The following is a 57,528-nucleotide window of genomic DNA, read 5'->3' on the forward strand; positions in this document are numbered from 1 at the left end:
CCCTTGGCGTGCTCGGCGTCCAGGAACTGGTTGCAACCCCAGCCGACCAGGATCCCCAGGACCATGGACGCGATGATCAGATAGGCGAAACGTTTGTTCATGAAGGCTTTCGGAAGCTCACTGGAACGGGATCACCCTTGCCCGTTTCCCCGGCGAAGGCCGGGGCCCAGATCGTAGGGCTGGGTTTTTCGGATCGCCGCCGACCACCTCGGCTGAACCTGGACCCCGGCCTTCGCCGGGGAAACGGGGATAGGACGGTTGGCCAAACTCAAGACGCGATCAAAGCCTTCAGGCGGCCTTGGCCAGGGTCGAGCACACCCGCTCGTAGCGCATCTGGATGCGCTGCCAGGTGCTGAGCTTGATCGGCTCGCCCTTGCGCAGCTTGCCCCAGGTGGTTTCGCTGATGCCGTAGACGCTGAACAGATGCTCGCGCGTGATGGCGGGCAGAGCACCCTTCAGCATCTCGAAACGCTCCTGGGGAACGGTAATGGCCTCCGCCATGAAGGGTCTCCGCGGTGTGGAAGGGTGAGGCGCGGCCGGCGCCAAAACCGGGGGGAACCGGCGCCAGCCGCTAACGATCGATCGGGGGGACGGATCGATCGCTATTCGTGGCCGCCGGCGGCGGGCTTGCGATAGTCCAGGGCCGGCGGGCGGTCGCCCAGCATGGCCTTGTAGGCGAAGTCCGGACCCCGGCGCTGGTCGAGTTCGGCCTTGGCCTTCTTGACGATGTCGGGGTTGGAGAACAGGTCGGCGCCGGTCAGGGCCAGGGTCTTGGCGGCGTTGACCGCGCCCTTGACGCCGATCGACGAGCCGGCCGCCGCCACGTTCTGCCAGCTGTGGCCGGCCGAACCCGGCACGAAGGTCGCGGTGCCCAGGCCGACGGTCGGGGTCACCCAGCTGATGTCCGAGACGTCGGTCGAGCCGCCGCCGCCTTCCATCTCGACCTTGTAGGGCACGACGGTCTTGACGGTGTCGATCGACGGCGCGCCCGGCAGGGATTCCTGCATCTTCCTGGCGAAGGCGATCTCCTCCGGCGTCCAGGTGACGCCGCCGACCTTGCGCAGGTTGGCGTCCATCACCTTGCCCAGGGTGTCGTTGGGCAGCAGGGCGTAGACCCCGCCGGTGATCTCGCTGTCCATCGTCGTGCCCGTCGCCAGGGCCGCGCCCTGAGCGGCCTTCTCGACCCGCGCCCAGACGTCCTTGACCACCGCCGGATCGGGGTGGCGGACGTAGTAATAGACCTCGGCGAAGTCGGGGACGACGTTGGGCGCCGTGCCGCCGGCGGTGATCACGTAGTGGATGCGGGTCTTGTCGGGCGTGTGCTCGCGCAGGAAGTTGGTGGCCACGTCCATGACCTCGACGCCGTCCAGGGCCGAACGGCCCTTCTCGGGCGCGCCGGCGGCGTGGGCCGAGACGCCGTGGAAGCGGAACTTGCCGCTGATATTGGCCATCGACACGCCCTGGACGGCGGTGTTGGCGTTGTTGGGGTGCCAGTGCAGGGTGACGTCGACGTCCTTGAACAGGCCCGAACGCACCAGATAGACCTTGCCCGAACCGCCCTCCTCGGCCGGCGAGCCATAGACGCGCAGCTCGCCCTTGATGTTGTTCTTGACCATCCATTCCTTCAGCGCGACGGCCGCGCCGACCGAGGCGGCGCCGAACAGGTTGTGGCCGCAGCCGTGGCCGGCGACCTGGCCGGGGATCCCGGTCTTCACCGGATCGTGGGTCTGGGCCAGGCCCGGCAGGGCGTCGAACTCGGCGAGGATGGCGATCACCGGGCCGGCGCCATTCTTGTAGCTGGCGACGAAGGCGGTCGGCATGCCGGCCACGCCGGCCTGGACCTCGAAACCCGCCGCCTTCAGCTGGTCCTGCAGCAGGGCCGAGCTCTTGGTCTCCTGGTAGCCGACCTCGGCGAAGCCCCAGATCTTCAGGGCGGCGTCCGAGATCTGGGGCGCGTCGGCGTCGACGGCCTTGAGGATCTGGGCGCGGTCGGCCTCGGTGATCGGCTTGGCGCCGGCCTGGGTCGCGAAGACGCCGGTCGCCATGGCGGCGGACAGCAGGGCGAGCTTCAAGGTCGAAAGCTTCATTATGGACGTTTCCCCAGGTAAGCGAATGACGGTGCCGATCGGGCGACTGTCCAATGAGACGTAAGACGCGGCCCGCCCCTCATCGCGGCGGCGTCAAAAAATTCCCTGTAATAATGTAACGCTTTCGGTTTTTGACGGTGAGGAAGATTCCCCCGCCGACGTCTTGAGTTCGAGGACCGCCGTGGGGGTGGATCCGAGGGGTTTCACCGACCATGCGCAGACCGCTTCTGGCGACCGCCGCCATCTTCCTTGCCCTACAGGCCGCGGGGCCCGTCCTCGCCCAGGCTCCCGCCGCCCCGACCTCGGCGGCCCAGGCGCCGGTCGCCGTCAACGCCGCCATCGCCACGCCCAAGCAGGCCTGGGGCCACGAGGCCGGCGAGGACTATTTCCTGGCCAACTACACCCAGCTGGTCAGCTATTGGAAAACCCTGGCGGGCCAGTCGAACCGCCTGAAGATGATCGCCATCGGCCAGACCGAGGAAGGCCGCACCCAGTACATGATGGCCGTCTCCAGTCCGGAGAACCTGGCCAGGCTGGACCACTATCGCGGCATCGCCGGCAAGCTGGCCCTGGCCAAGGGCGTCGACGAGGCCCAGGCCCGGGCCCTGGCCCAGGAAGGCAAGGCCATCGTCTGGATCGACGGCGGCCTGCACGCCAACGAGATCGTCCCGCCCCAGCACCTGGCCCAGATCACCTACGAGCTGGCCAGCCACGACGACGCCGAGACCAAGCGCTTCCTGGACGACGCCATCATCCTGATCGGCCAGGCCAATCCGGACGGCATGGAGTACGTCTCCGACTGGTACATGCGCATCCCCGAGCCGACCAAGCGCGAGGCCAACTGGGACAGCCTGCCGCGCCTGTACAACAAGTATGTCGGCCACGACGACAACCGCGACTTCTACATGATGAGCCAGAAGGAGACCGAGAACCTCAGCCGGGTGTTCTTCCGCGAATGGTTCCCGCAGATCATCTACAACCAGCACCAGCCCAACAGCCCCGGCACGGTGGTGTTCGTCCCGCCGTTCCGCGACCCGTTCAACTACAATTACGACCCGCTGATCATGAGCCAGCTCAGCGAGGTCGGCGCCGCCATGCACAGCCGGCTGATCTCCGAGGGCAAGGCCGGCAGCGCCATGCGCAGCGAGGCCTCCTACTCGACCTGGACCAACGGCATCGAGCGGACAGTCACCTATTTCCACAACGCCGTGGGCCTGCTGACCGAGATCATCGGCCACCCGACGCCGATGAAGCTGGGCATGGTTCCCGACCGCCAGCTGCCGCACAACGACCTGCCCTACCCGGTCGCGCCCCAGACCTGGCATCTGAAGTCGTCGATCGACTACAGCCTGACCCTGGACCGCGCGGTGATCGACTACGCCGTGCGCAACCGCGAGCGCCTGCTGTTCAACGCCTGGCGCATGGGCCAGGACTCCATCGCCAAGGGCCAGGCCGACAGCTGGACGATCACCCCCAAGCGCATCGAGGCGCTGAAGGCGGCGGCGGGCGCCCAAGAGAAGGTCGACGCCTGGTCCTACGGCGCCAAGGGCGTCGATCCCGCGCTGTACGACACCGTGCTGCACGACCCGGCCCATCGCGACGCCCGGGGCTACGTGATCCCCGCCGACCAGGCCGACCTGCCCACGGCGGTCAATTTCCTCAACGCGCTGATCAAGAGCGGTGTCCAGGTGCAGCGCGCCACCGCCGTCTTCAGCATCGGCGGCAAGACCTATCCGGCCGGCTCGTTCGTGGTGAAGACCGACCAGGCCTATCGCCCGCACGTGCTGGACATGTTCGAACCCCAGGACCACCCGCACGACCTGGAATATCCCGGCGGCCCGCCCAAGCCGCCCTATGACGCCACCGGCTACACCCTGGCCATGCAGATGGGCGTCGGCTTCGACCGCGTGGTCGAGGGCTTCGACGGGCCGTTCGAGACCGCGCCCGACGTCATCACGGTCCCGCCTGGTCAGATCGTCGGCCATGCCGGGGCCGGCTGGCTGATCAGCCACGCGCCCAACAACGCCTTCATCCTGACCAACCGCCTGGTCAAGGCCGGCGCGCCGGTGTTCTGGCTCAAGGCCCCGACCACCGCCCAGGGCCAAACGTTCGCGGAAGGGACCCTGTGGATCCCGGCCTCGGCCAAGGCCGACGGCGTCGTCAGGCAGGCCGTCAAGGAGCTGGGGCTGAGCGCCTACGGCGTCGACGCCAAGCCGGCCGGCGCGACGATCAAGCTGAAGCCCACCCGCGTCGGACTGGTCGACCTCTATGGCGGCCTGATGCCCAGCGGCTGGACCCGCTGGCTGTTCGAGAAATACGAGATGCCCTACACGGTCGTGCGCCCGCAGCGGCTGGACGCGGGCAAGCTGGCCAAGGACTACGACGTCATCCTGTTCCCGGACGGCGCCTATACCGCTCCGGTCGCGGGCACGCGGTTCGCCTTCAAGACCAAGCAGCCGGAGCCGGCCGAGATTCCCGCCGAATTCCGCTCCTGGCTGGGGACCATTACCCCGGACAAGACCCTGCCGCAGATCGACCGGTTCGTGCGCGACGGCGGGGCGGTGATCGCCGTGGGCAGCTCCAGCGCCATGGGCTCGCTGCTGGGCCTGCCGGTGCGCAACGTGCTGGTCGACGACAAGGACGGCAAGCCGACCGCGCCCTCGACCAAGGACTTCTACATCCCCGGCTCGATCCTGCGGGCCCAGGTCGACCCGACCCAGCCCCTGGCCTACGGCATGGCCAGTGGGGTGGACGTCTATTACGACAACAACCCCGCCTTCGCGGCGACCGATAGCGAAGGCCTCAAGCGCGTGGCCTGGTTCAGCGGCGACCTGCTGCGCAGCGGCTGGGCGCTGGGCGAGAAGCGGCTGGACGGGACCGCCGGCGTCATCGACGCCAAGCTGGGCAAGGGCCGGGTGATGCTGATGGGGCCGGTGGTCACCCAGCGCGCCCAGACGGCGGGCACGTTCAAGCTGCTGTTCAACGGGCTGTACTACGGGCCGGCGGTGTCGGGGCGGTAAAACCGATATCGGTTGTCATCCCGGACGGCCGAAGGCCGATCCGGGATGACAACGCTTTGCGGTCGAATGAAAAAAGGCGGGCGTCTCGCGACACCCGTTCGGCTTTTGCCGCGATCAGCAAAACGCCCGCCCCATCGGGGGCGGGCGTCCCGTCTAGCTCAAGACGCTAGATCAGCAGCACGGGCCGCCGTTGCAGCAAGCCGCGCCCAGGGCGCAGCAGGCTTGGACGGCCTTGGTCACGGCGTCCGGGGCGGCGGCGTAAGCGGCCGTGGCGGAAGCCAGCAGCATGAGGGCTGCGGTCGAGAAGATGCGTTTCATGGTGATTTTCCGATTTCAGATTGATGGATTTCGTCTGAACTCGATTTCACCGCGGCGGCGGAAGCTCCGGCGCCGGAGCGCGGCCAAGAGGCAGCAAGGCGACCATCGGCGCGATCGGCGCGGAGCCGATCTCGACGGGTCCGACAAATTGCGCTTCGGGCGCGACGATGACCTGGCACGCAACAACACAGGCCTGGGGACAGAGCGCCTTGCGCCCTTGATCATGGCACGGCATGTCGGCGCAGCAGTCGCCCTTCGGCATCGCGGCGGCGGCGGCGGCGGCGGGCAGTGTCGGCGCGACAAACAGCAGAATGGCGCCAAGAAGCATTAGCCCCCGCGCCAGCCAGCTCGATCTCGTCATCCGAAGCTTCATGACGCAATTCCTAGCGCCGATCCGAAACTTGGGGAAGGCGCTTCCGCACTGACGTATCCGGCGCGCGAAATCGGAATCCTGAGCACGATACGGCTCAGGCCCGAGGCCCGATCAGTTCGATCTGCGTCGCGTCCACCTGGCCGACATCCGCTAGGCCGTAGCTGCGCAGCGCCGCCACGAAGGCGTCGACCTGGCCGGTCTTGAACACGCCGCTGACCGGGGTGGCGGCGACCTTGGAGTCGGAGACGCGTAGCTTGCGCACCGAGAAGCGGTTCATCTCGGCGACGACCGCCGACAGGGGCTCGCCGTCGAACACCAAGCGGCCCTGCAGCCAGCTGGATTCCTTGGCCGTATCGACGCTGGCGATATTCCAGTCGGCGGCGTCGGCGGCGACGAACCGCGAGCCCGCCGACATCTCGACCATGCGGTCGCCGCGCGGCGACGGACCGGCGATCCGCACGCGGCCCTCGACCAGGGTCACCGACAGCTTTCCGGCGTCCATCCGCACGTCGAAGGCGGTGCCGACGGCGGTGACCAGCTTGTCACCGACCGCGACCACGAAGGGCCGGGCGGCGTCCTTGGCCACCTTGAAAAAGGCCTGGCCGCGAACCAGCGTCAGGCGGCGCTCGCGATCCCAGGGGTTCACCTTGACCGCGGAGTCGGTGCTCAGGGTCACCACCGAGCCGTCGGCCAGATGGAAGGTCGCCAGCTCGCCGACGGCGGTGGTGAAGGTTGGTTCGGCCGAAGCTCCCCCGCCCAGGCTTCCGGCCTTGGTCAGCAGGTCTCGGCCCAGGATCGCGCCGGTCCCGACCACCGCGACCACCCCGGCGGCGACGGCGAGCAGGCCGCGACGGTTCAGGCGGCGCGGAGCGTCGATACTGGCGCCGAGCGCATCGGCGCGCAGGGCGTCGAGGGCAGGGTTGGACTCCAGCAGGCTCAGGTCGCTCCAGACGCGCCGGCAACGGTCCCAGGCCTCGGCGTTGCGAGGGTCGGCGGCCAGCCAGCGCTCGAAGGCCCGGCGCTCTTCCACCAGGACGGCGTCGCCCTGCAGGCGCGCGAACCAGGTCGCCGCGGCGCTATCCGGGTCGTCGTGTGTCTCGTTGACCGGCGTGGTCGGCGTCATTCTGGTCCCGCAGACGTGCGTTCAGGTGACGCAACGCCTTCATCACATGTTTCTCGACAGCGCTGACGGAGACGCCCAGGCGCTGGGCGACGAGCTTGTAGCTCATCTCCTCGAAGCGCACGAGGACGAAAACCCGCCGGGTCCGCTCTGGCAGCTCGTTCAGGGCCGCCAAGGCTCGCGCCATTTGTTCTCGAGCCTGTAAGACGCGCTCGGGAGACATTTCATCAACGGGGTGATGAATTTCTTGAAATTCGCAATGGGCGGACCGGCAGCGGGTGCGGTCGGCGCGGCCCCGATCGATCAGCACATTGGCGGCGACTTCGAAGAGGTAGCCCTCGACATTGTTCACCACCGCCTCGGGCTGGCGTTTGTGGATGCGGAGCAAAACCTCCTGCACGAGGTCCTCGACATCGTTCATCGGAGCCCGGCGCGAGAAGAACGCCCGCAACGCCGGCGTGAAGCGGGCGCCCATTTCCACCAGCGCCTGGCCGCCTCCTGAGGGCGTCGCCGCCCTACCGATACGCATCATTACCCGCCCCGACTTTTTGTGACGGCGAGGTGAACGGGCGCTCGCCTCCATGTCAAGCGGGACCGCCGCCTGGGAACCGAGCACACGCTACCTTGAGTGCGTTGCCTAATGGGTGTGCAAGAGGCGATCTTAGGAGGCGGTGGCGAACCATGATCGGTGGCCTTCGGGTGGATTGGGGCATAGTCCCCACCCCCGAGGCGCGCGTTCGCGGCCGGTCGGGGAGGTCGAGAGTCGCTGTGTCGGGGTCAAGCAGGTCGGGGGCGTCCTTGAGGCGCGGCGCCTTCGCGGCCGTGCTCTGCGCGGCCAGCGGCCTGGCCCTGGCGGTATCGACGCCGCGGCCCGCCGAGGCCGCGAGCTCCACGACGACCCTGCGCTTCGACCTTGCCGCCCAACCGCTCGGCCAGGCGCTCAATCAGCTGGCGCTGCGGAGCAACCGCGAGATCCTGTTCTCGCCCAACCTGACCGCCGGGCGGCGCAGCCCGGTCCTGAGGGGGGTCTTCACCCCCGAGGAGGCCCTGTCGCGCCTGCTGGCCGGATCGGGCCTGACCGTCCGGTTGGAGGGGCGCAGCTTCCTGGTCCAGGCGACGCGGCCCGTCGCCCCGCCGCCCGCGCGGCCCACGCCCGCCCCGGCGCCCGCGCCGTCCCCCGACATCGACACGCCGCTGGATTCCGTGGTGGTGACGGCGCTCAAGCGCAGCACCGAGATGCAGAAGACCCCGGTCAGCATGACCGTGCTGACCGGCGAGCAGCTGTCGCGGCTGGGCATGGTCGACCTGGAGCGCGCCGCCCCGCTGCTGCCGGGCCTGAAGCTGATCTCCACCCCCTTCGGCCGCCGGCTGGTGCTGCGTGGCGTCTACGGGGCCGGCGAGGCGACCACGGGCCTCTATTACGACGAGACCCCGATGACCGGCCCGGTCGGGACCACGGCCGACCCGGGCCAGATGACGCCGGAGCTGGCCCTGATCGACGTCGACCGGATCGAACTGCTGCGGGGCCCGCAAGGCACGCTGTACGGCGCGGGGTCGATGGGCGGGGCGCTGCGGGTGCTGTTCAAGCGCCCGGACCTGACGCAAACCGGCGGCTTCGTCAGCGTCAACGCCGCCAGCGTCGCGCACGGCGAACAGGTCGGCGGGTTCACCGCGGCGTTCAATGGCGTGATCGCGCCCGACGTGCTGGCCGCCCGCCTGACGGTCTACGACCAGAGGACGCCGGGCGCGATCGACAACGTCCGACTGGGTCTGTCCGACGTCGACTCCACGCGGATCAAGGGCGCGCGCCTGGGCGTGCGGTGGGAGCCGACGCCACGGTTGTCACTGCTGCTGACCGGCACCGTCCAGGACAGCCATCGCGACGACATTTCGGCCTGGCACGACATAGCGGGCCCCTGGCGCACGCGCCACGCCGCCCGCGCGCCGTTCGACGGCAAGATCGCCCTGGCCAACACCACGCTGCACTGGAAGGGCGACGCCGTCGACGTCACGGCCACCTCGTCCTGGTATCGCTGGAAGCTGATCCGGCGCTCCGACTACAGCGGCGTGCTGCTGGGCGAGCGCGACAATCCGGCGGGATGCGCGCGCTACTACGCGCTCGGCGGCCTCTGCGACAGCGGCCAGATGCAGGGCTACACCGCCTATGTCGACAGCCTCTATCCCGCGATCCTCCGCCAGCCGACCAACCTGACCTCGTCAATCCAGGAGGTCCGCGCCGCGTCGGCGGGCGAAGGCCCGATCAGCTGGACAGTCGGCGCCTATCACGAGGTCCGGGACGACCTGATCGACAGCCAGGTGCCGCACGTCGATCCGCTGACGGGCGCGGTGGGCGACCCGGTGATCCTGATCGGCCGGCGCAGCATCGACAACCACATCCGCCAGGAGGCGGCGTTCGGCGAGGTCTCCTATGACCCCGCACCGCAGACGCGGCTGACCCTGGGCGCCCGGTGGTTCGAATACGCCAAGCGCGACCGGGGCGAGGTGCAGATCCCCAACGTGGTGTCGGGCACCTGGGCCGACTATCGGATCGACGCCCGTACCCGGGAACAGGGCTGGAGCCTGAAGGCTCTGGCCAGTCAGCAGATCACCCCGGACATCCTGGGCTACGTCCAGGTGTCCCAGGGCTTCCGCCCCGGCGGTGTCAATGTGGTGCCCGGCCTGGCCGACACCCTGGCCCCCTACCGCTCGGACCGCCTGACCAATTACGAAGCCGGGCTGAAGAGCCAGTTCGCCGACCGCCGCTTCACGGCCAATGTCGCCGTCTACCAGATCGACTGGCGCGACATGCAGTACAGCGCCCAGACCCAGAACCGCGCCTTCTCGTTCCTGACCAATATCGGCGCCAGCCGCATCCGCGGGTTCGAGGCCGAGTTCACCGCCCGCCAGCTGTGGGGCTGGAACGCCGCCGCCAGCGCCACCTTCACCGACGCGCGCCTGACCGCCGACCAGGTCACCAACACCGCCATCGGCCTGGGCCTGAGGGGCGACCGCCTGCCGGTGGTTCCCAAGTTCGCGGGCGCCGCGTCGCTGGAGCGCCAATGGCCGTTGACGGCCGCGCTCGACGGCCGCTTCCGGATCGACGCGGCCTATACCGGGACGTCGCGCTCGGCGTTCAACCGGGGCAACGCCGACTACCTGAAGATGGGCGGCTACGCGACGTTCGGCCTGAGCTTCGGCGTCAAGCAGGACGACTGGCGGGCCGACCTGGCGATCGACAACCTGCTGGACCGGGCCGGCCGCGCCTCGGCCCAGCGCAACACCTCCGGCCCGATCGACTATTTCGGCATCGCGCCCCGCACGCTGCGGCTGACGCTGGAGCGCGGGTTCTAGCCGGCGCCGAACCTCGTCAGGCGATGCGGTTTACATCCGCCGCGTTCGCCCCTAGAAGCCGCGCCATGTCCGTCGTCATGACCAAAGTCATTACCCGCAAAACGACCCGCCTCGGCGGGGCGTGTGCGGGTGTGCGCGAGGTCTGACGCGCACCACCCGGACAGAAGCCCCGCCGATGCGCGGGGCCGCTCTATTCCAGACCGGCACAATCCCGCGCCTCCGCACTCTCAGGAGACGTAAGACATGCCCCCGGCATTTTCCCCTTCCAACCCGCCCCGCGTGGGCATCGTCGGCGCGACCGGCCTTGTCGGCGAGATGATGCGCACCTTGCTGGCCGAGCGGAACTTCCCGCTCCGGTCCCTGCGCCTGTTCGCCTCGGCGCGATCGGCCGGGACGCGGCTGAGGTGGGGCGACGACGACATCGTCGTGGAGGACGCCGACACCGCCGACTACGCCGGTCTCGACCTGGTCTTCTTCTCAGCGGGCGGCGCGGCCTCGCTGCAGCTGGCGCCGAAGGTCGCCGAGGCCGGGGCGATCGTCATCGACAACTCCTCGGCCTGGCGCGAGGACCCGGACGTGCCGCTGGTGGTCGCCGAGGTCAATCCGCACGCCCTGGCCTCGATCCCCAAGGGCATCGTCGCCAATCCCAACTGCACCACGATGGCGGCCATGCCGGCGCTGAAGCCGCTGCACGCGGCCGCCGGCCTGAAGCGGCTGGTGGTCAGCACCTACCAGGCGGTGTCGGGCGGCGGGACGGCGGGGATCCGCGAACTGGAGGCCCAGGTCCGCGCGGCCGCCGACGGCGGCGCCGCCCTGGCCCGCGCCGGCGACGCGGTGGCCTTTCCGCCGCCGGAAAAGTGGGCCGTTCCCATTGCCTTCAACGTCGTGCCGCTGAACTACAAGGTCGGCGAGGACGGCTACACCGAAGAGGAAAACAAGCTGCGCGACGAGAGCCGCAAGATCCTGGAAATTCCGGGACTGCCGGTGTCGGGCACCTGCGTGCGCGTGCCGGTCTATTCCGGCCATTCGCTCTCCATCAACGCCGAGTTCGAGCGGGAAATCTCGGTCGCCACCGCGCTGGAGCTGCTGGGCCGGGCGCCGGGCGTGGAGCTGGCCGAGGTTCCCAACCCGCTGGACGCCACGGGGAGAGATCCGGTGTTCGTGGGTCGCGTGCGCCCGGACCCGACGGTGAAGCACGGCCTGGCGCTGTTCGTGACCGGTGACAACCTCCGCAAGGGCGCCGCCCTCAACGCGGTGCAGATCGCCGAGGTGCTGCTCCACCAGCAGGCATGACGGCTGACGGGGGGTGTGCGGTGATCCGCCGGACACTCCCCATCCCTCCGCATCCACCCATTTTTTCGCGCGCCGGTGAGGACCCCCCTCCCCCCTACGTCTGAACCTACAGGCCGTCGCCGAACGGTCGAGACGAGGGGATAATCATGAGACTGCAGTTTCGAGGCCTGAAGGCCCTGGCCCTGGGCGCGACCGCCCTGACCGCCCTGGGCGCGAGCCCCGCCTTCGCCCAGGACGCGACCCCACAGCCGGCCGACACCACCACGTTCGAGGAAGTGGTCGTCACCGCGCTGAAGCGTTCGACCACCATCCAGACCACGCCCATCAGCATCAGCGCGGTCACCGAGAAATCGCTGCAAGGCCTGGGAGCGTCGGGCATCCAGGACTATTTCCGCACGGTTCCGAACCTGCAGGTCGAAGGCAACTCGCCGACCAACCGTCGCCTGACCCTGCGCGGCGTGCGCAGCGCCGGCGAGGCCACGGTCGGCCTCTACTACGATGAAATCCCGCTGACCGGCCCGGCCGGCACCACCGCCGACGCCAGCTCGACCAGCGCCGACGTCAACCTGTTCGACGTCGAGCGCGTCGAGGTCCTGCGCGGCCCGCAAGGCACGCTATACGGCTCCGGCTCGATGGGCGGCACGCTGCGGGTGATCCTCAACAAGCCCAACAGCAGCCAGTATTCCGGCGCGGTCGAGGCCGGCGGCACGATCACCAAGGACGGCGGCCCCGGCTATTCGGTCAAGGGCATGGTCAACGTGCCGCTGATCGAGGACAAGCTGGCCGCCCGCCTGGTGCTGTATAAGGCCGAGCAGGACGGCTATGTCGACGACGTCCTGTTGAACAAGAAGGACATCAACGGCCAGCACTCGTCCGGCGGCCGCCTGATGCTGGGCTTCACCCCGACCGAAGACCTGACGATCAATGCCTCGGGCCTGTTCCAGAAGACCACCCTGGACGGCCAGAACAGCTGGTACCCGGCCCTCGGCGCCAAGGACTATTCGACCAACGCCCGCACGATCGCCCCGACCGACGACAACCTGCGCGTCTACAACGTCACCGCCAAGTGGGACCTGGGCTTCGTCACGGTCACCGGGACCTCGTCCTACTACAAGTGGACCCTGCTGCGGAATTCCGACTACAGCCCCACCTTGTCGGCCAACCGCGCCAACGCCACCTCGTGCCGCAACTACATCGCCGGCGCTCCGCCCGCGGCGGGGGCTCCGGCCAATCCCGCCTGCACCCCGGCCCAGATGACGCAGTACACCGCCTATGCCGACAGCCGCACCCCCGGGGCGCTCTACCAGCCGATGGGCCTGACCTCGTGGAACCACGAGCTGCGGATGAACGGCTCGCTGTTCGACGACAAGATCGACTGGACCGCGGGCGTCTACTACGAGGACCGTTCGGACTACATCGAGAGCCAGGTCGCCAAGGCCGACGCCACGACCGGCGCGATCAATCCCAGCGACCTGACCGCCTGGCGCCATGTCGGCACCGACACCAAGCAGACGGCCTTCTTCGGCGAGATCACCTACAAGCCGGTCGAGAAGCTGAGCCTGACCGGCGGCATCCGCCGCTTCAACTACGACAAGACCGTCTCGGGCCAGGTGCTGATCAGCAACTTCATCACCCAGTCCTATGTCGGTCCGGCCGCCCAGGTCGACGCCAGCGCCGACGGCTGGGTCAGCAAGCTCAATGTCAGCTACCAGTTCACGCCGGACGTCATGGTCTACGGCCTGGCCGCCAAGGGCTTCCGCCCCGGCGGCGCCAACAACATTCCAGGCCTGTCGACCGCCCTGCTGGCCTACCAGCCCGACAGCCTGTGGAACTACGAGGCCGGCGTGAAGAGCCAGTGGTTCGATCGTCGCCTGACCCTGAACGCCGCCGCGTACCAGATCGACTGGAGCAACATGCAGATCTCGGCGACCAGCGCCAACGGAGCCTTCAGCTACCTGACCAACGCCGGCACGGCGCGGATCAAGGGCTTCGAGCTGGAAGCCATCGCCAGACCCATGCGCGGCCTGACCCTGAACGCCACGGCCGCCTTCGTCGACGCCAAGCTGACCGAGGACCAGGCCAATTCGACCATCCTGATCACCGGCTCGACCGGCCTGCGCGGCGACACCTTCCCGAACGTCGCCGACTTCAGCGGTTCGGCCTCGGTCGAATATAGCTGGCCGCTGATGGGCGACATCAACGGCCTGGTGCGCGCCGACTACGCCTATGTCGGCGAGTCCGCCTCGCAGTTCCGCCCGACCTACGTCTATTACGAAAAGCAGGGCGACTACGGCTACGCCAACCTGCGCGGCGGCGTCGAGGGCCCGGACTGGGGCGCCTATCTGTTCATCAACAACGTCGGCAATGAAGTCGGCCTGATGAGCGTGACCTCGGCGCTCAACAACAAGCAGCAGGCGGTCAGCATCAACCCGCGCACCGCCGGCTTCTCGATCCGCAAGCGCTTCTAGCCCGCTCTAGACCCGCGCATGGGAACGGCCCCGAAGCGATGCTTCGGGGCCGTTTTCCGTTTGAAGCCAGATGGCGCTCGGTGCGTCCTTCGAGGCTTCGCCTTCGGCTCGCACCTCAGGATGAGGAGCGCTGTTGCTGAAATCCTCATCCTGAGGCGCCCTCCATGGGAGGGCCTCGAAGGACGCACGGCCCGTCACCATCGCCTATCGTCCGCGGAACCTATGGAACCCTCTCCAAAAACGCCGTCAGCGCCTGCCGCGCGGCCGGTTCGGTCAGCAGCGGGGCATGGCCGACGCGCGGCACCTCGGCGACCATCATGCCCGGCGCCATACGCCGCATGCCGGCGACGGTCCGGGCCGACAGCAGGTCCGAGAGCGCGCCGCGCAGCAGCAGCGTCGGGCGACCGCGCGCCAGCCGGATGAACAGCAGCCAGGCCAGCAGCGACCGCCGCTTGGGCGGCCTGGCCTTCAGCGGCACGGCGATCGACAGGTCGTAGTCGAGGGCCGGCCGACCGGCTTCGTCCTCGCGGAACCATTGCCGCGCGAAGACCCGCCAGTCCTCCGGACCGAAGTCCGGAAACGCCACGCCGCTGGTGGCCGCCAGGTAGTCGGCGGCGGCGGCCCAGTCGGCGGCCTCGAACGGCTTGCCGGCATAGGCGGCGATCCGCTCCAGGCCCTCCCGCGCGATCTCGGGCCCGACGTCGTTGAGCACCGCCCCGGCCACGGCGCGCGGCCGCATCGAGGCCAGCAGCAGGGTGATCAGACCGCCCATCGAGGTGCCCACGAACACCGCCCGGCCGATCCCCAGCCCATCCATCAAGGCCAGCACGTCGCGGGCATAGACCAGCGGCTGGTAGCGCATCGGGTCCGGCGACGGATCGGACCGCCCCCGTCCCCGCACGTCGAGGACCAGCACCCGCCGCCCCTGCCCGGCGATCCACGGCGCGACGTCCGCGAAGTCCTTGGAGTTGCGGGTCAGGCCGTGGAGGCAGATCACCGGCAGGCGGGCGGGGCCGGCGGCGGCCGGATAGTCCCGCGCGTAGAGCGACAGGCCATCGGCCGAACGCCAGCGTCTTTCGACAAACCCGGCCATGCCTAGAAGCGACGCTCGATCGCCACCTTGAACGTCCGGGGCGGGCCGTAGAAGCCGATCACCGACTGGGCGAACTGGTTGGACGGGAAGTTGTAGCCGCCCGTCCGATAGCGCTCGTTGGTCAGGTTGCGGCCATGGGCGCCGATCCGCCAGCCGGCGTCGGCCGAGGTCCAGACCACGCTCAGGTCGGCCAGGGTGAAGCCTTTCTGGTCGATGCTCGGGATCGGCGTCTCGAACAGGTGGACGCTGGAGCGGTAGGACAGCGCCGGCAGGATGGCCAACTGGCCGCCGGCCAGGTCGGTCCGCCAGTTGAGCGTGGCGCTGGCGTTGTACTTCGGGGTGTTCTGGAAGCGCCGCGTGCTGGCGACGTCGATGGTCTTGCCGGTGGCCAGGTCGAACACCGGGAACTTCTCGAACTTGGCGTCGATATAGCCGAAGGTCAGGTCCAGGCTGATGTCCTTGCTGAACACCGCGCCGGCCTCGACCTCGGCGCCGCGGATCCGCGAGCTGCCGACATTGTCGACGAAGCTGACCACGCCGGGCGGCGGGGTCAGCTTGGGCACCTGGGTCGTGACCTGCTGGCCCTTGTAGTCGGTGTTGAAGATGGCGGCGTTGGCGCGCAGGCGGCGGTCGAGGAAGTCGCCCTTCAGGCCGATCTCGTAGGAATTGACGATCTCGGAATCGTAGCCGTTCTTGGTGCCCGGCGTGGCGGTGGCGTCGCCGCGCATGTCGAAGCCGCCCGACTTGAAGCCCCGGCCATAGGCCGCATAGACGTTGACGTCGTCGTTCAGCTCATAGCTGACGCTGAGCCTTGGCGTGAACTCCTCGAAGGTCTTGCGGTTGGCGTAGTTGGTGAGGATCTGCGGCACGTTGAACGGGAACGGCAACGGCGTGACGTAGGGTTTGACCAGTGGGCTGCCGAGGGTTCCCAGATAGTTGGCCTTGAACACTGTCCCGGCCTTCTCGTCGCGGGTCCAGCGCGCGCCCAGCGACACCTTCAGGCGATCGCTGAGGTCGTAGTTGAGGTCGCCGAACACCGCGTAGCTTTCGGTGTCGACCGAGCCGGTGGTCAGCTGGGTCAGGGCGGTGGCGGCCGAGGGAGTGGGCACGAGCACGGCTTCGGGGGCGAGCCCCCGGCCCAGGATGGTGTCGAACGCGCCGCTGGCCCGGGCGTCCATGAAATAGACCCCCACCACGCCCTGCAGGCGGTCGGCCTCGATCTGGGCCTGGAACTCCTGGCTGAACTGGCGGTCCTTGTAGATCTTGCCGTTGCCGCCGATGTCGAGGAACGGCTGGGCCAGGCCGTCGAAATCGATGCCCTTGCCGCTGGAGGCGCCTTCCCGCCAGGCGGTGATCGACTTGAGGGTGACGACGTCGCTGACCGACCATTCGCCGGTCAGCGACGCGCCCTGGGTCATCACCTTGTTGTCGTCGCCGATCCCCGCGAGGGTGTCGTAGACGCCGGGCAGAACGGCGGTGTTGGTGTTGGGCTCGCGCACCTCGCGGTGGCCGTGGTTGGCGTTGGAACGGTCCTCGGTCCGGTCGAGGGCCAAGCGGACGAACAGCTTGTCCGACGGCGTCAGCTCGACCGAGATCCGGCCCGCCAGCACGTCCTTGTTGTTGGTTTCCGCGCCGGTGGTGAAGTTCTTGCCGTAGCCGTCGCGATTGTACCAGGCCAGGGCGCCGCCGATCGCCAACCCGTCCGCCACCGGCAGGACGACCGAGCCGACCAGGTTGCGCTCGTTATAGTTCCCCAGCTCGGCGCGCAGCTTGCCACTGTAGTCGTCGCCCAGCCGCTTGGTCACGTACTTGACCGCGCCGCCGATGGTGTTGCGGCCATACAGCGTGCCCTGCGGGCCGCGCAGCACCTCGATGCGCTCGATGTCGAAGATGTCCAGCACCGCGCCCTGCGGACGGGCCAGGTAGACGTCGTCGACATAGAGGCCGACGCCGGGCTCAAAACCCCACAGCGGGTCCTGCTGGCCGATGCCCCGGATGAAGGCGGTGAGGGTCGAGTTGGTGCCGCGCGACACCTGGAGGGTCAGGTTGGGGGTCGAGCGTTGCAGGGCGGTGATGTCGGGCGCGCCGCGCACGTCCAGCTTTTCGGCGCTGAAGGCGGTCACCGAGATCGGCACGTCCTGCAGGCTCTCTTCGCGCCGTCGGGCGGTGACCACGACGTCTTCCACCTGGGTCACGGCCGTGTCGGTCGCGGCGACCTGGCTGTCCTGGGCCTGGGCGACGCCGCCCATCGCGCACAGCGCCGTCCCCGCGAGCAGGGCCCGCCGCATCATCGAACGATTGATCATCTTCGCCTCCCCAATGGCCGGACGTTATCTCATCCTGACTCGTATGAATTATGAATAGGCGGCAACCCTCATTCCCGTCAATCATTGAAAGGCGGGAATTCGCACGACCTATAAAATGCGTACCGATGTGGATGTATCGTGAGGACGTTGACGCTGCGGGCGCGAGGCCCTACCCATCGATCGTGGCAAAGTCCGATGAGAGGGCGTCGATCGACGCCGCCGCGCCCGCGCCGAAGGCCAGGCCGCTCCGCCCGCGCAAGGGCGCCAAGCCCGGCCCCAAGCGGCGGCTTGGCGAGGAGGCGTGGTTCGAGGCCGCCCTCGAACTGCTGACCGAAGGCGGCATCCAGGAGGTGCGCGTCGACGCCCTGGCCCAGAGGCTGGGGGTGACCAAGGGCATGTTCTATGTCCGCTTCGAGTCGCGCGACGCCTTTCTCGACGGCATGCTCGACCATTGGCGCCGGCGCTCCACGATCACGCGGGTGGCCGAACTCGGCGCGGTGGACGAACCGCCGGCCGACCGCCTGCTGCGGATCTTCGCGCTGTCGCGCACCGAGCGCGCCCAGACCGGGGCCTGGATCGAGACCGCCCTGCGCGTCTGGGCCCAGCGCGACCCGCGGCCGGCCCGGGTGCTGGCGGAGATCGACCAGCTGCGGCTGATGTATGTCGAGCAGGTGCTGGTCGCCAACGGCGTGCCGCGCCCCGAGGCGACCGCGCGCGGCTTCGTGATCTATTCCTATCTGATCTGCGACACCATGCTGCCGGGCGACCGCGACGGCCTGCGCGAGCTTTGCCGAAGCTTCCTGGCGAGTGGGACCTAGGGTTCGGACGCCAGCGCCTAGTGTCCGCGCTCAATTAAACGCCTGAACTCCCAAGCGTTATCAAATCCCCTCCGGTTGTCATCCCGGCCGCAGCGAAGCGGAGAGCCGGGACCCAGGGGCCAAGCGCGGTGCGGTTGCCCTGGGTCCCGGCTCTGCGGTCCGCTACGCGGCCCTACGGCCGGGATGACAACAAAAGAGGTGGGTTCCGATGGAATCCGTCCCCGTCAGGGCGCGAAGCGCACCGGCAGGAAGGCCTCGACGCCGGTGGGCGCGAAGACGAGCCTGGGCTTGCCGCCCAGGTCCGCGGCCAGGCCGCCGTCCAGGAGGCGGGAGCCGAAGCCCTTGCGGCTGGGCGTCTGGACGGCCGGACCGTCGGTCTCCTTCCATCGCACGACACCCTGCGCGCCGTCGACCGGCTCCCAGGCGATCGTGATCTTCCCGGCGGGCGTCGAAAGCGCGCCGTACTTCACCGCGTTGGTGCCCAGTTCGTGGATGGCCAGCGCCAGGGCCAGGGCCGCGCTGGGCCCGACGCGCAGGCCGGGTCCCCGAATTTCGATCCGTTCCTGGTCCCGATCGTCGGTGAACGGACGCATGCCCTGGCGGATGATGTCGTCGATGGCCGCACCCTCCCAGCTCTCGCGGGTCAGGATGTCGTGGGCGGCCGACATCGCCAGCAGGCGGTCCACCAGCCGTTCGCGCACGTGCGCCGGCGTCTCGTCGGCCCGCAGCGTCTGCCGGGCGATCGACTGGACCGACGAAAGCGTGTTCTTCACACGGTGGTTGAGTTCGTTGATCAGCAGGCGCTGCCGCAGCTCCGCGGCCTTGATGTCGGTCAGGTCCATGGCCATGCCGATATAGCCGAGGAACTGACCGTCCCCGCCGATCCGGGGCCTGGCGCTGGCCAGCATCCATCGGTAGGCGCCGCTGTCGTTGCGAAACCGCGCCTCGAACCTGTAGGGCTGCAGCCCCGCCCTCGCCGTCACCCTCTGCGCCAGGACGCCCGGGATGTCCTCGGGGTGGATGAGGTCGATCCAGACGTCGCCGAGCAAGGCCTCGCGCTCCAGGCCGGCGAATTCAGCGAAGGCCTGGTTGGCGAAATCTATGCCGCCGACGGCGGACGTCATCCAGACGGGCGCCGGCGCCGCGTCGGCCATGGCCCGGAAGCGGGCTTCGCTTTCGCGCAGCTGCTCCTCGGCGCCCCTCCGCTCGGTGACGTCGGTGTGGACGCCGATCCACTCGCGGATCGCCCCGTCGTCCTCGAGCGCCGGCACGGCCCGGACCATGAAAATCCGCCAGACGCCGTCGTGACGACGCACGCGATGCTCGAAGATGAAGGGCCGCCGCTCGCGCACCGCCGCGTCCCAGGCCTGGACGGTGGGTTCGGCGTCGTCGGGGTGAACGGCCTTGGACCAGCCGTACCCTTGATACTCGGCCTGGGTCTGGCCGGTCAGAGCGGCCCATCCCGGCTGTTCGCCAACCATCTCGCCGGCGGCGTTGTTGGTCCACAGCACGCCTTGGACGGCGTCGATCGCCGCCCGGAACCGGGCCTCGCTCACCGCCAGCCTGGCGATCGCCTCGCGGCGTTCGGAGATATCGCGAATGAAGCCCAGGAAGATCTGGGAGGGCGGCTCGCCATAGGCCGTGATCGAAAGCTCGATCGGGAACTCCGACTGATCCCGCCGCACGGCGCTGAGCTCGAGGACGCGACCCAGAACCGCCCCCTCGCCCGTCGCCAGGAAGCGCGTCAGGCCGCGCTTGTGCGCCTCGCGCAGTTGGGGCGGCACGATGGTGTCGCCCAGCTTCCGACCCAGCACGTCCTCGCGCCGCCATCCGAAGATCCGTTCGGCGCGGACGTTCCAATCGACGATGGCCCCGCTGGCGTCCATCACCACGACGGCGTCGATCGCCGTGTTCAAGATCGGCTGAAGCGCGACAAGGTCGAACAAGGCGACTCCAACCCGTTACATGGCGAACCAGTGCTACATGACGTCGTCGCGACTGTGAACGGGTCGCCGACTAGCGCGGGGCGATCCGAAATGGGTCCGCCCCGGACCGAGTGGCCACTGCGCGACGTTGTCGCAAGGCGCTCCAGGTTTATCCGCCGTTAAGCCCGTTCTCACCTAACTCCGAGGATAGGCCGGAGATCACAGTCCATGAGCATCCACACGCAGGCGGAAGACACGCTGCAGGCCAGCGTCGCCACGACTTTCGGCGTGCTCGCCTGGGAAATGGAGCTGGCCGGTGCGCGCTGTATCTTCCTGGATTCCATCATCGGCGAGATGATGAAGAGCGTCCCGGAAGACAAGCGCGAGGCCCTGGTCGAGGGCATGCACACCGTCGACCTGCTGAGCCAGCAGTTGACCAGCCTGTCGGCCTTCGCCCGACGGATGAGCGGCACGATCGCGGACGACGTCTCGGCTTCGGTCGGCCATGCCCTGGGCGACATCACGCTGGGCGCCCTCGCCGACCGCATGTGCTCGGCCCTCGGCGGCGAGGAGCGCGGCGTCAACGATCGCGAGGAGGCGGGCGACCTTGACCTGTTCTGAGCGCTCACCCCTCCAGCCAAGGGGGCCCTGGTCATGATTCAGGACGCACGAGGCCTGAAGGTCGTCGTCGGCGACAGCGACCGGACCGTTCTGGAACTGCTGCAAATCCGGCTGGACCTGGCCGGCTACCACACCTGCGTCGCGCGCACCGGGACGGCGGTCCTGGACACCCTGAAGAATGTTCGCCCCGGCGTCATGATCATCGACCTGGGCCTGGCCGACACCAACGGGTTCGAGGTGCTGGAAGCGCTGAACCGACGGGGGGAGAAGCCGCACTACCCGATCCTGGTCATCGGCCGCAAGCTGAGCCCGGAAGACATCCAGCGCGCCGTCAAGCTCGGGGCCCGCGACTGCATGATCAAGCCGTTCAGCGGCGCCGACGTCCTGGAACGGGTGGCGCGCCTGCTGCGCCCACCGGCGCCACGCCCCGCGACGGCGGCGGGCGCTTCGTCGGTGTTCGTCTAGGGCGCGTTTGCCGTCCGTCGAAGCGCCCCATTTCACACCTCCGTTTTCCCGGCGAAGGCCGGGACCCAGATTCATCCAGAGCGGCTCGTGGGTTTCACCTGGGCCCCGGCCTTCGCCGGGGAAACGGGAGTAGGGTTGGCGATTACCCCTGTTCCAGGGGGTCCGCCCCCCTACCGACCCAGGGCGTAACCGAACGGGTAGAGCGGCTTGTCGCTGTCGTGCGGCTTGTCGGAGGCCTGCGCCTTGACCGCCGCCATCGAGGACGGCAGCTCGAACGGCAGCCGCCCCTCGGCCTTCGCCCCGCCCGCCAGGACGTTGAGCAGCACGGCGTCGCTGACCCCGAAATCGCCGATCAGCACGCTGGCGTGATCCTTGACGTTGGTCAGTATGGCCGGCCGGTCCAGGAAGACCACGACGATGGTCGGGACCTTGGCGCTGGCCTGCAGGATCGCCTGATAGTCGGGGTCGGTGTCCTTGAAGTCGAGGTCGCCCTCATGCTGCATCAGGCCGAACAGGTGGCCGGGATGCAGCAGCTGGTGTGGCGCGCCGGTGCGGATGATGGCCAGGTCGGCCTTCTCCGGGGCATCCACCACCACCAGGCCCCGCGCGGTCGCCACGCCGGCGTCGAGGCCGCGCAGATAGACCTTCCGGCCCGCCGTCATTGGCAGGATGCCGTCCCTGCGCTCGAGCATCACCAGGGACCGGGCCTGGGCTGCGTCGCCCTCGGCCTGGAAGGCCTTGGAGCCGACGATCCGCCCGGCGGCCTCGGGATCGACATAGGGGTTCTCGAACAGGCCCAGCTCGAACTTCTGGACCAGGATCCGCCGCACCGACTGGTCGAGGCGCGCCTCCTTGGCCTGGCCCGACTTGACGATCTCGACCAGCCGCTCGGCGTGCTCGGTGCCGCCGAACTGGTCGACGCCGGCGTCCAGGGCCTTGGCGAAGCGCTGGGTCTCGGTCAGGTCGTCCACGCCCCAGGGCATGCCGATCACCGGCGGCTGGCCGGGCTTCCAGTCCCCCCGGCAGGCGGCCGGGCAGTCGTTGGTGATCGCCCAGTCGGAGACGATCACGCCGTCGAAGCCGTATTGGCCGCGCAGCAGATCGGTCAGCAGGTACTTGTTGAACCCAGCCCCGACCTGCTCCACCGGCTTGCCGTCCAGGGTCAGGTCCTGGAGGATCGAATAGGTCGGCATCATGCCGGCCGCCTTGGCCGCGAAGGCGCCTTCGAACGGCTTGACGTGATAGGCGAAGTTGCCGGTCGGGAAGCTGGCGTAGCGGCCATAGGGGTTGTGGCTGTCCCAGCCTTCCTTGGCCGCGCCGTAGCCGACCCAGTGCTTGACCACGGCGATGACGCTGTCCTGGGTGAGGCCGCCCTCGCCCGCCTGGAAGCCGGCCACATAGGCTCGCACCATGCGCGAGGCGAGGTCGGCGTCCTCGCCGAAGGTGCCGGTGATCCGCGACCAGCGCGGCTCGGTGGCCAGGTCGGCCTGCGGCGACAGGGCCATGTGGATGCCGGTCGCGCGATACTCCTGGCGGGCGACCTCGCCGAACCGGCGCATCAGGGCCTGGTCGCCGATCGCCGCGAAGCCCAGGCTCTCGGGCCACTTGGAAAAGCCGCCCGCGGCGACCCCGGCCCCGGCCGTGTGCTGGAAGTGGTTGCGCGGGTCGGTGCTGATGGTCAGCGGCACGCCCAGCCGGGTCTGCTCGGCCACGGCCTGCAACCGGTTGTTCTGCGTGGCGATGCCGTCGCCCGAACCGCTCAAGCGGGTGATGAAGCTGGTCACCCGCTTGTCGTTGATCAGCTTGGCGGCGCCGTCGATGTCGTAGGTCTGGCCCGACCCGAAGGGGTTCTTCGGCGCCGGCGCGGTGCCGTGCATCATCGTCCCGGCCTTCTCCTCCAGCGTCATGCGGCCGACCAGGTCGGCGGCCCGGGCCTGGGGCGTCAGTCGCCAGTCCTCGTAGGGCTGCAGCTTGCCGTCGCGGTCGAGGTCCTTGAAGGTCAGCCCGTCGACCCGGATCAGGGGCGCGGAACGGACCCCCAGCTTCGGCTGTTCCGCCGCCCAGGCCGGAGCCGCCGTGATCAACGCCAGCGCCACGGCGACGCTCCAAGCCTGTCGTCCCATGCGGACCTCACTCATGTCTGATCTTCTTCTCGTTCCGCTCGAGGCGAACGGCGGGATGGTCAGGCGGCCCCCGGCGTTGGGGACCGCCTGGTCTCGGGTTAGAACTTGGCCGAAAGCTGCACGCCGTAGAGGCGGGGCGGCGCATAGACGCCGGAGCCCCCGAGGCGGTTGGCGTTCTGGGCGTCCGGGGCGGCCTGGACCAGCACCGCCTCGTCCTCGAGGTTGCGGCCGTAGGCCATCAGGCTCCAGGCCCCGCCGGGCGCCTCGTAGGTCACCATCAGGTCGGTCTTGGTGTAGGAATCCTGTCGGGTGACCGCGAAGTTGCGGTAGTCGAGGTTCTTGGCGCTTTCGTAGTGGGTCTGGATCCGCACGCTCAGCTGGCCGTCATTGGAAAAGCGCCAGCTGTGCTGGTAGCCCAGGTTGAAGGTCCATTCCGGCGACTTGGCCAGGGTCAGGCCCGAATAGTCAGCCCGCCCCGGCGAGAACGAGTCGCCCGTCGCCAGCACGAAATCGTCGTATCGGGCATGCAGATAGGACAGCGAGCCGTCGAGGCGGTCGTTCTCGGTGATCAGCAACAGTCCTTCGACTTCCCCACCGTAGAGCGTCGCCTTGGGAGCGTTGACCGTCACGGTCGAGGCCTGGCCGGCGACCACGCCGATCGCGCTCACCTGGAAGTCCTTGTAATCATAGTAGAAGGCCGACAGGTTCAGTTGAGCGCGGTTGTCGAGGAAGCGGTTCTTGACGCCCATCTCGTAGGCGGTCAGGCGTTCGGGGTCGTACTTGTTGTTGGCCGGCGGCAGGCCGTCGCCATAGCCGCCCGCCTTGTAGCCGGTGGCGGTCGAGGCATAGAGCAGCGAGGTCGGCGTCAGGTCGAACTCGACTCCCACCTTGTAGTCCTCGGACTTCCAGGTGAAGTCGGCCAGGTTGGCGTAGAGCAGGCATCCTGACGGCGAGCCGGCGACTGGCCCGGTGATCCCGCCCGGCCGGGTGCAGACCCCGCTGGGGTCCAGTCCGATGTAGGTTCCGCCGGCCCGGCCCTTGTGGTCGCGGGTGTAGCGCAGGCCGACCGTGCCGCGCAGCCGGTCGCTGAAGCTGTAGGTCCCCTGGGCGAAGGCGGCCTTGGAGTCGGCGTAGGTGTCGGGCTGGACGAAGGCCACCGCCGGATAGAAGTTGGCGTAGACGTCGTTCTTCTCGTCGAAATAATAGAGCCCGCCGACCCACTTGAACGCGCCGACAGCGTTGCCCAGGCGCAGTTCGTGCGTCTGCTGGCGCTCGTCGGAGTCGAAATAGGTCGTGTTGCAGCCGAGCGGGATCGTCGGCTCGCAGCGGTTCGACGGCCGGGTCGTGCCGAACGTATAGTTGCGCTGGGCGCCCGCGAGCGTGTGGACGATATCCTTGCGGACCGATCCCAGATAGGTCAGCACCCCGAACGGCAGCTTCCAGTCGGCCTGGGCGGCGAAGCCGTAGTTCTTCTGGAGGCTGTGGCCCTTGACGGAGATCGCGGAGGCATAGGGGTCGCCGCCAGCCGAGTACTGACCCAGTGGCGTGGACGCCGAACCGTTGCGGTCGTTGCGGAAATAGTCGCCGCTCAGCAGCAGCGTGAAGTTGTCGGTCGGCTCGAACAGCACGTGCAGGCGCATGGCCAGCGCGTCCTCGTCGTTGTAGTCATTGGCCGGCGCGTTGTCGGTGTAGCCGTCGCGCTTGGAGATCTGGAAGGCCCCGCGCGCCTTCACCTTGTCCGAGATCGGCACGTTCAGCGCCCCGCTGGCGCGGACCAGCGAGAAGTTGCCCAACTCGACCTCGGCCGTCGCTTCGCGCGCGTCGGTCGGCTTCTTGGTGATGACGTTCAGGCTGCCGGCCGTGGCGTTGCGGCCGTACAGCGTGCCCTGCGGTCCACGCAGCACCTCAACGCGGTCCAGGTCGAAGAACAGGCCGGCCGCCGAGCGCGGGCGGGCCATGTAGACCCCGTCGACATTGAAGGCCACCGCCGGGTCGCCGACCTCGGTGTTGTTGGTGCTGCCGATGCCGCGCACCGAGATCTCCACTGATCCTCCGACCGTGCCGATCTGGATACCCGGCGTCACCGTGGTCAGGTCGGTCGCCGTGCGCACGCCCTGCCTCTGGAGCTGGTCGGCCGACAATGCGGTGATGGCCAGCGCCGTGCGCTGGGCGGTCTGCTCGCGCCGTTCGGCGGTGACCACGACTTCCTCGATCTCGATCGAAGAGCCGGTCGCCCCGGCCGGAGCCGAGGGCGTCGATTGCGCCTGGGCCAGGCCCGCGAAAATCAAAACCGAGACAGCCGCGCTCGCGGCCAGAATTGCCCGTGTCGACATCGTTTCCTCCCCTGCGTGGCCGAGTCGCGCCCGGCCATCTGCTTTGTTCTTGGGTCCGCCCGGCGTATCGCGCCGGGTCGGCCTCTCAAGGGAAAACGAATACGATAACGTTGTCAATTCGAATATGACAACGTTATCGGTCCCTAGAAGCTCTGGTTGTGCGAACCTATTGTCACTAGACCTCGAAGGCGCGCCCGCGGGAGTTTGGCTTGAACCGTTCACCGACGATCAAAGACGTCGCCAGCAAGGCGCAGGTCTCCTTCAAGACGGTGTCGCGGGTGCTGAACGGCGAACCGCATGTCCGCGAATCGGTCCGCGATCGGGTCCTGACCGCCGCCAACGCCCTGGGCTACCGCCCCAACATCGCCGCCCGCGGCCTGACCGGCGCGCCGTCGCGGCTGATCGGCCTGCTCTACGACACCGCCAACTACGGCTTCGTCACCGAGGCGGAGATCGGCGCCCTGCTCCGCTGCCGCGAGGCCGGCTATCACCTCGCCATCGAGCCGGTGGACGCGCGGGACGACGTCGGCCAGCAGATCGAGCACATCCTCTCGAGCCTGCGGCTGGACGGCCTGATCCTGACCCCGCCGCTCTCCGACGATCCCACCGTGATCGCCACGCTGGAGCGGCTCAAGGTGCGCCATGTGCGGGTCGCGCCCCACGCCGATCGCGACCGCTCGCCCTGCGTCTTCATCGACGACGCCGAGGCCGCTTTCGCGCTCACCGGCTATCTGCTGGCGCTGGGCCACGCGGCGATCGGCTTCGTCGAGGGGCCGCCGGGACACGCCGCCGCCGGTCCGCGCCTGGCGGGCTTCCGGCGGGCGATGGACGAGGCCGGCCTCGACCCCTCGCCGGACCATGTCGTCCCGGGCGATTTCACCTTCGAGTCCGGCATTCTGGCCGGTCGCCGGCTGCTGACGCGCGACGACCGCCCCACCGCGATCTTCGCCGCCAACGACAGGATGGCGCTGGGCGTCACGGCCGCGGCGCGGGAACTGGGCCTAGGCATCCCGGACGCGGTCTCGGTGGCCGGTTTCGACGACACCTGGGCGGCGCGGAGGAGTTGGCTGCCGCTGACCACGGTCCGCCAACCGATCGAGGAGATGTGCGCGACCGCCACCGACATGCTGATCGCCGCCACCGCGGGCGAAACGCCGGAGCCCGCGGCTCGCGGCTTCGATTTCCAGGTCATGCCCCGCGAGTCGACGGCGCCGCCCAAGGGCGCCTAGGACCTCGGCGGTTTGTTATCGAAGCGAGCCAATCCAACCCCGCTTTCCCGGCGAAGGCCGGGACCCAGATTCATCTGGAACGGCTCGTGGGTTTCACCTGGGCCCCGGCCTTCGCCGGGGAGACGGAGATAGGTCAATGATTCGAAGCCCGACCTAAAGCCTAGGACCTCGGCGCCCCGATGGTGTCGCGGAGCATCAGGTCGAAATCCAGCCGCCGGTGTTCGACGCGCCGGGTTCCGGCCTCGGCCTGGGCGATGACCAGCTCGGCGGCCGCCCCCGCCATGGCGAAGACGGGCTGGCGCACCGTGGTCAAGGCTGGCCATGCCAGCCGCGAGAGCTCGCTGTCGTCGAAGCCGGCGACCGAGAGATCTCCGGGCACGGACAGGCCCAGCCGGTAGGCCACGGCCATGACGGCCAGCGCGATCTCGTCGTTGAACGCGAAGATGGCGCTGGGCCGATCCGGGCTGGTCAGCAAGGCCACGACCTCGGTCTCGTCGCCGTCGAAGACGCCCTCGCCGTCGCGCACCAGCCGGGTGTCGACCGCCAGCCCGCGCTCCTGGAGCGCGCGGCGATAGCCTTCCAGCCGCCAGACGGAGGCGGCGTGGTCGAGCGGTCCGGTGAAGAAGCCTATCCGCCGGTGACCAAGGTCAAGCAGCGCCGCCGTCATCCTTCGAGCGGCCTCGGCGTCGTCCATCGAGATCGACGACGCCCGCTCAGGCTCGGTCAGCGGCGCCATCCGGACATAGGGGGTTTCCGACCGGTCCAGCACGTCCAGCACCGCCTGGTCGTCGGTGATCGGCGGCAGCAGCAGGAAGCCGTCCGGCCGCAGCGAGGCCACCGCGCCCGCCACCCCGCCGGCCGTGGCGTCCGCGCCCGTTTCATAGGGCAGCACCACCAGATGGTAGCCCTTGGCGCGACAGGACTCGATCGCGCCGTGCTGGAACTCCGCCACATAGGCCGGGATCATCTCCGGGATCACCAGGCAGATCAGGAACGACCGCGAACCCGGAAGGCCGCGCGCGAAGGTGTTGCGCCGGAAGTCGAGCGCCTCGATGGCGTCCTGCACCTTGGCGCGGGCCTGGGCGCTGACGTGGCGCTCGCCGTTCAGCACCCGCGACACCGTCATCACCGACAGGCCGGCTCGGGCGGCCACGTCCTTGATCGTCGTCGTCACGCGCGAACGTCCTCCTCCCGCCGGCCAGGCGGGCGCGGCGGTTCTCGGACGCAGATATAGCGCGGATTCGAAAAAGGAAGCGGCCTCGTCCCGGAAGGTACGAGGCCGCGCCCTCCTAGGGCTTGGCGCTATCGGCCACCTGCTGTGTCAGGTCCAGCCGCGCCTTCCACGGATCGGCCTTGGCCGAGACCCCGTCATTGGCGAAGTCGAGGATCTGGTCGCCGGCCGCGTCGTAGACCGGCCAGGTCGGCAAGCCGGCCCCGTTCGGGTCGCCGGTCTTGGCGAAGGCGACCCAGTAGCTGTTGGTCAGCCGCGCCATCTGGGCGTCGGCCGGCGTCAGGGCCGCGCCGTACTTGGCCTTGACCGTGTCGAACACGTACGGGATTTCGGTGGCGTGCGGCGCGCCCGGCCATTCCTTGCGCATGGACTCGGCCACATAGGAGAAGCGGAAGGCGTAGACCGGCCGCTTGTCCGCCGCCCAGGCCCTGGCCATGAACCGCGCCGGCTCGACCATCATCCTGTCGCTGGCGGTCAGGGTTCCGATCGCCCGCAGGTCGCCGGTCCCCTTGGGGTCATAGGCGGCCTGCGCCGCCGCTCGCCGCTCGGGCCCGAACGGGGCGTAGACCTCGTCCAGGCTGCGGGCGAAGGAGAAGCCGATGTCCATGCTGTTGGCGCCGACCATCAGCGGCACATTGGCCCCGCCGCCGGCCCGGTAGATCGTCGCGGGCTCATCGACCACGATCTGGCCGTCGGTCATCGGCCCGGCATAGGTCGGATTGCCGAACATGCTCATCATGTTCAGGCCGTCGACCACCTTGTCGGCGGGCAAGGCGCGCAGGGCCGCCAAGGCCGCGGCGTCTTCGCCCGAGACCCCGGCCTTCTGGGCGAAGGCCAGCCCGACCTCCTCGCCGGACGCCGGTCCGCCCGGGGCCTGGCCACTGACCTTGCGACCCGGCGTTATGGAGCCGCGCCCGCCGCCGGACTCGATGATCGCCTTGTGGAACAGGCCCTTGGCGGCCGGCGAGGTCAGCAGGGTGTGGATGGAGAAGCCGCCGGCCGACTCGCCGACGATCGTGACGTTGGCCGGGTCGCCCCCAAAGGCGGCGATGTTGCGCTGCACCCATTTCAGGGCCGCGATCTGATCCATGAACCCGTAGTTGCCCAGCGGCCCCTTGGGGTTCTCCTTGGTCAGGGCCGGGTGGGCGAAGAAGCCGAAGCGGCCGACCCGGTAGTTGAAGCTGACAAAGACCACGCCCTGCTTGGCGAACTGGTCGCCGGCATAGACCTCCGGAGAGGACCCGCCGTTGACGAAGCCGCCGCCATAGATCCAGACCATCACCGGCCGCTTGGCCGCGGCCGGCGCCGTCGGGCGCCAGACGTTCATCACCAGGCAGTCCTCGGCCGGCTCCGTGCCCAGCGGCGCGGCGTCGCTGGGGAACGGCTTCTGGGCGCAGTCATGACCGTACTGGGTCGCCGCGCGCACGCCGCTCCAGGCCGCGGCCGGAGCCGGGGCCCGCCAGCGCAGGTCGCCGACCGGCGGCGCGGCGAAGGGCACGCCCTTGAACGCCTCGACCCCGTCCTTGACCACACCCTGCAGCCGCCCGCTGTCGATCTTGACCACGCCCGCCGGCGCGTCGGCCGCCCGGGCCGGCGCGCCGGCCAAGCCCATGGCCAGGGCCGCGACCAGGACGCTGGTCCGGCCGATTGCTGACTTGCCCGTCATTGATTTCCTCCCAGCGGCCTGACGCCGCATTTTGTTATGGTTTCTCATGGCTTCGGCAAGGTCGCGGCGATGCGCGCCGTGGTCGAACGCCCGGTAGCGCGCGACATTGAGCGCACACTGATAACGTTGTCAATTCGACTCGACGTGGGTGGCTCGGCGCGTTGGAGCTGTCGTTGCGGAACCTGAAGATCGCTTGAAGGCCGTGGACAGTAGGCGTTCCAGCCTGTTTTCGGCCAGCGCTGTGCGTCCTTCGAGGCTTCGCTACGCTACGCACCTCAGGATGAGGAAAGCAGGCAAAACGCTCCTCATCCTGAGGCGCGAGCCGAAGGCGAAGCCTCGAAGGACGCACAGCGCTGGCCGAAAACAACCTTCAACGCCTACTGTCCACGGAACCTAAGGGATGCGTCGCGGCCCACCGGTGGTAGGCTTCGGCGACCTTCAAGGGCGCGGTGTTGAACCAGGCATAGCCGTTGCGGCGTTCCAGGCTCAGGTCGTTGACGTCGTCATGGACCGACCTGTCGCGATCGCCATAGACCGGCTTGCCGCTGGCGATGTCGTAGTAGCGGGCCCACAGCGGACCCGCCCCGGGCTGGGCGACGAGGCGACGTCCCAGGACCGGATCGACCGGTGTCCAGGCGACGTCGCGGAGGGCCGCGCCGGACAGCCATTGGTCGCCGCCCCGGATCGCGGCGGCGACCCCGGGAGACGGGTCGGGCAGGCTCATCAGATAGATCAGGATGTCCGCGCTTTCGGCGGTGGCCAGCGCACCCGGCTCGAAGTTGCGGGCCCCGACCGGCCCCAGGGTCAGGGCGTCGTGCTGCTGGGACCAGATCGTCCGACGGCCGTCGACGACCACCTGGGTCGCCAGGATACAGGCCACGGCGCGATCCTTCGCGGCGGCGGCCCGCGCCCGGAGTTCAGCCGGAACGAAGGCGTAGTCGCCCTGCCCGGCCGCGACCGTCTCCAGGAGCCTGACGGCCGCGACCATCGCGCCGTCGTTATAGGTCACGGCGTCATGGTAGCCGCCCTGTAGGGGCCAGACCTGCGGCCAGCCGCCGTTGGGGTACTGGGCCTCCAGCAGGTATTCGACGCCGCGCAGCAGGCTGGCGCGATAGGCCTTGCCGTCGGTCTCGGAGGCCTGGCCGGCGACGCGGGCCAGGAACCGCAGTTCGGTCACCGTCGCGTCGTTGTCCAGCGTGCCGACATAGCCCTCGCCGTGGGACACATAGGCTTGGCCAGGTTGGCGGAGCGCGCCGGCCCGGGACTGGTTCTTGCCCCAGCCGCCGGCCGGGGTCTGGAAGCTGACGATCACGTCGGCGACGTGGCGGGCCTCGGTCGTCCCGTACCAGGCCGCCTCGCGATCCAGCGGCATGGACTTGGCTCCACCGCTCTCGATGGGCGGCGACGGCGCGGGTTTGCCGCCGCGTTCGGCGACCAGCGCATCCTCGTCGGCCTTCATCCGCGAAAGAGACCGCTTGAGGTAGTCCCGCCAGGCGCCTTGCGCGGGCGCGGGCAGCGTGGCGATCCGCTCGGCGGTCAGCGGCTGGGCGGGCACGACCTCGCCCACCACGCCCGCCCGGGCGGTCGCGTGAACGGCCAGGGATAGGGCGACGGCCAGGACCGCGCGGCGCGCCAGGGATACGGTCATCGCGGTCATGCCTTTCTCAGCACGCCGTCGCGCGCCGTCAGCCGAACGCGCTGGCCCGCCTTCAGGTCCAGGTCGATCGCGCCGCCGGCATAGCGGACATGGTGGCGGCCGTCGGCGGCGGCGGTGAGCACCGCCGACTCCAGCCGGCCCCGCGCCCAGACCACGTCGACCCCGACCGCCCCCCGGGCCCGCAGGCCGGTCAGCCGTCCGGTCGGCCAGGCCGAGGGCAAGGCGGGCAGCAGCAGGATCTCGTCGTTGCGGCTCTGCAGGATCATCTCGGTCATTCCCGAGGTCCCGCCGAAATTGCCGTCGATCTGGAACGGCGGATGAGCGTCGAACATGTTGGGATAGGTGCGCTCGGGACCCAGCAGCAGGCCGAGAATGCCGTGCGCGTGATCCCCCTCCCCCAGCCGCGCCCACAGGTTCAGCCGCCAGGCGATGGCCCAGCCGGTCGACAGGTCGCCCCGGATCTCGAGGGACCTGCGCGCCGCCGCCGCCAGGGCGGGCGTCTTGTCGACGGCGATCTGGTCGCTGGGGAACAGGCCGTACAGGTGCGAGACGTGCCGGTGGTGGATCTCCTTGGCGTCGGCGTCCCAGTCGTCCTGCCATTCCTGAAGTTGGCCGTCCTTGCCGATCTTGTAGGGCGCCAGCCGGTCGCGGGCGACGGTCAGCAGAGCGGCCAGGGTCGCATCGGTCCCAAGGATCGCGGCGGCGGCGATGCAGTTGGAGAACAGGTCGCGGAGGATGGCCTGGTCCATGGTCGGTCCGGCGGCCAGCGACCCGCCGTGGCCGTGGTCGTTCTCCGGCGAGCTCGACGGACTGGTGACCACCTTTCCGGTCCTGGGGTCGCGCACCAAGGTGTCAAGGAAGAACAGCGCCGCGCCCTTCATCAGGGGATAGACGTCGGCCAGATAGGCCCGGTCGCGACTGTAGTCGTAATGGTCCCACAGGTGCTTGCAGAGCCAGGCCCCGCCCGTGGGCCAGACGCCGGCCTTGACGTTGTCGATCGGGGCGGTGGCGCGCCACAGGTCGGTGTTGTGATGGGTGACCCAGCCGCGCGCGCCGTACATCGCCTGGGCCGTGCGGGCCCCGGTGACCGACAGGTCGCGAACCATCTCGACCAGGGGCGCGACGCACTCGGCCAGGCCGGTCGGCTCGGCCGGCCAGTAGTTCATCTCGGTGTTGATGTTGATGGTGTACTTGCCGCCCCAGGGCGGCGAGGTCTTGTCGTTCCACAGGCCCTGCAGGTTGGCCGGCTGGCCGCCCGGCCGCGAGCAGGCGATCAGCAGGTAGCGGCCGTACTGGTAGTAGAGGGCGGCCAGGGCCGGATCGTCGGTGGTCGGCGAGGCCTTGATCCGTTCGTCGGTCGGCTTGAGCGCGGCCGAGGTCGTCCCGAAGTCGACGGCGACGCGGCGGAACAGCTTGCGGTGATCGGCCTGGTGGCGAGCCAGCAGGTCTCGCCAAGGCTTGGCCGACGCCGCCGCGACCACCGCGCGGTTGTCCGCGGCCGGATCGCCGCCGACATCGTCGAACCGGCGATAGCTGGTGGCCGAGGCGATCAGCAGCAACACCTCGTCGGCGCCGCGCACGGCCAGGCCCGCGCCGTCGGCCACGACCGTCCCGCCCTTGTTGAGCACCCGCACTCGGCACTCGAACTTCAGCGCCGCCTCGACGCCGTTCTGGGCCTCGTTGGTCCCGACCAGAACCAGGGTGTCGGCGCCCTCGACGCTGGCCGTCGGCGCGGACTTCAGCGGGCTGGCGAACGACAGGTCCAGCGACAGGGCCTTGGCCCGGTCGGCGATCAGGCGCACGGCGATCACCCGGTCCGGCGCGCTGGCGATCACCTGGCGGGTGAAGCGCGTTCCGCCGGCCGAGAACCGGGTCGTGGCGATCGCCCCGTCCAGGTCGAGGTCGCGCTCGTAGTCGGCCGCCGTCTCCGGCAGGCCCGGGAAGGCCAGGCGCAGGTCGCCGATCGTCTGGTAGGACATCTGGCGCCGGGGCGTGGCCAGGAAGCGGGCGTCGGCGACCTCGGCGGCCTTGGCGTAGTCGCCGGCCGCGATCAGGCCGCGGATTTCCGGCAGGGCGGCCCGGGCCAGCGGATTGACCGGGTCATAGGGTCCGCCGGCCCACAGGGTGTCGTCGTTGAGCTGCAAGCGTTCCTGGGCGACGCCGCCGAACACCATCGCGCCGCTGCGTCCCGTCCCGACCGGCAGGGCCTCGACCCACGCCTTGGCCGGCTGGCGATACCACAGCCGGTGAAGCGACGCGGCCGGCGCGGCGACGCCCGTCCGCGAGGTCCCCAGGGCGGTCGCGCCGGCGGTCAGGGCTCCGAGCGTGGTTCTACGCGTCACGGTCATGTTCGAGGCCTCTCCGGCTAGAGCATTTTCAAGCGAAGTGGACTCCGGTTCGCGTGAAGAAAATGCGCCAAAACAGAAACCTGTAGCCCCGGCCTGGTGCAATCAGGTCGGGGCTACAGGTCAGGGGATCAGGTAGCGTCGCAGGGTTGGCGCAGCCTTGGCCAGGTCATTGGCGACCAGCACCGAGAAATAGTCCGCACCCGCCTCGCCCAGGTGCGTGTAGTCGAACGCCAGCTTGGCCTGGCCCATGGGCTCGACGGCGGCGTTGTTCTGGGGTTGGGCGGGCGCCGAGGTTCCGGTCGGGGCCGGGGCCGGGACCGGGTTGGCGGCGATCGTCGTCCCCGTCCGGGCGGCAGCCAGGACCTCGGGCGACGGCGGCCGCTGGGCGAACCGCGTGGCCTCGGCGGCCCCCATCGCCTGCACGGCCGCGAAGCTGTCGGCGTGCAGATCGACCAGCGGCGCGCCGGTCTCGGCGGCGACCTCGCGCACGGCCAGGGCCCAGGGGCCCAGGTCGTCGATCAGCTTGCCGTCCTTGAACTGGCGACGGGTCAGGGGCGTGACCAGCACCGGCTTGCCGCCGGCCGCCCTCACCTCCTCGACATAGCGCTTCATGTTGGCCGGGAACTCGGTGGCCAGGTCGGTCGAGCGGCCCGGCTTGCCCGGCTGGTCGTTGTGGCCGAACTGGATCAGCACATAGGTGTCCATGAACCCGCCCGAGCCGATCTCGCGCAGCGCCAGGGCCCAGGAGCCCTCGGCCCGGTAGTTGCCGCTGCTGCGGCCGCCGCGCGCCAGGTTGATGCAGGCGGCGAACGAGGTGACGTGCTTGCCGCAGAAGCTGGGTCCCCAGCCGCCCTGCACGGCGGTGGTCGAGTCGCCAACCAGCACGATCTTCACCGCCTTGAAGGTCGGCGGTTCGGCGGGAGCCTGGGCGGCGGCCGGGGTCGCCAGAAGCGCGGCGGCGAGGAGCAGGGCTTTGAACTTCATGTTCGGCGATCTCCAATCATCACAAAAAAGCCGCTGTCATCCCGGGCGAAGCGAAGCGAAGACCCGGGACCGACGCGTGAACGCACACGCTTCCGGCGGTCCCGGATCGGCGCGCTGCGCGCTTGTCCGGGATGACAGCCGAGGGAATGGAGGCAAGCCGCTACGCCAGCGCCCGATACTTGAAGTTCCGGAACCGCGCCGAGCCCTTGCCCGCCGCGTAGAGCCCCGGTTTCAGCATCAGGAAGCCGCCGCGCACATTGTGGTGGTAGCCCGAGACCTCCATGCCCCGGTCGAAGCGCTTCCAGGTCTGGCCGCCGTCCCCGCTGGTGTGGAAGCTGACGATGTGGCGGTTGTTGCGCAGCCGCATCAGCATCTTCGCCCCATGCGGATTGGCCGGCCGGCCGCGTTCGATGCCGTACTGGTGGGTGACGAAGTTCTTGGCGTCGAAGCCCAGGCCGCAATAGAGCTGGCGGTCGTAGAACAGGATCAGGCCGGCCCGGGTGTCGGGGTCGATGTCGATCTCGCACTCGATCTCATAGGCCTGGTCGCCGGCCACGAAGATCAGCGGCGCGCCGGTCGACGGCGCCTCGCCCGCGCCCTTCAGGGTCAGCAGGCCGCCGGCCCGCGACATCCGCGCCTGCTCGCCCGGCTTTGGGTCGAAGAAGTTCCACTGCACGCCGTACTTGTCGGTCGAGAAGTCGTCCGACAACGCCATGCCGTGCGGCCCAGCCTTGCCGCCCTTGGGTTTGGGCAACGGCTTCGACAAGTCGCCGCCGCCGACCTCGAACCAGCCGTCCTTGGTCCAGGTCACCGGGGCCAGCAGGGTCTGGCGGCCCAGGGTGTAGAAGCCGTTCTCGTAGCCGTGATAGACGGTCCACCAGTCGCCCGCCGGGCCCTCGACCAGGGTGGCGTGGCCGCGCGACCACCACTTCTCGGAATTGTTCGTCGTACGCACGACCGGGTTCTTCGGGTCGTCCTCCCACGGCCCGGCCAGCGACTTGGATCGCGCGACGATGACCATGTGGCCGGTCGGCGGGCCGGCCGTGCCGCCCACCGCGGTGACCAGGTAGTACCAGTCGCCGCGCTTCATCACCTTGGGCCCCTCGGGCGAGAAGCCCTCGACGTCCCAGTCCTCCGGATAATGCCACGGGTCGTAGACGTGCTCGGGCTTGCCGACCGTCGACAGGCCGTCGGGGGCCAGCTGGATGCGGTCGCCGCCCGACAGGAACAGCCAGCGCACGCCGTGCTCGTCGACCATGTGGCCGGGGTCGATGTAGCGGGGCAGCTTCAGGTCGATCGGCTCGGACCACGGGCCCTCGATCCTGTCGGCCCAGATCACGTAGCTGGTGTTGTTGTCGGGGTACTTGGCCGGGATGTAGATGTAGTAGCGGCCCTTGTGCTTGCAGATCTCGGGCGCCCAGACCGAACCGATGTTGGTCTTCAGCGAGGCCACGACCGGGGTCCAGTTGACCAGGTCGGTCGAGCGCCAGATCACCAGGCCCGGATAGGCGTCGAACGACGAGTGGGTCATGTAGTAGACTTCGCCGTCCTTGAGGATCGACGGGTCGGGGCGGTCGCCGGCCAGGACCGGATTGAGGAACGTCCCATCGCCCAGGTCGGCCTTGCGCTGGCCCTCGATCCCCTTGGCCCATTCGGAGCCGCCCGCGTCGGGCGCGGCCGGCGATGCGGCCAGGCCGGTCGCCCCCGAAGAGGACGAGGTCGCCGCAGCGGCGACGGCGGCGCCGGTGAACAGCGACCCCAGGGCCAATCGACGAGTGGGATGGGGCATCGGGAACTCCAGAACTATTGACGCGAAAGCAACTATGGACGCTCGAAAAGAGATGGGCGACGCCAGGGGACAAATCCCGACGCCGCCCGAGTGCTCCCGGGGGAGGGGCTAGAAGACCATCCGCATGCCGACGAAGACCTGCCGGCCGGTGGAGCCGTACTGGGTGACCACCGGGTCTTCGGCGTAGCCGAAGCGGTTGGTGGTCTGGTTGGTCAGGTTCAGGGCCTCGACGTTCAGCGACACGTTCTTGGTGAACTTGTAGGAGGCCGAGAAGTCGACATTGGTCGTCGCCTTGCTGCCGACGAAGTCGTTGACCAGCGGCGAGTCGCAGAAGCCCGGATCGCAGGTGCCCGAGGCGATCGGATAGGTCGTGTAGTACTTGGCGCGATAGGCGGTGGAGACCCGCGCCGACCATTTGCCGGTGTCGTAATAGACCGTGAAGTTGAAGGCGTCCGGCGAGGCGCCGGTGAACGGACCCGGGGCCACGATCAGGGCCCGGGCCGGCGTGGTGACGACGCCGGCGGCGTTCTTCACGGCGGGCGCGCCCGGATCGATGATGTATTTCAGCTCGGATTCCAGGTGGGTGTAGTTGGCCTGAACGCCCAGCTTGTCGAGGAACCACGGCAGGAAGGTCAGGTTCTGCTGGTAGCTGAGCTCGACGCCGCGGATGTAGCCGCCGGGCGCGTCGCGGAACTGGCGGATGTTGAACGCATTGTTGGCGTCGATATAGGCCAGCGAATTGACGTTGGTCTGCGACGCCCGCAGCTCGGCGATGGCCGCGGAGTCGAGGATCGAGGTCAGCGGCCCCGCGCCGATGACGGTCTGCGGGAAGCTGCTGATGTCCTTGTCGAACACCGCCACCGAGAACAGGGCGCCCTGGGTGAAGTACCACTCGAAGCTCAGGTCGTAATTGATCGCCCGGAACGGCGCCAGCTTGGGGTTGCCCAGGGTGATCCCACCGCCGTCGCTGACGCCGGCGGTGGTCGGCACCGAGAAGGCGGTGATCGACGGGGCCAGGTTGCCCAGCAGGGGCCGCGCCATGACCTTGGCCGCGCCGAAGCGGACCATCATGGTGTCGGAGACCTCATAGGCCAGGTTCAGGGCCGGCAGGATGTCGTGGTACTTGTTGGTCGCCGACACCGCCCGCGAAGTGTTGGTCAAGCCGTTGGCCTCGACCTCGGTCTGGGCGTAGCGGATGCCGAAGTTGCCGCGCAGGGTGCGGTCGAAGACCTCGGCGTTGCCGTCGAACTGCACGTAGGCGCCGGTGTCGGTCTCGTCGACCGAATAGGTTTCCGAGGCGTTGGTCTGGTACGAGGTGCGCCAGTCGCCCCACTTGTTGATGCAGTTGCAGTCGAAGTCGAGCAGGTCCAGGAACTTCTGGTTGTCCGGCGCGATGAAGCTGGTTGGCGTGCCGGTGGGGACGTCCAGCCCCTTGCCCCAGCTGATGATACGGCTGGTCGCCGCGACCGAGCTGTTGGCCTCCTTGAGGCTGGGATTGATCGTTTCGGTCCCGGTGCGGCGGTACTGGGTGGTCTCGAAGCTGTACTTGCGCTGGTTGAAGCCGACCTTGACCGTCAGGTTGTCGTCGGCCTCGTAGGACAGGTCGAACTTGCCGCCTTCGTAGTGGTTGTCGGCCACCCGCTTGAAGACCCGCACGGCCGAATAGCCTTTGACGAAGTCCCAGTTGGCCGGATTGGCGGTGTCGAAGCCGAAGTTCAGCAACGGCATCTCGCCATCGCCGCGCGCGTCGTAGATCAGGTAGTCGTTGCCGGCCACGCCCTTGCCGGAGTCCAGGCGGTTGTACTCCGTCAGCAGTCCGGTGCTCTTGTTGACCGAACGCGACCGGCCATAGAGGGCGACCACCTTCAGGCGATCGCTGAACTCGTGCTCGATGTTGATCGAGCCCTGCTGGAAGAAGGTCGTGTAGGTCTGCTGGTCGTCGGCCGAGCGGACGTCGATATTGCCCAGCTTCAGATAGTCGGCGTTCTGGCCACCGGGGCTGAGGGCGGCGTCGATCAGATAGGTGCTGTTGCGGCCGATCAGGGCGTTGCGGTAGCTCATGCCCAGCGGGTCGTAGCCGGGCTGGCCGGGGGCGATGTAACCCACCGAGCTCGGGCTGTTGTAATAGTCGTAGGGCTCGAGGTTGTTGGGGTTGAAGCTGGCGACCGTGCCCGCGACCGGGGTGGTTCCGTTCAGCGACTGCCCGCAGTCGATGCCGCCCAGGATCGGCGTGGCGTCGCGCTGCACGCAGGTGTCGTAGAAGCCGCGGCGCGTGGCCGGGGTCGTGGCCGCCGTGGCGGTCTGATAGCCGACCGCGGCGCCGCGACGGTTGAGGCCGACAGTGCTGATCTGGAAGTTCTGCGAGTCGTTGTAGAAGCGCGAATAGACGCCGTCGACGCTGACCGTCGTGCGGTCGGTCGGCCGCCATTGCAGCGAGGCGTTCATGCCCAGGCGGTCCTGCTCCAGCTGCTGCTGGTTGAGGGTGGCCAGGGCCGGGATGCGGATCAGCGAACCGGGGGCGGTGGTGGTGGTGACGTTGGTGAACGCGCCGGTCGGATTGCCGTTGGCGTCCAGCACCGGGGTGCGGACGGTGGTCAGGGTCTGGCCGATCGGGTTGTTGATCAGGGCGTAGGCTGCGGGGTTGGAGCCGATCATCGCCGCGCAGGCGCCCAGGTTGGTGACGTTCAGGCCGGGGACCAGGCCGTTGACCCCGCCGGTGACGCCGTTGCAGACGGTGCCTATCGGCGCCGCGAAGCCCATGCGGTTCAGGGTCGAGACCGAAGGGTTGGCCGCGCTCGCGGTCGGGTTCGGCGTCGTGTTGAACGGCGACTGCCGGTAGGTGTAGTCCGAAACGCCGGGGTTGCGCAGATAGCTGTCGGTGGTCTGCTTGCGCTTGTTGTAGGCCAGCGAGAACAGGGCCCCGAACTGGCCCCAGTTGGTGTCCCAGCGGTCCGAGACCAGGGCCGCCACGCGCGGGCTGTGATGGCCGCCGTTCTCGTAATAGGCGTCTTGCAGCGACAGGGCCAGGCGACGGCCCTTGAAGTTGAGGGGCCGGCCGGTGATCAGGTCGACGGTGGCGCCCAGCGAGCCCTCGTCGGTCTCGGCCGACTGGGTCTTGCGCACCTGCAGAGAGCTGAACAGCTCCGAGGCGAAGACGCTGAAATCGAAGCCGCGGCTGCGGTTGGGGCTGGTGCCCGAGTCGTTGGAGCCGGCGGTCGACAGCGCCTCCAGGCCGTTCAGCCGCACGCGGGTGAAGTCGCTGCCCAGGCCGCGCACGGTGATGGTGCGACCTTCGCCGTTGTCGCGGTCGATCGAGACGCCCGGCAGGCGCTGCAGCGACTCGGCCAGGTTGGCGTCGGGAAAGTCGGCGATGTCCTCGGCGTTGATGGCGTCGATCATCACGTTGGAGCGCCGCTTGAGGTTCAGGGCGCTTTCCAGCGCGGCGCGGTAGCCGGTGACCACCACCTCCTCGACGGCGGCGGCGTCGTTCGGGGCCGGCGTGGTGGTCTGGGCCTGGGTCGCGTTGGCTGAAAGGGCCAGGGTTCCGGCCGCCGCCAGGGCGATCCAGGAGGCCTGGCGCAGCAACGCGCAGGCGTGCGAAATCTTCCTCTGAGTCATGTCTTTTCCTCCCCATTTGTCTCGGTTGGCGGTTCGAAGGCCGCCATTGGCCCGGCGTTATGTCACCGGTGTCATCACCATAAACACGTCGTTACGTGAACGAAAAGAAGAAAGTTAGCGGTATCAGTTTTGCGCCATCCAAAGGACGCATTCGCGTGGCCATCACCGGACGTTCCCGCCTTGTGAGCAAGGCGATCGCGAGACCCGGCGGCCTCGACCCATGCGGGAAGACGTCCCCTCTTCCGCCGACCGTCGCGAAATGCTCCACAGGTCCTGACGGCGAATTCCGGATTCGCGGCAACGCTTCGAGCCCGAGCGAGTTCTAGGCCCATGATCAAGACGGTGACCGCCGGCCTGCTGGCCCAGACCCTGGCGATGACGATGGCGATGACGATGACGGGGCCGCTCGCGGCGATGGCGCGCGAGGACGAGGACTTCGATCCCGCCACCGTCGACCTGGCCAAGCTGGTCGAATGCCAGACCTACGACGTGCCCAGCTACAACGGCTTCGCCTTCTGGCTGGCCGGCGAGGACGGCGCGGCCGCCCGCGCGCATCTGGGCCTGACCGAGGTGAAGTCGGCCAACTTCCTGCTCAAGGAATACCGCCTGGCCGCGCCGATCACGGTGTTCGGCCGCACGACCCGCCGCGTCGCCTTCAACAGTTCCGGTCCGCTGGCCATTCTCGACGAGGCCGACCCGCATCCCCTGGCCAAGCAGCTGGAGATCGTCCCGGCGATCGACGTGCCGGGCAAGTTCCTCGGCGACCGGCTGATCGCCGAGACCACCGAGAAGGTCGGCGACAGCACTTTCGCCACGCGGATCACCCTGAACGTCTCGACCGTCACCTCGCACCCCGGCCAGGTCCTGGCCGGCTGCAGCTACCGTCTCGAAGTGGAATAGGCCGATGCCCCGCCAACGCCTCACGATCCCGCTGCTGTCGCTGGCCCTGTTGACGGTCGCCGCGGCGGCCCACGCCCAGGACTTCTACATCGGCACGGTCAAGATCGAGGGCGACCAGGTCGTGCTGACCCGCTGCGACCTGGTCGAGAACCGCTACGTGCTCAAGGACGGCGCGCCGGAAGAGCCCGTGGCCGCCCTGGCGGCGCGCCTGGCGACCCTGAAGGCGCCCGTCTATGCCGAGGTGATCGGCGAATACGAGGAGGACGGCGACGGCAACGCCCTGCGGGTCATCGACATCCAGAAGGTCCAGGCCGGCAAGAGCTGCCATCTGCTCGACGTGCCCCCCGCGCCTGGAGGTGGCGAGATTCTGGTCGAGCCTCCTCCGGCGCCCTCGCCGCCAAACGCCGACACGTTCAGCGAGCGGAGGTATGCGGTGCTCGGCGCGGCGCTGGTTCCGCCGCGCGACTACGCCAAGGGCCCCCAGCGTCCCGACCCGGCCGACTACGACGCGAACACCTCGGGGATCATCTACGACGTGGCCTTCGCGGGCCTCGCCGACGGCCAGGTGCGGTTCGAGGTGCGCGGCTATTCGGGCGACGACTACGTCAATCCGGCCAGCGGCCAGACCCTGGATTTTCCGGAGGCGCTGAAGGTCGTCAACGTCCGCGACCTGGCCATCCAGATCGACGAGATCACGCCCGACATGATCACCTACCGCGTCAAGATCGAGCCCGAGGAACCCACCGCGCTTCCGTCCTGCCCGCCGGACGGCTGCCAGCCGGAGCCCGACGACCCGAACGCCCCGCCCCGCTGATCACGGCGGGAGCTGAGCCCTAGGAACCACGCGCCCCGGGGATCGGTTCAGAAGGGCAGACATGGAGAAAACCGATGTCCAAGGCTCCGCCCATTCCCCCCGAACAACGCGCCTTCAAGGGCCAGAAGCCCGAGATCGCCGGCCGCGGCGGCCATGACGATCTGCAGTCGCCCGATCCGGGCAACGCCGACGTCAACCTGTCCGAGCAGGGTCGTCACGGCAACCTGGCCCAGAACACCAGCCGCTCCGGCAACGTGCAGGATCGCTGACCATGCCTGACAAGAACCCCGCCGCCGACCGCTGGGGCGGTCCCGGCGCCAGCCACGAGAACGCCAAGCAGGCGCGCCCCGACCGCACGGTCAAGGACGCCGACGACGCCGATCGCTACAGCCGCCACAGCAAGGTCTCCGGCGGCGGGGGCGAGACCGACGTCCACCACGCCCACGACCCCGACCGCAAGGACGACTTCCAGGCGAGCGACGCCGAGAAGAAGAAGCACTAAGGCCGCGACGGCCGCCGACAGCCTTCGATTGCAATAGTCAAGCTCCCCCGGGATGATCCGGCTTTCAGCCGCTCTCCCGAGGATATCATGTTCAAAGCACTCGCCGTCATCCTGGCCCTACCAATCCTGCTGGCCTCGACCCAAGCCAACGCCCTGGCCAGGACCGGCAAGATCACTGGCCTATTCCTGTCGTCGCCCGGCAACCTGCCGTTCCGGATCTCGCTCGACAACGCGCCCACCGAATGCGCGGCCGGAATCCTCTACGTGGACACCACGCATCCCAACTATCAGGCCTATGTCTCCGCCCTGATGCTGGCCTATTCCCAGGGCAAGCAGGTCACGATCTATTACGCCCCGGCCCAGGCGGTCCCCAACGCGCCCCTGCCCGCCTGCGCGATCCAGGAATTCGGCGTTTTCTAACTGGGCGCGCGGAGGCTTCGCCGAAAGGTTCGGCGAGGCCTTCGACGTCAAGCCGCCTGGCAGACCTGGGGCGCGAACTCCGGATAGTAGCCGGCCATCATCCGCTCGGCATAGGCCACCAGGTTGGGGAAGCTTTCCGCCCGGCGACGGATCGGCGAGTCGAAGAACGGTGTCAGGATCTGGGCCAGCATGGCGAAGACGATGGCGTCGACGCTGGTGGGCCGGTGGCCCATCATGAACGACTTGTTCCCCAGCATCTCCGACAGGGCGGTCAGTGACCAGGCGGCCAGCTCGACGATCTCGTCGGGCGAATGGCGGCCGATGCCGACGGCCTTCAGGTTGGCCTGCACGGCGTCGAGCAGGCCGTCGATCGCTTCGGCGCGCGCTTCGCCGGGCATGCCATCGAACCAGCGCGCCGGTCCCTTGGCGAAGTTGCCGTCGTCGAAGAACCGGAAGTGGCAGCTGGCCCAGCCCAGGTGGTTCTCGACCATCCGCTCGATCGCCCAGGCCTGGGCGCGCTGGGCCTTGCTCAGGCCGGCGTCCAGGTCGACGCCGTAGCTGCGCTCGATATAGGCCCGGATGAAGGTGGAGTCGGCCATCCTGACCCCGTCGTCGTCGATCCACGGAAGCTGACCCTTGGGCGAGGTTTCGGGATGGGCGGGAACCTTCTGGTACCAGAGGCCCGCCATCTTCAGGTGGATCTCGGTCTTGGTGACATAGGGGCTGCCCTCGGGAAGGCCGTAGGCGGGGCCGGCGGCGTAGAGCGTGATCATCGTGGTCTCCCCTGGTGTGTTGCGACAATCGGACGCTACCGCCATGCTGCTGCCAGCATGCTGTCAGCATCGGTCGATCAGAGTGGCCCCATGAGACGCGCCGAACGCCTTTTCCAGATCATCCAGATCCTCCGCCGCAACCGCGCGCCGGTCACCGCCGACGCCATGGCGGCCGAGCTGGAGACCTCCAAACGCAGCGTTTATCGCGACATCGCCGCCTTGATCGGTCAGAGGGCGCCCATCCGCGGCGAGGCGGGCGTCGGCTATGTGCTGGAGGCCGGATACGACATGCCGCCCCTGATGCTGACACCCGACGAAATCGAAGCCGCCGTGCTGGGGGCCCAGTGGGTCGCCGGGCGCGGAGACCCGGTGCTGGCCACCGCCGCCCGCGACCTGATCGCCAAGATCGCCTCGGCCGTGCCCGACGAGCTGCGGCCGTTCGTGCTGACGCCCGCGACCGGCGCGTCGCCCGCCTGGAACCCGCTCCCCGACGGCATCGACATCGCCCAGACCCGGGCCTGGATCCATGCCGGCCGCAAGATCCGCCTCGACTATCGCGACGAGAAGGGCGCGGTCAGCCAGCGGGTGATCTGGCCGGTGACGGTCGGCTATCGCGACACCGTCCGCCTGCTGGTCGGCTGGTGCGAGCTGCGCAACGACTTCCGCAACTTCCGCACCGACCGGATCGAGGGCGCCGAGTTCCTCGACGAGAAGCACGGCCAGCGGCCGGGGGTGCTGCGGTCACGCTGGATGAAGGCGCTGGAGGAGGAGCGCAAGCGCTGGGCGGAGAAGGACTGCGCGCCGTAGGCGCTGTGGACAGTTGGGCGTTTGGCGCCGTGCGGCCGCCCTCGTCCTTCGACAAGCTCAGGATGAGGGCGACTTGTAGGGCGGTTCAGTAGAATTCCTCATCCTGAGCTTGTCGAAGGACGAGGAATTCAGCCCAAGATCGTCAACTGCCCACAGAACCTAGCCCTCGACGGCTGGCATCCCAAGCCTTGCGCAGCCGCTACTAGTGCGGTGCTCGACGCACACGGCGTGGTTTCAGCAAGACGTCGTCGGAGAAAATGATTGGCGAAGCCCAAACTTGTCGACGGGTTTCCTCACTCCAACCATTCTCCTTGGTTCTAATAGCGCGCCCCAGGCGTCGATCGACGAAAGCCCGATGGTGTTCATTGGCTCCCACCACGATCGCTTCAGCTTGGTTGACCGTGGCGTCATTGAAGGCTCGCTCAAGTTTATGGGGGGCCTTTGCAAACGCGTCCCGTACCTCAAGGTCGTTGACTGCCAAAAACAATGTCCTCGGACCAACCGGGACGATGACGAAGCCATCTCTGTTGCCGACACCGTTTGAGGTCATCACCGGGTCGTCACTAGTCAGTAGTCCGTGCTTGGGCTGCTCTAGTGTGATGAAGTTCCAATGCATGCGCGTAAGATGGTCACCAATCCAGGCGCTATCGATCATCGATCGAATGAGTTGGGCTTCGGTCTCATCGCAGATCGCCTTGCCGGTGGTCTCACGGTACTCGCGGTAGGTCGAAGGATCGTCCGGTCCACGAATGGCGTCGTAATTCCGCTCAAGATCGCTCCAAGTCGTTTCGTCGTTCTCGCGCACCTTGGTCCGGATGAACTCGATTTGGCGAGGATGGCGATAGAGCAAGGAAAGGACGAATCGAGACCAACCTTGCTGCAACTTTAGATTTGGCGGGCGGGCGCCGTGGGCCGCAATGTAGGCCAGAGCGTTGGCGGCCTGGGTATCGATTGGCGTCATGAACCCAGTTTCCATCTCCTGGCGCGCGACCGGGTCTGCGCGGCTAGGGATAGTGTAAAGGTCTTTTTGAAAGCCCACCCCAGCAGGATGCAGCCATCTGACGTCAACGATCCCGTGCGGGCGGCGATAAACGCAAACCTTACCCTCTCCGTTGGTTGCCCAGCGCTTAAGGTAAAATTCCGGAAGGTAGTGATGCTTGCGTGGCTCGGACATGGCAGCTCGCTATGAGCGGTGAAGCATAGTCTGGGGAAGCGTCGGCTATCCTAAACGAGAATCTCGAGATTATGCCGGTATCGGCACCGTCGTTCTTCACTCAAATCCCGTGCCGCTTGGCGAAGGTCTCGAACAGGCCCGGCCAGGCCGCGACCGGCTTGCCGGCGATGCCGCGCAGGCCGAACCCGTGGCCGCCTTCCTCGAAGACGTGCATCTCGGCCGGAACCGCCTTGGCCTTCAGGGCGGTGAACATCATCAGGCTGTTGGCCACCGGCACGGTCTTGTCGTCGGCGGCGTGCAGCAGGAACACCGGCGGGACGCGATCGGTGACGCCCTGGTCGGGCGAATAGAGCGCGATCTGCACCGGCGTCGGCGTCGCGCCGAGAAGTTGCGCGCGCGAACCGGCGTGGGCCGGCCCCTCGACCATCGAGATCACTGGATAGATCAGGGCCGAGAGGTCCGGCCTGGCCGACAGGGCGTCGGCGGCGTCGACGCTCTCATAGACCTTGGCGTCGAAGCGGGTGGTCAGGCTGGCGGCCAGGTGCCCGCCGGCCGAAAAGCCCATGATCGCCACGCGGGCCGGGTCGAACCCCATCGCCGCCGCCCTGGAGCGCACCAGGCGCAGAGCGCGCTGGGCGTCCTGCAGCGGCGCGTCGGGCCCCGCGCCCCAGCCGTCACCGGGCATGCGGTAGAGGAGGACGAAGCAGGTATAGCCGCGATCGGCCAGCCAGCGGGCGGTTTCAAAGCCTTCCTTGTCGATCACCACCCGTTGGTAGCCGCCGCCGGGCGCCAGCACCACCGCCGCGCCGTTCGGCCTGGCCGGACGGAACACGGTCAGGGTCGGCTTGCGGGTGTGGGTCACGGCGCGGTCGCGCAGGCCCTTGGCGTCGCCGCGCTCGGTGACGGTCTCGACCACGGTGACGCCGGCCGCGCCGGGCGGGTCGCCGGGCCACAGGGGCAGGACTTCGGTGGGGTCCATCGGCGTCTCCTTGGCTTGGGTCGCGGTGGCCAGGATCGACGCCACCAAGCCGCCGGTCAGGCTGGCCAGGGTTCCCCGACGGTTCAACATGCGACCTCCCAAAGCGACTTTTGGCGACCGTAGGGTGGGGGTTCGGTCGCGGCAAGTCACCGGTGTCATCACATGCCGCTGGCTAGGAGCTCTCACGGTCGTCATCCCCCGACTTGTTCGGGGGACCCAAGCCGAGCCTGACGCCATGTTTGATGCCGCTTGGGTCCCCCGCATAAAGCGGGGGATGACGAAGCTTGTTGAATTGAAGACGCTCTCGAAGCTCCGAGCTGACTAGCTGTCCGTAGGATCCATAGCCTCCGCGAACCGCAGGTGATGCAGCACGATGCCGCTGGTGGTGGCGACGTTCAGCGAATCGAAGCCGCCGGCCATCGGGATGCCGATGGTCCGCACCCGCGCCATCACCGCCGCCGACAGACCCGGGCCCTCGGCGCCCAGCAGCACGGCCGAGCGGGCCGGCGGGGTCAGCCGGGCCAAGGTCTCGTCCGCCGCTGGGCTGAGGGCCAAGCCCTGGAAGCCGTGCCGCTCCAGCAAGGTGACAACGTCCTCGCCCGGCGCCAACCAGGCGGTCGGCACGCTAAGGGTCGCGCCGCTCGAGACACGGATAGCCTTGCGGTAGAACGGATCGCAGCAATCGCCGTCGAGGATCACCCCGTCGACGCCGAAGGCCGCCGCGTTGCGGAAGATGCCGCCCAGATTGTCGTGGTTGGCGATGCCCATCAGCACCAGCACCACCGCCGTCCGGCCGGCGCGGGCCAGCAGGGCGTCGGCGGCGAGCGGCTCCGGCTTGGCGCCCACCGCCAGCACGCCGCGATGCAGGTGGAAGCCGGCGATGGCGTCCAGCACCGCCTGGCCGACGACATAGACCGGCGCGTCCTCCGGCAGGCCGGCGAACAGGTCGGCCAGCTTGTCGGCCCGCTTGCCGTCGATCAGCAGCGAGGCCACCCGCTGGGGCGCGTCGCGGACGAAGGCCCGGAGCACCGTCTCGCCCTCGGCGATGAACAGGCCCTGGCGGCCGACCAGGTCGCGCTCCTTGATGTCGCGATAGGCGGCGACGCGGGGGTCGTTCGGGTCGTCGATGGGGATCAGGTCGGCCACGGGGCCCTCGGCGTCAAAGCATTTTCAAGCGAAGTGGATTCCGGTTCGCGTGAAGAAAATGCGTCGAACCAAAAAACCTCGCTACCGCACGCCCCGTATCGGAAGGATCGCCAGTCCGCCAGCCGCCGCCAGCCCGGCCGCCACCAGATAGAGGGCGTGGTAGTTGACGTGGGCCGGTCCCAGGAACCACAGGGCCAGCATCGGCGCCAGGGCCTGGGGCAGGGTGTTGGCCAGGTTGATGACCCCCAGGTCCTTGCCGGCGTCCTTCTGCGAGGGCAGCACCTGGCTGACCAGGGCGATGTCGACGGCGTAGTAGCACCCTGCCCCGCAGCCGAAGATCAGGAAGCCCAGCACCACGATCGGCCAGCCCGGCGTCAGCGAGAAGGTGATCATCGCCGCCGCCAGGGTCAGGGCCGCGCCAGCCGCGAACAGCTTGCGGCGGCGCAGGCGGTCGGAAAGCATGCCGCCGACCATGCCGCAGGTGACGTTGGCGATGGTGGCGACCGTGGTCAGCAGGGCCAGGCCCTGCTCGGCCCGCTGGCCGGGGAACAGCTGCGTATAGTGCAGCGCGTCCTGCAGGTAGTAGAGCATGTAGCCCTGGGTCAGGGTGATCGCGACCAGCACCATGAACCGGCTGACCCAGGCCAGGGCGAAGTCCGGATGCTTCAGCGGATCGATCCACAGCTCGGCCAGGAAGCCGCGCCAGCGCAGCGGCGGCCGTTCGCCGGCCGGCAGCGGCGGGTCGTTCAGGCTGAAGGCGAACGGCGCGATGGCCACCAGCAGCACCAGGGCGATCGTCAGGTAGCGCGCGCCTTCGCCGACCAGCAGGCCGCCGACCAGCACCGCCCCGGCCATCGCCCCGATCGGATGGCCCAGGCTGAGGAAGGCCGCCACCCTGCCCTTCTGGGCGTCGGGCACCCGGTCGGGCAGCACCGCCAGCAGGGCCGAGAACAGCATGTTGAAGGCCAGCTGGAAGCAGACCACGCCGGCCATCAGCTCCAGCGTGCTGTCGGCGGCCATGATCATCAGATAGGACGCGACCGTGCCCAGGGCCCCGGCGACTATCCACGGGCGGCGACGGCCGAAGCGCGAGGTGGTCCGGTCGCTGATCGCCCCGGCCAGCAGGTTGGCCAGGCTGGCGACGACCGAGCCCCAGATCGCGACCTGGCTGAGCACCACGGCCTTGTTCACCGAATCGATGCTCGCGGCCTTGAGCGGCAGCAGCACCTGGAACAGGGGCATGAAACTGACATAGGCGCCGATCTGGGCGACCGTGAAGGCGGCGATGAAGCCGGCCTTCACCGGTCGTGTCGGTCTCGCCCTGTCGATCGTTTCGACCCCCACCGCCGTCATCACGCCTCCCCGCATCATGCGGTCTGCCGCCGCGATTGGCGCGACACTGACCTCGCGCGCGGGGCGACACAAGCCAAGACCGACACACCGTCCCCTCGGGCCCCGCCTGGCGGCGCACTTTTTTAAATCGCGAACGTCGCCTTGAGCGGCGAACTTGCACTAGGTTGGCTCCATGGAGATGAGTCCAAGCAAACCTGACCTGGCGGGCCCATGGCGTCGGTGACGATCTACGACGTGGCGGCGCGCGCCGGGGTGTCGATCAAGACCGTCTCCCGGGTCATGAACAACGAGCCCAACGTGCGGCCGCAGATGCGCGAGCGGGTGCTCGAATCCGCCGGCGTGCTGGGCTACGCCCCCAACCTGTCGGCCCGCAGCCTGGCCGGGTCGCGCTCGTTCGTGATCGCCGTGTTCGCCGACGCCCCCCTGACCCTCGACCACTGGCGCAGCGAGCGTGGTTCGGACTACCTGCAGCGCATCCAGCTGGGCGCGACCCTGGAATGCCGGGGCGCCGGCTATCACCTGCTGGTCGAGCTGATCGACCACGACGGCCCCAAGGTGCGCCAGGAGATCGCCGCCCTGCTGAGCGCGTTGAAGCCCGACGGCGTCATCCTCACCCCGCCCAGCTGCGACAACGACATGGTGCTGGAACTGCTGGACAAGGCCGGCACGCCCTACGTGCGCCTGGGCCCCGAGAAGCCGGAAGGCCCGGGTCCGCGCGTGCACATGGACGATGTCGCCGCCGCCCGCGAAATGACCGAACACCTGGCCGACCTTGGCCACAGGCGGATCGGCTTCATCACCGGCGACAAGCGCTACGGCGCCAGCCAGGCGCGGCGCGAGGGCTATGTCGCCGCCATGAAGGCGCGCGGCCTGAAGATGGACAAGGCGTGGATCCGCCAGGGCGACTTCACCTTCGAGTCCGGCCACGAGGCGGCCGCGGCCCTGCTGGCCCTGCCCGACCGCCCGACGGCGATCTTCGCCAGCTCCGACGAAATGGCCCTGGGCGCCCTGGCGGCGGCGGCCGAGGCCGACCTCGGCGTGCCGGGCGACGTGTCGGTGGCGGGCTTCGACGACAGCCCGGTCTCACGCCTCAGCCGGCCGCCGCTGACCACGGTGCGCCAGCCGCTGGTCGAGATGTCGACCCTGGCGACGCGGATGCTGATCAACGGCGTGGCCCGCCATAGCGCCGCCGAGGCCACGCCGCCGCGCGACGAGCTGCTGCCGTTCACGCTGATCCACCGGGCGTCCACGGCGGCCCCGGGAAAGGGATAGGGCTTTCGGCCTCGGTCCCGCCGAAGGGTTTAGGCTCTGTGGACAGTTGAGCGGTTTGGTCCAGGAAGCGCCGTGCGTCCTTCGAGGCCCTCCGTTGGAGGGCGCCTCAGGATGAGGAATTCAGCAACCAGCGCTTACTGTCCACAGCTCCTAGCGCTTGAACTCGCCGCAGGTCTTCGAACCCGCCGTCCCCGGCAGGGCGTGAAACTCGATGAACATACCCAGGTCGTCGCGGGTGGGGGCCAGGAAGGCGTCTCCCCACACGCCCTTGTAGCCGGCGAGCACTTGCTCGTATCCGCGCTCGACCCGCCGCTTCGCCGCGTCGACGTCCGCGACGCCGATGCTGACGCCGAGCACCTGGGGCCCTCCTTCGCGCAGCGCATCGGCGGCGATCCCCTGGCCGTCGGGCTCCAGCGCCAGGACGCCGTTCGGGCCGACCGGTATGCAGTAGCCGCGCGCCGAGATTTGCGGGATTCGAACGGGTAGCGCGCCGGTGAAACCCAACCGCTCGAGCTGCTTGCGATCCGCGTCGGCGTCGGATGACAGCAGCCAGAACGCCGACAGCGTCCGCGCGCCGTTGGGGTGCTGGCGCGCTGTCCGGTCGTCCGCGACGCTGGCTGGATCGGTCTTGTCGGGCGCGTAGTCGATGAAGAACAGGGTGCTGGAAAGCGGCGGTCGTTCGAAGGCGAAGAGGCGCCAGCGTGGCGGCTTGGTCGGGCCGCCGCCGTCGGGATCGTTGGCCGAGGCGGTGAAGACCGGCGTCACCGCCAGCCCCTTGCCCTTCAGCAGGGCGTGAACCTGGTCGAGCGCCGAGGACCGCACCCCGACGGAGCGCGCGCCCGGGCCGCCCTTCAGCGAGGCCTGGTCGGCGAGCATGCCGGGATCCATGTCCGGATTGGGCCGGGTGACGCCCAGGAGCTCGATATAGCCGCGGTCGGCCAGGCGGACATAGCGATTGGCCACCCCGCCAGGAGCGCGGCCCGGCCGGACCTGGAAGCCAAGCTTGACCGCCATGATCGCGCTGACCTGATCGATGTCGCGCCCCCACAGCAAGACATGATCCAGTTGGCTCGCCGGCTCGGGAGACGGCGTCGCGGGCATGGCGGGCGCGGCGACGCCCAGGGTCAGGATCAGCGCCGATAGCAGGACGAATGGCCGCACGTTTCTTCAACCCCGTTGAATCCCCCGGCGAGGGATGTCGCGGGCGTCGGGCGCAGTCTTCTACGGCCCCGGTCGCTTGGCCATGACCCCGGAGGTCATGAATCCGCACAAGCTCGAGGCCTCCCGCGCGGCCCGTCAGGCCGTCCCGGACCTCGCGAGCCTGGCGCACACCTCGGCGGTGTGGTCGTCGGCCGGAAAGGCGCACTCGATCCGCAACTCATCGAGCGTCACGTCGCGGGGCGTGGAGAAGGTGGTGATCGTTTCGAAGAAGCGCAGCTCGCCCTCGTCGCTCTTGAACACCAGGGTGAGCACGGGGGATGGCTCGACCTCGACGTCGCGGAAGCGCCAGCGGGCCGGCACGCCGGGATATCGCAGCACCTCGTTCAGGAGGTTCTGGGCCGTCTGGTTGCCGGGAGCGGCGGCGAGTTCCTCGTGAAGGTGGCGGATGAACTTCTCCGCCACCTCCGGCCAGTTGACGATGACCGACCGGAAGTCGTCCGGATCGAACACTTGGCGAAGCAGGTTGGTGTGGGGGCTCTCGCGCCCCTTCATCAGCAGCCGGTTGACCCGGACCGCCGCGTCATTGGCCATCAGCACGTCGAAGTGGCGATTGATCACGAAGGCCGGATAGGGCTCCTGGTGCTTGATGATCAGCTCGATGGCCTGGCGCATCCGCTCCAGGGCCGGCGTGACGAGCGTGTTCTCCGAATATCTGGGAACATAGCCCGCGGCGAGCAGCAGCGCGTTGCGCTCGCGAAGCGGCATGCCCAGCGCGTTGGCGAGGCGCGAGATCGTCTCCCGGCTCGCCTGGGACTTGCCCGTCTCGATGCAGCTGAGATGCCGGGTCGACAGGTCGGCCTCCAGCGCCAGGTCCATCTGGCTCAGGCGTCGTACGGCCCGCCATTCGCGCAGCAACACGCCGATCGGCGGACGTGTCTCGCGGGCTCGCGCCGCGTCCGAAGATCTCATGTCGATCACCGCTCCTGGAGGTCAGCGTATCAATGACCTTACTCGGGTTCTGGCATCCATGACCCGCGAGGTCATATCCACATGATCCGCCGCGTCGTTGAAGATGGAAACGGCTTGACCGACCCTCGGCGCAAATCCGTTGCGTCGCGAGGAGCCCATGAACAGACGTGAACTCTTGATCCAGGGCGCGGCCGGCGGCGCGGCGATCCTTTCGGCGGCGCCGGTCATGGCGCGGGCCGCCGTCCAACCCGAATGGACGCCGGCCCAGTTCCACGCGGCCCGGCGGTTCGCCGATCTCGAGGTCGGCCGGGTGGCCTATGTCGAGCGCGGGACGGGACCGGCCGCGATCTTTCTCCACGGCTATCCGCTCAACGGCTTCCAATGGCGGGGCCCGATCGCGCGGCTCGCCGGCCATCGCCGCTGCATCGCCGTCGATCTGCTGGGCCTCGGCTACAGCGACCTCCCCGCCGGCGCCGACCTGTCGCCGATCGCCCAGGGCGCCATGGTCGTGGCCTTGATGGACAAGCTCGGCATTCCGCACGCCGACATCATCTCGAACGACAGCGCCACGGGCGTCGCCCAGTTGATCGCCGCGACCCATCCCGAACGGGTGCGGACACTGCTGCTCACCAACGGCGACGTGGGCGCCAACAGCCCTCCCGAGGCCTTCCTGGGGGCCATCGACCTGGCGAAGAAGGACGAGCTGGACGATTTCTTCGAACGACACCTGACGGACAACGGCTTCGCGCGGTCCGACCAGGGCATCGGTCGCGGCTATGCGCATCCGGACAGGATCCTCACGCACGAGGTGCTCGAGACCTATCTCCGGCCGCTGGTCAGCTCCGACAAGCGGCGGCGGCAAGGCCAGGGATACGCGATCGCCATGCTGCCCAATCCGCTTCCCGCCGCCGAGCAAGGCCTGCGGGCCTTCGCCAAGCCGGTGCGCATGGTCTGGGGCAGGAACAACGAACTGTTCCCGGACTCGGGGGCGCTATGGCTCGACCAGACCTTCCCGAAATCCCAGGGCGTCCGGTTCGTCGAGGACGTGAAGCTGTTCTTCCCCGAGGAGCAGCCGGAACTGATCGCCGAGGAAGCGCGCAAGCTCTGGCGCGTCTGACGCCCGCCAGTCCGTCCAGGGTATCAGCGCCCCGGGCGGGCAAAGGCCGCGACGCGGGCCCGCGCCTGATGGACCGGGTTGTCGTTCGGCGCGGGGGCGTAACTCACGGCCGATCCGGTGCGGAAGCCGCCCACATGGTTGGACAGGTCGGCGGCCTCGGCGCGCAGGGCGTGGGTGGCCTCGGTCGACTGCTGGACCATCGCGCTGTTGCGCTGGGTCACCTGGTCCAACTGGTTGACCGCCACATTGACCTGGCCGAGCGCGGAGGCCTGCTCGTTGGCGGAGGCGGCGATCTCGTCGACCAGGATGTCGATGGCGCCGACCTTCTCGACGATGCCGCGCAGAGCCTCGCTGGTCTGGCCGACCAGGTCGACGCCCTCGCCCACCTGACGGCTGGAATCGGCGATCAGGGTCTTGATCTCCTTGGCCGCGTCCGCCGAACGCTGGGCCAGGGCCCGCACCTCCTGCGCCACGACGGCGAAGCCGCGACCCGCGTCGCCCGCTCGCGCGGCCTCGACGCCGGCGTTCAGGGCCAGCAGGTTGGTCTGGAAGGCGATCTCGTCGATCACGCCGAGGATCTGCGAGACCTTGGCCGACGAGGTCTCGATCTGGGTCATGGCCTGAGCCGCGCGGGTCACCACCGCGCCGGAAGCTTGCGCGTCGGCGGCGGCTTCGCTGACCCGGGCCGAGACCTGCTTGGCGCTCTGGGCGGTGCGGTCGACGGTGGCGGTCAGTTGCTCGACGGCGGCGGCGGTCTGTTCCAGGGTCGCGGCCTGCTGCTCGGTGCGCTGGGCGATGTCGTCGGCGGCGTGGGCGATGTCGTCGGCCCCGGCCCGGATGCCGGCGGTCGCCCGGGTCACGGCGTCCATGGTCCGGTCGAGCGAAGCGGCGGCATTGTCGAAGTCGTTCTTCAGGCTGGCGAACTCCGGCGACAGCGCGCCCTCGACGCGGACGGACAGGTCGCCGGCCGCCAGGCGCGATAGGGCCGCGCCCAGCGCGGCGATCGCCGCCGTCTGCTGGCGGTCGGCCGCTTGGCGGTCGGCCTCGAGACGGTCGCGCTCTTCCAGCAGGACCGAGAAATAGGCCGACACGGAAAGGTCCATGTCGAGGAACACGGCCTTGGTCAGGGCCACGACCTGGTCGGCGCCCTCGGTGTCGCCCCGCCCGCCGCCGAACAGTCCGCCCTTGGGACGCTTGGCCAGCACGGCGCGGATCAGACCCTCGATGACCAGGGCGTAGCCGCCGATCGACCAGCGCGGCTCAAGGCCGGCGCGGGCGTTGGACTGGCCGATGCGCTCGACCGCTTGCAGGTAGTCGACGCCCTGGTCGCCTGACAACATCCGCTTCCAGTGCGAGACCTGGCGCGCCTGGGCGCTTTCCCCGCGCCCGCCCTTGAACAGGTCGCGGGTCTCGGCGAAACCGCGAAGCTGCTCGTAGAAGCCGTCCAGCGCCGAAGGGATCGCCTCGTCCAGCACCGGCTTGGCCGCCTGCAACGCCGCCCGCGACCGGTGATCGAACCGCATGAAGCTGAGGCGTTGGTCGAGCTGATGGTTGACGCTCATGCGACAGGCCCCGAGTCACTGTTTTTCTTACGGCGATAGGCGTGACGGGAATTCATTAACCAAGATTGAAGCGGGGCCGTTTGGTGGGGGGGCGTCGGCCTTTATGTTTCCCTCTCTCTGAGAGAGAGGGAGGGGTTCCGCGCGTGCGTCGTCTGACAAGTCCGCCTTCAGGCCCGAATAAGTTCTACGCTGTCCAGAGATACCGCCAGGTCTCGGAAATCGCCTGGCCGCCCCGGACCAGCCGCAGCGACAGCTCGGCCTGCGAGGCCGTCGGCTTCAGGCCGAAGGCGGCCCGGGCCGAGGCCTCGCCCGGATAGGGCGACAGGTCGCTCCAGACCACCGTCCCGCCGTCGGCCTTGACCTCCAGCGCCACGCCGTCCAGCCCCTCGGCCAGCGCCCCGCCCTGCAGATCGACGGTGAACAACCGCAGGCCCGCCTGGTTATCGGCCCCGGTCCGGGTGCGGAACACCCGGGCGTCCGGACTAGCGAAGCGTTCCTGGCCCCAGTGCAGGCGATAGCGCAGGTCGACCCGCGACCCCGCCGTCCACGGCGCCTCCGGACGCCAGAAGATGGCGATGTTGTCGTCGGTCTCCTTGGTCGTCGCCAGTTCGGCCAGGTGCACCGCGCCCTTGCCCCAGGCGTCCAGCGGCTCGACCCACAGGCTGGGCCGCAGGTCGTAGCGGGCCTGCAGGTCGCCGAAGTCTTCCAGGTTGCGGGCCCGCTGCACCAGGCCGAAGCCCTTGGGGTTCTCGTCGGGGAAGTTGCTGAGCCGGTGGGCCTTGGGGTTCTGCAACGGCCGCCACAGGTGCTCGCCCTGCCCTGTCCAGATCGCCAGGCCGTCGCTGTCATGCACGGCGGTGCGGAAGTCGTCGACCGGCGGGGAATCGGCGACGTTGAACAGGAACATGCTGCTCATCGCCGCGACTCCGGCCTTGGCGATGGTCGCCCGGGGGAAGACCGCGGCCGCGACGTCGAACACCACGTCCTCGCCCGGACGGATCGTGAAGCTGTAGGCCCCCGCGCAGCTGGGGCTGTTCATCAGGGCGTGGACGACCACCGCGTCGCCGTCGATGGCCCCGCTATTGTTTTGGGGACGTTCCAGCCAGAAGCTGGTGAAGTCCGGGAACTCCTCGTTCGGCTCGCCGGCCCCGATGGCCAGGCCGCGCGCCGACAGGCCGTAGCGCTGGCCGCGTCCCAGGCTGCGGAAGTAGCTGGCGCCCTGGAACACCGCGACCTCGTCCAGCTTGTCGGCCTCGTTCAGCGGCCACAGCAGGCGGAAGCCGGAAAAGCCGCTCCAGGCCTTGGCCACGTCGGCGTGCTCGCCGGGGAAGTCGAACATCCCCGGGTCGAAGGCGATCGGCCGGGCCAGGCCCGCCGCGACCTCGTAGAGCGGCAGCGGGCGCGGATAGAGATAGGCCGGCGGGAAGAACTCGGCCCGGAACGACGGCGTCCGGTCCTTCCACAGCGCGTGGTCCGAGCGGAAGCGGATGCGGAAATACTCGTCGTAGGTCAAGCCTGACAGCGACGGCGCCGCCGGCGGCGGGCTGTAGGGCGCGGCGGCCAGGGCGCGGGCGCGATCCTGGAGGATCTCGACGGAAAACGGTTCACTCATCACGTTCTCCACGCCGGCCGGCGCCGTCTGGGCGGCTGCCAGCCTGGGCGCCAGGGCGAGGACCGCCGACAGCGAGAGCTTGCCGAGCGCCGCGCGCCGGTTCACGAAACTCGAAAACATGGGCGCCTTCTAGAACAACCCGACGCCCCGGCGCTACACAACGCAGCTTTGGCGACATCGGTCGGCTCTATTCGCCCAGGAACCGGGCGCCGATGGGGCGGAAGCGTGACGACCGTGCTGGCGCGGCGCCGCGCGCCCGCCTATCACTGGCCCGCGACAAGCCAAGCCTTACGGCGCTTGGGCTTGGTGAGTCCTTTTGCTAGGGTCCGGTCGGCAGTCGGAAAAGAGGGACCTGCAAGGCTTCATGGGCGTTCCGGCTGATTTCACCTTCGAGGACGTCAACGGCCATCGCACCGCCGTGCTCTCGGGGGACTGGACCGCCCGCGGCATGGTCGACGCCGGCGAGCGCCTGATCACGGCCATGGACGGTTCCGACGCCGTCGACCTGGACCTGCGCGAGGTCACCCGCTGCGACACGGCGGGCGCCTACGCGATCATCCGCGCCGCCGACGGCCGGATCACGGCCGGCAAGATCAGGGCGCGCAAGCAGACGCTGCGCCTGCTGAAGCTGGTCGGCGACGCCATCCAGGTCGAACCCGAGATCATCCCGCCCGTGCGGGGCTTCCGGGCCCTGTTGGAGCGCATTGGCCGCGGCGTGTTCGGCCTGGCCG

At 68.8% G+C, this 57,528-nt stretch carries 45 protein-coding genes and 1 pseudogene (1 of these 46 only partly in view); 17 read left to right on the forward strand and 29 right to left on the reverse strand.

Annotated features, from left to right (window positions below; translation table 11 throughout):
• The 3 genes from ASD79_RS24970 to ASD79_RS07375 form a co-directional block, all read right to left on the reverse strand.
• A partial coding sequence (locus tag ASD79_RS24970; protein WP_235524361.1) for a hypothetical protein occupies positions 1-101 on the reverse strand: 101 nt, incomplete at its 3' end.
• A 187-nt stretch (positions 102-288) separates the two neighbouring features.
• Positions 289-501 carry a hypothetical protein gene (locus tag ASD79_RS07370; RefSeq protein ID WP_007666547.1) on the reverse strand — a complete coding sequence of 71 codons (213 nt, stop codon included), beginning with the start codon at positions 499-501 and terminating at the stop codon, positions 289-291.
• A gap of 101 nt (positions 502-602) precedes the next feature.
• Positions 603-2,087: an amidohydrolase gene (locus tag ASD79_RS07375; RefSeq protein WP_056720396.1), complete on the reverse strand. Its 1,485-nt coding sequence runs from the start codon at positions 2,085-2,087 to the stop codon at positions 603-605.
• Between the two features lie 212 nt (positions 2,088-2,299).
• Between ASD79_RS07375 and ASD79_RS07380 the strand changes: the two genes are divergently transcribed.
• On the forward strand, positions 2,300-5,107 hold the full coding sequence (locus ASD79_RS07380; protein WP_056720397.1) for a M14 metallopeptidase family protein: 2,808 nt from the start codon (positions 2,300-2,302) through the stop codon (positions 5,105-5,107).
• 171 nt (positions 5,108-5,278) lie between these two features.
• Here ASD79_RS07380 and ASD79_RS24560 read toward each other — a convergent pair whose 3' ends face one another.
• The 4 genes from ASD79_RS24560 to ASD79_RS07395 form a co-directional block, all read right to left on the reverse strand.
• Complete coding sequence (locus ASD79_RS24560; RefSeq protein ID WP_200952285.1) at positions 5,279-5,425, reverse strand: hypothetical protein; 147 nt, start codon at positions 5,423-5,425, stop codon at positions 5,279-5,281.
• Between the two features lie 46 nt (positions 5,426-5,471).
• Complete coding sequence (locus ASD79_RS07385; RefSeq protein ID WP_156400410.1) at positions 5,472-5,798, reverse strand: hypothetical protein; 327 nt, start codon at positions 5,796-5,798, stop codon at positions 5,472-5,474.
• A gap of 94 nt (positions 5,799-5,892) precedes the next feature.
• Positions 5,893-6,921 (reverse strand): FecR domain-containing protein, encoded by a 1,029-nt coding sequence (locus tag ASD79_RS07390; RefSeq protein WP_056720399.1) that lies wholly within the window; start codon positions 6,919-6,921, stop codon positions 5,893-5,895.
• Positions 6,875-7,450, reverse strand: coding sequence for an RNA polymerase sigma factor (locus tag ASD79_RS07395; protein ID WP_235524357.1), 576 nt, complete (start codon positions 7,448-7,450; stop codon positions 6,875-6,877). Before ASD79_RS07395 ends, ASD79_RS07390 begins: the two co-directional genes overlap by 47 nt.
• A 266-nt stretch (positions 7,451-7,716) precedes the next feature.
• Between ASD79_RS07395 and ASD79_RS07400 the strand changes: the two genes are divergently transcribed.
• The 3 genes from ASD79_RS07400 (at position 7,717) to ASD79_RS07410 (ending at position 14,030) form a co-directional block, all read left to right on the forward strand.
• Positions 7,717-10,269, forward strand: a complete 2,553-nt coding sequence (locus ASD79_RS07400) for a TonB-dependent receptor (protein ID WP_056720400.1) — start codon at positions 7,717-7,719, stop codon at positions 10,267-10,269.
• A 243-nt stretch (positions 10,270-10,512) separates the two neighbouring features.
• Positions 10,513-11,562 carry an aspartate-semialdehyde dehydrogenase gene (locus ASD79_RS07405; protein WP_056720401.1) on the forward strand — a complete coding sequence of 350 codons (1,050 nt, stop codon included), beginning with the start codon at positions 10,513-10,515 and terminating at the stop codon, positions 11,560-11,562.
• A gap of 146 nt (positions 11,563-11,708) precedes the next feature.
• Entirely contained in the window at positions 11,709-14,030 is a 2,322-nt protein-coding gene (locus tag ASD79_RS07410; protein WP_056720402.1) for a TonB-dependent receptor, read from the forward strand.
• A gap of 220 nt (positions 14,031-14,250) precedes the next feature.
• On the opposite strand, the gene ASD79_RS07415 is transcribed toward ASD79_RS07410, so the two are convergent.
• Complete coding sequence (locus ASD79_RS07415; RefSeq protein ID WP_056720403.1) at positions 14,251-15,123, reverse strand: alpha/beta fold hydrolase; 873 nt, start codon at positions 15,121-15,123, stop codon at positions 14,251-14,253.
• A gap of 2 nt (positions 15,124-15,125) precedes the next feature.
• Entirely contained in the window at positions 15,126-17,429 is a 2,304-nt protein-coding gene (locus ASD79_RS07420; RefSeq protein ID WP_056720404.1) for a TonB-dependent receptor, read from the reverse strand.
• A gap of 182 nt (positions 17,430-17,611) precedes the next feature.
• On the opposite strand from ASD79_RS07420, the gene ASD79_RS07425 reads away from it, so the two are divergent.
• Positions 17,612-18,247, forward strand: coding sequence for a TetR/AcrR family transcriptional regulator (locus tag ASD79_RS07425; RefSeq protein WP_056720405.1), 636 nt, complete (start codon positions 17,612-17,614; stop codon positions 18,245-18,247).
• A 224-nt stretch (positions 18,248-18,471) separates the two neighbouring features.
• Here ASD79_RS07425 and ASD79_RS07430 read toward each other — a convergent pair whose 3' ends face one another.
• Entirely contained in the window at positions 18,472-20,193 is a 1,722-nt protein-coding gene (locus ASD79_RS07430) for a PAS domain S-box protein (protein ID WP_056720406.1), read from the reverse strand.
• Between the two features lie 207 nt (positions 20,194-20,400).
• Here ASD79_RS07430 and ASD79_RS07435 point away from each other — a divergent pair, with 207 nt between their 5' ends.
• Positions 20,401-20,793 (forward strand): hypothetical protein, encoded by a 393-nt coding sequence (locus ASD79_RS07435; protein ID WP_056720407.1) that lies wholly within the window; start codon positions 20,401-20,403, stop codon positions 20,791-20,793.
• A gap of 33 nt (positions 20,794-20,826) precedes the next feature.
• Positions 20,827-21,258: a response regulator transcription factor gene (locus tag ASD79_RS07440; protein ID WP_056720408.1), complete on the forward strand. Its 432-nt coding sequence runs from the start codon at positions 20,827-20,829 to the stop codon at positions 21,256-21,258.
• A gap of 170 nt (positions 21,259-21,428) precedes the next feature.
• Here ASD79_RS07440 and ASD79_RS07445 read toward each other — a convergent pair whose 3' ends face one another.
• Together ASD79_RS07445 and ASD79_RS07450 are read right to left on the reverse strand one after the other, a co-directional pair.
• Positions 21,429-23,396, reverse strand: coding sequence for a glycoside hydrolase family 3 protein (locus ASD79_RS07445; protein ID WP_056720409.1), 1,968 nt, complete (start codon positions 23,394-23,396; stop codon positions 21,429-21,431).
• 83 nt (positions 23,397-23,479) lie between these two features.
• A complete protein-coding gene (locus ASD79_RS07450; protein ID WP_056720410.1) occupies positions 23,480-25,714 on the reverse strand; it encodes a TonB-dependent receptor in 2,235 nt (744 codons plus the stop codon).
• A 209-nt stretch (positions 25,715-25,923) separates the two neighbouring features.
• Between ASD79_RS07450 and ASD79_RS07455 the strand changes: the two genes are divergently transcribed.
• Entirely contained in the window at positions 25,924-26,943 is a 1,020-nt protein-coding gene (locus ASD79_RS07455; protein ID WP_056720411.1) for a LacI family DNA-binding transcriptional regulator, read from the forward strand.
• A gap of 160 nt (positions 26,944-27,103) precedes the next feature.
• Here the strand turns inward: ASD79_RS07455 and ASD79_RS07460 are convergent, their stop codons facing one another.
• From ASD79_RS07460 to ASD79_RS07490, 7 genes are all read right to left on the reverse strand, one after another.
• Complete coding sequence (locus tag ASD79_RS07460) at positions 27,104-28,117, reverse strand: LacI family DNA-binding transcriptional regulator (RefSeq protein ID WP_082584838.1); 1,014 nt, start codon at positions 28,115-28,117, stop codon at positions 27,104-27,106.
• Positions 28,118-28,232: 115 nt separating this feature from the next.
• Positions 28,233-29,840 (reverse strand): carboxylesterase/lipase family protein, encoded by a 1,608-nt coding sequence (locus tag ASD79_RS07465; RefSeq protein ID WP_056720413.1) that lies wholly within the window; start codon positions 29,838-29,840, stop codon positions 28,233-28,235.
• Positions 29,841-30,210: 370 nt separating this feature from the next.
• A complete protein-coding gene (pelA, locus tag ASD79_RS07470) occupies positions 30,211-31,497 on the reverse strand; it encodes a pectate lyase (protein WP_082584839.1) in 1,287 nt (428 codons plus the stop codon).
• A complete protein-coding gene (locus ASD79_RS07475) occupies positions 31,494-33,845 on the reverse strand; it encodes a glycoside hydrolase N-terminal domain-containing protein (RefSeq protein ID WP_056720414.1) in 2,352 nt (783 codons plus the stop codon). The genes pelA and ASD79_RS07475 overlap by 4 nt, the downstream gene beginning before the upstream one ends.
• Before the next feature lie 120 nt (positions 33,846-33,965).
• Positions 33,966-34,829, reverse strand: a complete 864-nt coding sequence (locus ASD79_RS07480; RefSeq protein ID WP_056720415.1) for a rhamnogalacturonan acetylesterase — start codon at positions 34,827-34,829, stop codon at positions 33,966-33,968.
• 160 nt (positions 34,830-34,989) lie between these two features.
• Entirely contained in the window at positions 34,990-36,618 is a 1,629-nt protein-coding gene (locus ASD79_RS07485) for a family 43 glycosylhydrolase (RefSeq protein WP_056720416.1), read from the reverse strand.
• 108 nt (positions 36,619-36,726) lie between these two features.
• Positions 36,727-40,236 carry a TonB-dependent receptor gene (locus tag ASD79_RS07490; RefSeq protein WP_056720417.1) on the reverse strand — a complete coding sequence of 1,170 codons (3,510 nt, stop codon included), beginning with the start codon at positions 40,234-40,236 and terminating at the stop codon, positions 36,727-36,729.
• 330 nt (positions 40,237-40,566) lie between these two features.
• Here ASD79_RS07490 and ASD79_RS07495 point away from each other — a divergent pair, with 330 nt between their 5' ends.
• From ASD79_RS07495 to ASD79_RS07515, 5 genes are all read left to right on the forward strand, one after another.
• Positions 40,567-41,136 (forward strand): hypothetical protein, encoded by a 570-nt coding sequence (locus ASD79_RS07495; protein WP_082584840.1) that lies wholly within the window; start codon positions 40,567-40,569, stop codon positions 41,134-41,136.
• Positions 41,137-41,140: 4 nt separating this feature from the next.
• On the forward strand, positions 41,141-41,950 hold the full coding sequence (locus tag ASD79_RS24565; protein WP_200952286.1) for a hypothetical protein: 810 nt from the start codon (positions 41,141-41,143) through the stop codon (positions 41,948-41,950).
• A 74-nt stretch (positions 41,951-42,024) separates the two neighbouring features.
• On the forward strand, positions 42,025-42,219 hold the full coding sequence (locus ASD79_RS07505) for a hypothetical protein (RefSeq protein WP_056720418.1): 195 nt from the start codon (positions 42,025-42,027) through the stop codon (positions 42,217-42,219).
• A gap of 2 nt (positions 42,220-42,221) precedes the next feature.
• On the forward strand, positions 42,222-42,452 hold the full coding sequence (locus tag ASD79_RS07510; RefSeq protein ID WP_200952287.1) for a hypothetical protein: 231 nt from the start codon (positions 42,222-42,224) through the stop codon (positions 42,450-42,452).
• Positions 42,453-42,539: 87 nt separating this feature from the next.
• On the forward strand, positions 42,540-42,872 hold the full coding sequence (locus ASD79_RS07515; protein WP_056720420.1) for a hypothetical protein: 333 nt from the start codon (positions 42,540-42,542) through the stop codon (positions 42,870-42,872).
• 47 nt (positions 42,873-42,919) lie between these two features.
• Here ASD79_RS07515 and ASD79_RS07520 read toward each other — a convergent pair whose 3' ends face one another.
• A complete protein-coding gene (locus tag ASD79_RS07520) occupies positions 42,920-43,645 on the reverse strand; it encodes a glutathione S-transferase family protein (RefSeq protein WP_056720421.1) in 726 nt (241 codons plus the stop codon).
• A 90-nt stretch (positions 43,646-43,735) separates the two neighbouring features.
• On the opposite strand from ASD79_RS07520, the gene ASD79_RS07525 reads away from it, so the two are divergent.
• The gene (locus ASD79_RS07525) at positions 43,736-44,452 is read left to right on the forward strand and encodes a YafY family protein (RefSeq protein WP_056720422.1); all 717 of its coding nucleotides are present in this window, start codon (positions 43,736-43,738) and stop codon (positions 44,450-44,452) included.
• A 35-nt stretch (positions 44,453-44,487) separates the two neighbouring features.
• Here ASD79_RS07525 and ASD79_RS24975 read toward each other — a convergent pair.
• The 5 genes and pseudogenes from ASD79_RS24975 to ASD79_RS07545 form a co-directional block, all read right to left on the reverse strand.
• Positions 44,488-44,582 (reverse strand): annotated as a pseudogene (locus ASD79_RS24975) (hypothetical protein); the annotation flags it as partial.
• Between the two features lie 72 nt (positions 44,583-44,654).
• The gene (locus ASD79_RS23160; protein ID WP_082584841.1) at positions 44,655-45,626 is read right to left on the reverse strand and encodes a DUF4238 domain-containing protein; all 972 of its coding nucleotides are present in this window, start codon (positions 45,624-45,626) and stop codon (positions 44,655-44,657) included.
• A 100-nt stretch (positions 45,627-45,726) separates the two neighbouring features.
• Positions 45,727-46,695 (reverse strand): alpha/beta hydrolase, encoded by a 969-nt coding sequence (locus tag ASD79_RS07535; protein WP_056720424.1) that lies wholly within the window; start codon positions 46,693-46,695, stop codon positions 45,727-45,729.
• 231 nt (positions 46,696-46,926) lie between these two features.
• The gene (locus tag ASD79_RS07540; protein WP_056720425.1) at positions 46,927-47,751 is read right to left on the reverse strand and encodes an RNA methyltransferase; all 825 of its coding nucleotides are present in this window, start codon (positions 47,749-47,751) and stop codon (positions 46,927-46,929) included.
• An 81-nt stretch (positions 47,752-47,832) separates the two neighbouring features.
• Entirely contained in the window at positions 47,833-49,104 is a 1,272-nt protein-coding gene (locus tag ASD79_RS07545; RefSeq protein WP_056720426.1) for an MFS transporter, read from the reverse strand.
• A 210-nt stretch (positions 49,105-49,314) separates the two neighbouring features.
• Here ASD79_RS07545 and ASD79_RS07550 point away from each other — a divergent pair, with 210 nt between their 5' ends.
• Positions 49,315-50,376, forward strand: a complete 1,062-nt coding sequence (locus tag ASD79_RS07550) for a LacI family DNA-binding transcriptional regulator (RefSeq protein WP_056720427.1) — start codon at positions 49,315-49,317, stop codon at positions 50,374-50,376.
• Between the two features lie 150 nt (positions 50,377-50,526).
• Here the strand turns inward: ASD79_RS07550 and ASD79_RS07555 are convergent, their stop codons facing one another.
• Positions 50,527-51,537, reverse strand: coding sequence for a VOC family protein (locus ASD79_RS07555; protein WP_056720428.1), 1,011 nt, complete (start codon positions 51,535-51,537; stop codon positions 50,527-50,529).
• Between the two features lie 135 nt (positions 51,538-51,672).
• Positions 51,673-52,506 (reverse strand): helix-turn-helix domain-containing protein, encoded by an 834-nt coding sequence (locus tag ASD79_RS07560; RefSeq protein WP_056720429.1) that lies wholly within the window; start codon positions 52,504-52,506, stop codon positions 51,673-51,675.
• A gap of 157 nt (positions 52,507-52,663) precedes the next feature.
• On the opposite strand from ASD79_RS07560, the gene ASD79_RS07565 reads away from it, so the two are divergent.
• Complete coding sequence (locus ASD79_RS07565) at positions 52,664-53,623, forward strand: alpha/beta fold hydrolase (RefSeq protein ID WP_056720430.1); 960 nt, start codon at positions 52,664-52,666, stop codon at positions 53,621-53,623.
• 23 nt (positions 53,624-53,646) lie between these two features.
• Here the strand turns inward: ASD79_RS07565 and ASD79_RS07570 are convergent, their stop codons facing one another.
• Entirely contained in the window at positions 53,647-55,185 is a 1,539-nt protein-coding gene (locus ASD79_RS07570; RefSeq protein ID WP_056720431.1) for a globin-coupled sensor protein, read from the reverse strand.
• A gap of 184 nt (positions 55,186-55,369) precedes the next feature.
• Positions 55,370-56,917 carry a glucan biosynthesis protein G gene (locus ASD79_RS07575; RefSeq protein WP_056720432.1) on the reverse strand — a complete coding sequence of 516 codons (1,548 nt, stop codon included), beginning with the start codon at positions 56,915-56,917 and terminating at the stop codon, positions 55,370-55,372.
• Positions 56,918-57,161: 244 nt separating this feature from the next.
• On the opposite strand from ASD79_RS07575, the gene ASD79_RS07580 reads away from it, so the two are divergent.
• Positions 57,162-57,528: the 5' end (the start) of an ABC transporter permease gene (locus tag ASD79_RS07580; RefSeq protein WP_056720433.1), read on the forward strand. It continues 749 nt past the right edge of the window; the window shows 367 of its 1,116 coding nt (coding positions 1-367); the start codon lies at positions 57,162-57,164; the stop codon falls past the right edge of the window.

This window comes from Caulobacter sp. Root655, assembly GCF_001427665.1.
In the GTDB taxonomy this organism is placed as follows: domain Bacteria; phylum Pseudomonadota; class Alphaproteobacteria; order Caulobacterales; family Caulobacteraceae; genus Caulobacter.

What these genes read in the sequence shown, in the direction of transcription:
- ASD79_RS07385 (WP_156400410.1), bottom strand. Translation starts at nt 5,798, where the DNA reads ATGAAGCTTCGGATGACGAGATCGAGCTGGCTGGCGCGGGGGCTAATG.
- ASD79_RS07550 (WP_056720427.1), top strand. Translation starts at nt 49,315, where the DNA reads ATGGCGTCGGTGACGATCTACGACGTGGCGGCGCGCGCCGGGGTGTCG.
- ASD79_RS07450 (WP_056720410.1), bottom strand. Translation starts at nt 25,714, where the DNA reads ATGTCGACACGGGCAATTCTGGCCGCGAGCGCGGCTGTCTCGGTTTTG.
- ASD79_RS07525 (WP_056720422.1), top strand. Translation starts at nt 43,736, where the DNA reads ATGAGACGCGCCGAACGCCTTTTCCAGATCATCCAGATCCTCCGCCGC.
- ASD79_RS07380 (WP_056720397.1), top strand. Translation starts at nt 2,300, where the DNA reads ATGCGCAGACCGCTTCTGGCGACCGCCGCCATCTTCCTTGCCCTACAG.
- ASD79_RS07395 (WP_235524357.1), bottom strand. Translation starts at nt 7,450, where the DNA reads ATGATGCGTATCGGTAGGGCGGCGACGCCCTCAGGAGGCGGCCAGGCG.
- ASD79_RS07435 (WP_056720407.1), top strand. Translation starts at nt 20,401, where the DNA reads ATGAGCATCCACACGCAGGCGGAAGACACGCTGCAGGCCAGCGTCGCC.
- ASD79_RS07520 (WP_056720421.1), bottom strand. Translation starts at nt 43,645, where the DNA reads ATGATCACGCTCTACGCCGCCGGCCCCGCCTACGGCCTTCCCGAGGGC.
- ASD79_RS07545 (WP_056720426.1), bottom strand. Translation starts at nt 49,104, where the DNA reads ATGACGGCGGTGGGGGTCGAAACGATCGACAGGGCGAGACCGACACGA.
- ASD79_RS07575 (WP_056720432.1), bottom strand. Translation starts at nt 56,917, where the DNA reads ATGTTTTCGAGTTTCGTGAACCGGCGCGCGGCGCTCGGCAAGCTCTCG.
- ASD79_RS07565 (WP_056720430.1), top strand. Translation starts at nt 52,664, where the DNA reads ATGAACAGACGTGAACTCTTGATCCAGGGCGCGGCCGGCGGCGCGGCG.
- ASD79_RS07370 (WP_007666547.1), bottom strand. Translation starts at nt 501, where the DNA reads ATGGCGGAGGCCATTACCGTTCCCCAGGAGCGTTTCGAGATGCTGAAG.
- ASD79_RS24565 (WP_200952286.1), top strand. Translation starts at nt 41,141, where the DNA reads ATGCCCCGCCAACGCCTCACGATCCCGCTGCTGTCGCTGGCCCTGTTG.
- ASD79_RS24560 (WP_200952285.1), bottom strand. Translation starts at nt 5,425, where the DNA reads ATGAAACGCATCTTCTCGACCGCAGCCCTCATGCTGCTGGCTTCCGCC.
- ASD79_RS07390 (WP_056720399.1), bottom strand. Translation starts at nt 6,921, where the DNA reads ATGACGCCGACCACGCCGGTCAACGAGACACACGACGACCCGGATAGC.
- ASD79_RS07480 (WP_056720415.1), bottom strand. Translation starts at nt 34,829, where the DNA reads ATGAAGTTCAAAGCCCTGCTCCTCGCCGCCGCGCTTCTGGCGACCCCG.
- ASD79_RS07505 (WP_056720418.1), top strand. Translation starts at nt 42,025, where the DNA reads ATGTCCAAGGCTCCGCCCATTCCCCCCGAACAACGCGCCTTCAAGGGC.
- ASD79_RS07510 (WP_200952287.1), top strand. Translation starts at nt 42,222, where the DNA reads ATGCCTGACAAGAACCCCGCCGCCGACCGCTGGGGCGGTCCCGGCGCC.
- ASD79_RS07410 (WP_056720402.1), top strand. Translation starts at nt 11,709, where the DNA reads ATGAGACTGCAGTTTCGAGGCCTGAAGGCCCTGGCCCTGGGCGCGACC.
- ASD79_RS23160 (WP_082584841.1), bottom strand. Translation starts at nt 45,626, where the DNA reads ATGTCCGAGCCACGCAAGCATCACTACCTTCCGGAATTTTACCTTAAG.
- ASD79_RS07440 (WP_056720408.1), top strand. Translation starts at nt 20,827, where the DNA reads ATGATTCAGGACGCACGAGGCCTGAAGGTCGTCGTCGGCGACAGCGAC.
- ASD79_RS07415 (WP_056720403.1), bottom strand. Translation starts at nt 15,123, where the DNA reads ATGGCCGGGTTTGTCGAAAGACGCTGGCGTTCGGCCGATGGCCTGTCG.
- ASD79_RS07535 (WP_056720424.1), bottom strand. Translation starts at nt 46,695, where the DNA reads ATGTTGAACCGTCGGGGAACCCTGGCCAGCCTGACCGGCGGCTTGGTG.
- ASD79_RS07515 (WP_056720420.1), top strand. Translation starts at nt 42,540, where the DNA reads ATGTTCAAAGCACTCGCCGTCATCCTGGCCCTACCAATCCTGCTGGCC.
- ASD79_RS07490 (WP_056720417.1), bottom strand. Translation starts at nt 40,236, where the DNA reads ATGACTCAGAGGAAGATTTCGCACGCCTGCGCGTTGCTGCGCCAGGCC.
- ASD79_RS07375 (WP_056720396.1), bottom strand. Translation starts at nt 2,087, where the DNA reads ATGAAGCTTTCGACCTTGAAGCTCGCCCTGCTGTCCGCCGCCATGGCG.
- ASD79_RS07560 (WP_056720429.1), bottom strand. Translation starts at nt 52,506, where the DNA reads ATGAGATCTTCGGACGCGGCGCGAGCCCGCGAGACACGTCCGCCGATC.
- ASD79_RS07485 (WP_056720416.1), bottom strand. Translation starts at nt 36,618, where the DNA reads ATGCCCCATCCCACTCGTCGATTGGCCCTGGGGTCGCTGTTCACCGGC.
- ASD79_RS07570 (WP_056720431.1), bottom strand. Translation starts at nt 55,185, where the DNA reads ATGAGCGTCAACCATCAGCTCGACCAACGCCTCAGCTTCATGCGGTTC.
- pelA (WP_082584839.1), bottom strand. Translation starts at nt 31,497, where the DNA reads ATGACCGCGATGACCGTATCCCTGGCGCGCCGCGCGGTCCTGGCCGTC.
- ASD79_RS07495 (WP_082584840.1), top strand. Translation starts at nt 40,567, where the DNA reads ATGATCAAGACGGTGACCGCCGGCCTGCTGGCCCAGACCCTGGCGATG.
- ASD79_RS07445 (WP_056720409.1), bottom strand. Translation starts at nt 23,396, where the DNA reads ATGAGTGAGGTCCGCATGGGACGACAGGCTTGGAGCGTCGCCGTGGCG.
- ASD79_RS07475 (WP_056720414.1), bottom strand. Translation starts at nt 33,845, where the DNA reads ATGACCGTGACGCGTAGAACCACGCTCGGAGCCCTGACCGCCGGCGCG.
- ASD79_RS07420 (WP_056720404.1), bottom strand. Translation starts at nt 17,429, where the DNA reads ATGATCAATCGTTCGATGATGCGGCGGGCCCTGCTCGCGGGGACGGCG.
- ASD79_RS07405 (WP_056720401.1), top strand. Translation starts at nt 10,513, where the DNA reads ATGCCCCCGGCATTTTCCCCTTCCAACCCGCCCCGCGTGGGCATCGTC.
- ASD79_RS07465 (WP_056720413.1), bottom strand. Translation starts at nt 29,840, where the DNA reads ATGACGGGCAAGTCAGCAATCGGCCGGACCAGCGTCCTGGTCGCGGCC.